At 52.2% G+C, this 57,671-nt stretch carries 52 protein-coding genes (2 of these 52 cut by a window edge); 19 read left to right on the top strand and 33 right to left on the bottom strand.

Annotated features, from left to right (window positions below):
* On the bottom strand, positions 1-1,089 hold the 5' portion of the coding sequence (gene fes, locus SAQUA_RS07975; RefSeq protein ID WP_380672383.1) for an enterochelin esterase. The gene continues 258 nt to the left of window position 1, outside the view; only the first 1,089 of its 1,347 coding nucleotides appear in the window; the start codon lies at positions 1,087-1,089; the stop codon falls past the left edge of the window.
* Positions 1,090-1,419: 330 nt separating this feature from the next.
* Here fes and SAQUA_RS07970 point away from each other — a divergent pair, with 330 nt between their 5' ends.
* The gene (locus tag SAQUA_RS07970) at positions 1,420-3,675 is read left to right on the top strand and encodes a TonB-dependent siderophore receptor (protein WP_380672381.1); all 2,256 of its coding nucleotides are present in this window, start codon (positions 1,420-1,422) and stop codon (positions 3,673-3,675) included.
* A gap of 52 nt (positions 3,676-3,727) precedes the next feature.
* On the opposite strand, the gene SAQUA_RS07965 is transcribed toward SAQUA_RS07970, so the two are convergent.
* The 4 genes from SAQUA_RS07965 to zipA all read right to left on the bottom strand — a co-directional run bounded on the left by SAQUA_RS07965 (position 3,728) and on the right by zipA (position 8,821).
* Positions 3,728-5,323, bottom strand: coding sequence for an ABC transporter substrate-binding protein (locus SAQUA_RS07965; RefSeq protein WP_380672379.1), 1,596 nt, complete (start codon positions 5,321-5,323; stop codon positions 3,728-3,730).
* Positions 5,324-5,463: 140 nt separating this feature from the next.
* A complete protein-coding gene (locus SAQUA_RS07960; RefSeq protein ID WP_380672377.1) occupies positions 5,464-5,679 on the bottom strand; it encodes a DUF3820 family protein in 216 nt (71 codons plus the stop codon).
* Positions 5,679-7,700, bottom strand: a complete 2,022-nt coding sequence (ligA, locus tag SAQUA_RS07955) for an NAD-dependent DNA ligase LigA (RefSeq protein WP_380672375.1) — start codon at positions 7,698-7,700, stop codon at positions 5,679-5,681. The genes SAQUA_RS07960 and ligA overlap by 1 nt, the downstream gene beginning before the upstream one ends.
* 167 nt (positions 7,701-7,867) lie before the next feature.
* Positions 7,868-8,821: a cell division protein ZipA gene (gene zipA, locus SAQUA_RS07950; RefSeq protein WP_380672373.1), complete on the bottom strand. Its 954-nt coding sequence runs from the start codon at positions 8,819-8,821 to the stop codon at positions 7,868-7,870.
* A 222-nt stretch (positions 8,822-9,043) separates the two neighbouring features.
* On the opposite strand from zipA, the gene cysZ reads away from it, so the two are divergent.
* The 5 genes from cysZ (at position 9,044) to crr (ending at position 13,938) form a co-directional block, all read left to right on the top strand.
* The gene (gene cysZ, locus SAQUA_RS07945) at positions 9,044-9,805 is read left to right on the top strand and encodes a sulfate transporter CysZ (RefSeq protein WP_380672370.1); all 762 of its coding nucleotides are present in this window, start codon (positions 9,044-9,046) and stop codon (positions 9,803-9,805) included.
* Between the two features lie 173 nt (positions 9,806-9,978).
* Positions 9,979-10,947 carry a cysteine synthase A gene (cysK, locus tag SAQUA_RS07940; RefSeq protein ID WP_380672368.1) on the top strand — a complete coding sequence of 323 codons (969 nt, stop codon included), beginning with the start codon at positions 9,979-9,981 and terminating at the stop codon, positions 10,945-10,947.
* A 400-nt stretch (positions 10,948-11,347) separates the two neighbouring features.
* Complete coding sequence (gene ptsH / locus SAQUA_RS07935) at positions 11,348-11,605, top strand: phosphocarrier protein Hpr (RefSeq protein WP_380672366.1); 258 nt, start codon at positions 11,348-11,350, stop codon at positions 11,603-11,605.
* A 46-nt stretch (positions 11,606-11,651) separates the two neighbouring features.
* Positions 11,652-13,379 (top strand): phosphoenolpyruvate-protein phosphotransferase PtsI, encoded by a 1,728-nt coding sequence (ptsI, locus tag SAQUA_RS07930; protein WP_380672364.1) that lies wholly within the window; start codon positions 11,652-11,654, stop codon positions 13,377-13,379.
* 49 nt (positions 13,380-13,428) lie between these two features.
* Positions 13,429-13,938, top strand: a complete 510-nt coding sequence (gene crr / locus SAQUA_RS07925; protein ID WP_380672362.1) for a PTS glucose transporter subunit IIA — start codon at positions 13,429-13,431, stop codon at positions 13,936-13,938.
* Positions 13,939-14,004: 66 nt separating this feature from the next.
* Here the strand turns inward: crr and pgtP are convergent, their stop codons facing one another.
* Positions 14,005-15,396 (bottom strand): phosphoglycerate transporter PgtP, encoded by a 1,392-nt coding sequence (gene pgtP / locus SAQUA_RS07920; RefSeq protein WP_380672360.1) that lies wholly within the window; start codon positions 15,394-15,396, stop codon positions 14,005-14,007.
* A 535-nt stretch (positions 15,397-15,931) separates the two neighbouring features.
* Between pgtP and SAQUA_RS07915 the strand changes: the two genes are divergently transcribed.
* The 3 genes from SAQUA_RS07915 to SAQUA_RS07905 are packed head-to-tail and all read left to right on the top strand — an operon-like array spanning position 15,932 to position 20,325.
* Positions 15,932-17,086, top strand: coding sequence for an ABC transporter substrate-binding protein (locus tag SAQUA_RS07915; protein WP_380672358.1), 1,155 nt, complete (start codon positions 15,932-15,934; stop codon positions 17,084-17,086).
* Positions 17,083-19,077, top strand: a complete 1,995-nt coding sequence (locus tag SAQUA_RS07910; RefSeq protein WP_380672356.1) for a two-component system sensor histidine kinase PgtB — start codon at positions 17,083-17,085, stop codon at positions 19,075-19,077. The genes SAQUA_RS07915 and SAQUA_RS07910 overlap by 4 nt, the downstream gene beginning before the upstream one ends.
* Positions 19,078-19,080: 3 nt before the next feature.
* A complete protein-coding gene (locus SAQUA_RS07905; RefSeq protein WP_380672354.1) occupies positions 19,081-20,325 on the top strand; it encodes a two-component system response regulator PgtA in 1,245 nt (414 codons plus the stop codon).
* On the opposite strand, the gene SAQUA_RS07900 is transcribed toward SAQUA_RS07905, so the two are convergent.
* From SAQUA_RS07900 to SAQUA_RS07855, 10 genes are all read right to left on the bottom strand, one after another.
* Entirely contained in the window at positions 20,322-21,641 is a 1,320-nt protein-coding gene (locus tag SAQUA_RS07900) for an ATP-binding protein (RefSeq protein ID WP_380672352.1), read from the bottom strand. The two genes, SAQUA_RS07905 and SAQUA_RS07900, sit on opposite strands and share 4 nt — an antisense overlap.
* 2 nt (positions 21,642-21,643) lie before the next feature.
* Positions 21,644-22,327, bottom strand: coding sequence for a response regulator transcription factor (locus SAQUA_RS07895; protein WP_380672350.1), 684 nt, complete (start codon positions 22,325-22,327; stop codon positions 21,644-21,646).
* Positions 22,328-22,492: 165 nt separating this feature from the next.
* Complete coding sequence (cysM, locus tag SAQUA_RS07890; protein ID WP_380672348.1) at positions 22,493-23,374, bottom strand: cysteine synthase CysM; 882 nt, start codon at positions 23,372-23,374, stop codon at positions 22,493-22,495.
* Between the two features lie 74 nt (positions 23,375-23,448).
* Complete coding sequence (gene cysA / locus SAQUA_RS07885) at positions 23,449-24,537, bottom strand: sulfate/thiosulfate ABC transporter ATP-binding protein CysA (protein ID WP_380672346.1); 1,089 nt, start codon at positions 24,535-24,537, stop codon at positions 23,449-23,451.
* A complete protein-coding gene (gene cysW / locus SAQUA_RS07880) occupies positions 24,527-25,402 on the bottom strand; it encodes a sulfate/thiosulfate ABC transporter permease CysW (RefSeq protein WP_380672344.1) in 876 nt (291 codons plus the stop codon). The genes cysA and cysW overlap by 11 nt, the downstream gene beginning before the upstream one ends.
* The gene (gene cysT / locus SAQUA_RS07875) at positions 25,402-26,235 is read right to left on the bottom strand and encodes a sulfate/thiosulfate ABC transporter permease CysT (protein ID WP_380672342.1); all 834 of its coding nucleotides are present in this window, start codon (positions 26,233-26,235) and stop codon (positions 25,402-25,404) included. The genes cysW and cysT overlap by 1 nt, the downstream gene beginning before the upstream one ends.
* On the bottom strand, positions 26,235-27,257 hold the full coding sequence (locus tag SAQUA_RS07870) for a sulfate ABC transporter substrate-binding protein (RefSeq protein ID WP_380672340.1): 1,023 nt from the start codon (positions 27,255-27,257) through the stop codon (positions 26,235-26,237). Before SAQUA_RS07870 ends, cysT begins: the two co-directional genes overlap by 1 nt.
* Positions 27,258-27,458: 201 nt before the next feature.
* Positions 27,459-28,358, bottom strand: coding sequence for a Dyp-type peroxidase (locus tag SAQUA_RS07865; protein ID WP_380672338.1), 900 nt, complete (start codon positions 28,356-28,358; stop codon positions 27,459-27,461).
* A 165-nt stretch (positions 28,359-28,523) separates the two neighbouring features.
* Positions 28,524-29,108, bottom strand: coding sequence for an RpoE-regulated lipoprotein (locus SAQUA_RS07860; protein WP_380672336.1), 585 nt, complete (start codon positions 29,106-29,108; stop codon positions 28,524-28,526).
* Positions 29,109-29,214: 106 nt separating this feature from the next.
* The gene (locus SAQUA_RS07855; protein WP_380672334.1) at positions 29,215-29,673 is read right to left on the bottom strand and encodes a DUF2919 domain-containing protein; all 459 of its coding nucleotides are present in this window, start codon (positions 29,671-29,673) and stop codon (positions 29,215-29,217) included.
* A gap of 204 nt (positions 29,674-29,877) precedes the next feature.
* Between SAQUA_RS07855 and SAQUA_RS07850 the strand changes: the two genes are divergently transcribed.
* Positions 29,878-30,264: a YgiW/YdeI family stress tolerance OB fold protein gene (locus SAQUA_RS07850; RefSeq protein WP_380672332.1), complete on the top strand. Its 387-nt coding sequence runs from the start codon at positions 29,878-29,880 to the stop codon at positions 30,262-30,264.
* 109 nt (positions 30,265-30,373) lie between these two features.
* Here SAQUA_RS07850 and SAQUA_RS07845 read toward each other — a convergent pair whose 3' ends face one another.
* Positions 30,374-30,799 carry a GNAT family acetyltransferase gene (locus SAQUA_RS07845; RefSeq protein WP_380672331.1) on the bottom strand — a complete coding sequence of 142 codons (426 nt, stop codon included), beginning with the start codon at positions 30,797-30,799 and terminating at the stop codon, positions 30,374-30,376.
* A gap of 389 nt (positions 30,800-31,188) precedes the next feature.
* Here SAQUA_RS07845 and hemF point away from each other — a divergent pair, with 389 nt between their 5' ends.
* The 4 genes from hemF to mmuM all read left to right on the top strand — a co-directional run bounded on the left by hemF (position 31,189) and on the right by mmuM (position 35,001).
* On the top strand, positions 31,189-32,109 hold the full coding sequence (gene hemF, locus SAQUA_RS07840) for an oxygen-dependent coproporphyrinogen oxidase (RefSeq protein WP_380672329.1): 921 nt from the start codon (positions 31,189-31,191) through the stop codon (positions 32,107-32,109).
* Positions 32,109-32,564, top strand: a complete 456-nt coding sequence (locus SAQUA_RS07835) for a YaiI/YqxD family protein (protein ID WP_380672327.1) — start codon at positions 32,109-32,111, stop codon at positions 32,562-32,564. The genes hemF and SAQUA_RS07835 overlap by 1 nt, the downstream gene beginning before the upstream one ends.
* A 93-nt stretch (positions 32,565-32,657) precedes the next feature.
* Positions 32,658-34,073 (top strand): S-methylmethionine permease, encoded by a 1,416-nt coding sequence (mmuP, locus tag SAQUA_RS07830; protein WP_380672325.1) that lies wholly within the window; start codon positions 32,658-32,660, stop codon positions 34,071-34,073.
* A complete protein-coding gene (gene mmuM, locus SAQUA_RS07825) occupies positions 34,063-35,001 on the top strand; it encodes a homocysteine S-methyltransferase (protein WP_380672323.1) in 939 nt (312 codons plus the stop codon). Before mmuP ends, mmuM begins: the two co-directional genes overlap by 11 nt.
* Before the next feature lie 76 nt (positions 35,002-35,077).
* On the opposite strand, the gene maeB is transcribed toward mmuM, so the two are convergent.
* The 7 genes from maeB to SAQUA_RS07790 all read right to left on the bottom strand — a co-directional run bounded on the left by maeB (position 35,078) and on the right by SAQUA_RS07790 (position 43,821).
* Complete coding sequence (gene maeB / locus SAQUA_RS07820; protein ID WP_380672321.1) at positions 35,078-37,357, bottom strand: NADP-dependent oxaloacetate-decarboxylating malate dehydrogenase; 2,280 nt, start codon at positions 37,355-37,357, stop codon at positions 35,078-35,080.
* A gap of 381 nt (positions 37,358-37,738) precedes the next feature.
* Positions 37,739-38,701: a sugar-binding transcriptional regulator gene (locus SAQUA_RS07815; RefSeq protein WP_380672319.1), complete on the bottom strand. Its 963-nt coding sequence runs from the start codon at positions 38,699-38,701 to the stop codon at positions 37,739-37,741.
* Between the two features lie 215 nt (positions 38,702-38,916).
* Positions 38,917-39,576 carry a dihydroxyacetone kinase subunit DhaL gene (gene dhaL, locus SAQUA_RS07810; protein WP_380672317.1) on the bottom strand — a complete coding sequence of 220 codons (660 nt, stop codon included), beginning with the start codon at positions 39,574-39,576 and terminating at the stop codon, positions 38,917-38,919.
* A gap of 3 nt (positions 39,577-39,579) precedes the next feature.
* Complete coding sequence (locus SAQUA_RS07805) at positions 39,580-40,581, bottom strand: dihydroxyacetone kinase subunit DhaK (RefSeq protein ID WP_380672315.1); 1,002 nt, start codon at positions 40,579-40,581, stop codon at positions 39,580-39,582.
* Positions 40,582-40,610: 29 nt separating this feature from the next.
* Positions 40,611-41,369: an SDR family oxidoreductase gene (locus SAQUA_RS07800; protein WP_380672313.1), complete on the bottom strand. Its 759-nt coding sequence runs from the start codon at positions 41,367-41,369 to the stop codon at positions 40,611-40,613.
* 10 nt (positions 41,370-41,379) lie between these two features.
* A complete protein-coding gene (locus tag SAQUA_RS07795; protein ID WP_380672311.1) occupies positions 41,380-42,642 on the bottom strand; it encodes an MFS transporter in 1,263 nt (420 codons plus the stop codon).
* Between the two features lie 66 nt (positions 42,643-42,708).
* Positions 42,709-43,821, bottom strand: a complete 1,113-nt coding sequence (locus SAQUA_RS07790) for an alcohol dehydrogenase catalytic domain-containing protein (RefSeq protein ID WP_380672309.1) — start codon at positions 43,819-43,821, stop codon at positions 42,709-42,711.
* A gap of 310 nt (positions 43,822-44,131) precedes the next feature.
* Here SAQUA_RS07790 and rpiB point away from each other — a divergent pair, with 310 nt between their 5' ends.
* Together rpiB and tal are read left to right on the top strand one after the other, a co-directional pair.
* Positions 44,132-44,590, top strand: a complete 459-nt coding sequence (gene rpiB / locus SAQUA_RS07785; protein WP_380672307.1) for a ribose 5-phosphate isomerase B — start codon at positions 44,132-44,134, stop codon at positions 44,588-44,590.
* Positions 44,591-44,988: 398 nt separating this feature from the next.
* A complete protein-coding gene (tal, locus tag SAQUA_RS07780; protein ID WP_380672305.1) occupies positions 44,989-45,939 on the top strand; it encodes a transaldolase in 951 nt (316 codons plus the stop codon).
* A 144-nt stretch (positions 45,940-46,083) separates the two neighbouring features.
* On the opposite strand, the gene nudK is transcribed toward tal, so the two are convergent.
* The 8 genes from nudK to napF all read right to left on the bottom strand — a co-directional run bounded on the left by nudK (position 46,084) and on the right by napF (position 52,754).
* Positions 46,084-46,659, bottom strand: coding sequence for a GDP-mannose pyrophosphatase NudK (gene nudK / locus SAQUA_RS07775; protein WP_380672303.1), 576 nt, complete (start codon positions 46,657-46,659; stop codon positions 46,084-46,086).
* 115 nt (positions 46,660-46,774) lie between these two features.
* Entirely contained in the window at positions 46,775-47,392 is a 618-nt protein-coding gene (gene napC / locus SAQUA_RS07770) for a cytochrome c-type protein NapC (RefSeq protein WP_380672301.1), read from the bottom strand.
* An 11-nt stretch (positions 47,393-47,403) separates the two neighbouring features.
* Positions 47,404-47,853, bottom strand: a complete 450-nt coding sequence (gene napB / locus SAQUA_RS07765) for a nitrate reductase cytochrome c-type subunit (RefSeq protein ID WP_380672299.1) — start codon at positions 47,851-47,853, stop codon at positions 47,404-47,406.
* Positions 47,850-48,758: a quinol dehydrogenase ferredoxin subunit NapH gene (gene napH, locus SAQUA_RS07760; protein WP_380673613.1), complete on the bottom strand. Its 909-nt coding sequence runs from the start codon at positions 48,756-48,758 to the stop codon at positions 47,850-47,852. The genes napB and napH overlap by 4 nt, the downstream gene beginning before the upstream one ends.
* Entirely contained in the window at positions 48,758-49,510 is a 753-nt protein-coding gene (gene napG / locus SAQUA_RS07755; RefSeq protein ID WP_380672297.1) for a ferredoxin-type protein NapG, read from the bottom strand. The genes napH and napG overlap by 1 nt, the downstream gene beginning before the upstream one ends.
* 10 nt (positions 49,511-49,520) lie before the next feature.
* Entirely contained in the window at positions 49,521-52,007 is a 2,487-nt protein-coding gene (gene napA / locus SAQUA_RS07750) for a nitrate reductase catalytic subunit NapA (protein ID WP_380672295.1), read from the bottom strand.
* Positions 52,004-52,270, bottom strand: coding sequence for a chaperone NapD (napD, locus tag SAQUA_RS07745; protein ID WP_380673612.1), 267 nt, complete (start codon positions 52,268-52,270; stop codon positions 52,004-52,006). Before napD ends, napA begins: the two co-directional genes overlap by 4 nt.
* A complete protein-coding gene (napF, locus tag SAQUA_RS07740; protein ID WP_380672293.1) occupies positions 52,257-52,754 on the bottom strand; it encodes a ferredoxin-type protein NapF in 498 nt (165 codons plus the stop codon). Before napF ends, napD begins: the two co-directional genes overlap by 14 nt.
* Positions 52,755-53,118: 364 nt before the next feature.
* Between napF and narQ the strand changes: the two genes are divergently transcribed.
* Both narQ and narL read left to right on the top strand, forming a co-directional pair.
* Entirely contained in the window at positions 53,119-54,801 is a 1,683-nt protein-coding gene (gene narQ, locus SAQUA_RS07735; RefSeq protein WP_380672291.1) for a nitrate/nitrite two-component system sensor histidine kinase NarQ, read from the top strand.
* A 301-nt stretch (positions 54,802-55,102) separates the two neighbouring features.
* Positions 55,103-55,735, top strand: a complete 633-nt coding sequence (gene narL, locus SAQUA_RS07730) for a two-component system response regulator NarL (protein WP_380673611.1) — start codon at positions 55,103-55,105, stop codon at positions 55,733-55,735.
* 26 nt (positions 55,736-55,761) lie between these two features.
* On the opposite strand, the gene SAQUA_RS07725 is transcribed toward narL, so the two are convergent.
* Positions 55,762-56,040 carry a helix-turn-helix domain-containing protein gene (locus SAQUA_RS07725; RefSeq protein WP_380672289.1) on the bottom strand — a complete coding sequence of 93 codons (279 nt, stop codon included), beginning with the start codon at positions 56,038-56,040 and terminating at the stop codon, positions 55,762-55,764.
* A gap of 317 nt (positions 56,041-56,357) precedes the next feature.
* On the opposite strand from SAQUA_RS07725, the gene acrD reads away from it, so the two are divergent.
* A protein-coding gene (acrD, locus tag SAQUA_RS07720) for a multidrug efflux RND transporter permease AcrD (RefSeq protein WP_380672287.1) crosses the window boundary here: on the top strand, positions 56,358-57,671 show its beginning. It continues 1,824 nt past the right edge of the window; 1,314 of the gene's 3,138 nt are visible here — the first part of the coding sequence; it begins with the start codon at positions 56,358-56,360; the stop codon falls past the right edge of the window.

The raw sequence follows: 57,671 nt of genomic DNA, 5'->3' as shown, positions 1-57,671 counted from the left end.
TATTTGGCGGATAAGCCAGCAGGCGTCCTCGGGGACGGCGGGTAAATGCCGCATGTCACGGCGGGGCCACCAGAAGGACCCGGACTGGCTGATCGCCGCACCAAAATGCTCGGGCCAGCGCAGACAAGCGTAGAGAGATGACAGCCCGCCAAAGCTTTGCCCGGCAATCACCGTGTTCTTGGCCTCACGGCTATGCGGGGCCCAGTTGGCAAGCTGAGGTAATAGCTCTTCCTGTAACGCCAACCAGAATTCCTCTTTGCAGGTCAGCTCCTGCGTTCGATGTTTCTGGTCAATGATGTCGATAAGCAGATAGACCGCTTCCGGCAGTTTGCCCTCGCGGGTCAGTTGCATCAGTGGTTCCCAAACCGGCATCTGGCTGGCCCAGAACTGGCCGTCCAACAGCACGGCTAACGGACGGGTTGCCGGATGACGTTCTCCCGTGGAATACACCCAGACGTGGCGCGTGGTACCTAACCGTTGGCTGTGCCAGGTATGCCGCTGCAGTTTGGCTGGTGGTGCAGGCGTACAGCGCCCGCTGGCAACGGCATAGTTGTCAAAATCCTGCCAGGCGCGCTGCAGCGGTGCCTTCGGCATATGCAGGCCAGAAAGGAAGTGACCACCGACTCCCGACCATGCACGGTAAGGATTGAACAGATCGTGTGTGGCGCTGGAAAAAATCTGCTGCCACCAGTTTCGGGTGGCGTGCATATTGGCGTGCTCATCTTCTTCAGTCCGTTCTAGCGGGTGCTCATCCAAACAAGGAACAAAGCAGTAGCTGCCACGCCAGTCACCCTTCAGCTCAGTTTGCCAATACCAGACATCCGACCCGCTCAACCGCTGAAGGCTTTGCGGGGGGCAAGTTTGATGATGATCGGTAAGACAATTGATGTGGATCCAGACGCGCCGATAGGCAGAGGTTAATTCGCTCCCCTGAGGATCGCGCCATAAAAATGTGACTTGCCATTTTCCGTTGTCCAGTGGTTCCACCAGCGGTGTCCCTCGGCGGGCAATTTCCAGCCACCAGCTAGGGTTCCCGGCATGCTTACTGGTTAATAACTTACGGCTTTCTGACTGTTGTTCAGTTTTCAAAACACCCACTCACTGTGTAGTTGGCAGAACGCGCAGCACGACAGACAGCGTCGCACTGCGCCAAGAAAAACGGAATGACAAATACTATTGATAATTATTAGCGTTTGCAATAGTCTGTTTTGGCTCGTAAACAGGGCTGGCATTCTTCAACAGGGATGGATGCCGGAACGTGAAGCGGTAAACCACAAACGGGCTTGCCAGGGTTCCACTGGAACCGCTGTTATTTTCGACCACACAATAAAACTACGACTGACCATTTCTGCGGCTTGAAGAGCGACGGGTATACCACGCAACGCCGCGTAAAGGGGGTAGTCAAGTAGGGATCTCAAAATGAATCGGAAGTTATCGCGTTATTCTTTAGCCACACTTATCGGGTTAGGGGTGGGTTCATCTGCCTTTGTCAGTACAGCCAATGCACAGCAAGCAGCCAGCGAGAAAAACCAGCAAGAAACTGCTGCCAAAGATGTCATTGTGGTAACGGCTGCCAAACAGAACCTGCAGGCACCTGGTGTTTCTACCATTACTGCCGAAGAAATCCAAAGGCGCCCCCCTGCCCGCGATATCAACGAACTGATCCGCACCATGCCCGGGGTCAACCTAACTGGTAACTCTACCAGCGGCCAGCGCGGCAATAACCGTCAGCTCGATATTCGCGGCATGGGACCGGAAAATACCCTGATCCTGATTGACGGTATCCCCGCCAGCAGCCGTAACGCGGTGCGCCAAGGCTGGCGTGGTGAACGCGATACCCGTGGCGATACCGCCTGGGTACCACCGGAGATGATCGAACGTATTGAAGTACTGCGTGGCCCTGCGGCTGCCCGTTATGGTAACGGTGCCGCAGGCGGCGTGGTCAATATCATCACCAAAAAAGCTGGCCAAGACCTACACGGCACCCTAAGCGGATACTTCAATGTGCCGCAGCACAAGCAAGAAGGTGCGACCAAGCGCACCAACTTCAGCCTCTCTGGACCACTGAGCGACGCGCTAAGCTTTCGTCTGTTTGGGGGCTACAGCAAAACGCAGGCCGACGCCTGGGATATCAACCAAGGCCACCAGTCCGAGCGCACCGGCAACTATGCCAATACCATGCCAGCGGGTCGTGAAGGGGTCATCAAAAAAGATATCGACGCATTGCTGCATTGGGAATTTGCCCCCATGCAGTCATTGGAGTTCCAATATACTTATGGTCGTCAGGGTAACCTGTATGCCGGGGACACCCAGAACACCAATACCAACCCGCTGGTACTGAAAAATTACGGTAATGAAACCAACCGTATTTACCGTCAAACCTATACACTCAACTATCGCGGCGCGTGGGACAACGGTGTCAGCACCACCAACTACGTGCAATTAGAACGCACGCGCAATACCCGTTTGGCCGAAGGGCTTGCCGGGGGAACGGAAGGGATCTTCGCCAGCGAAGATTTTAATACCACCCGTTTGGATAACACTTTGGCGCACAGTGAGGTAAGTATTCCCTTCGAGATGTGGGTACCGCAAACTGCCACACTGGGAACCGAGTGGAACCAGCAACGTATGAAGGACCCTTCTTCTGCCACCCAATCATTGGCAGAGGGTGGGGTTATCCCAGGCATTGCTACCGGCGAGCGCAGCCCGTACTCCTCGGCAAAAATTTTCTCGCTGTTTGCCGAGAACAACGCCGAAATAACCGACAGCACGATGCTGACGCCGGGCCTACGCTTTGATCATCATTCAGAAGCCGGTGATAACTGGAGCCCATCCCTCAACCTGTCACAAGATCTCGGGGAGATGTTCACCCTTAAAATGGGGATCGCCCGTGCTTACAAAGCCCCTAACCTGTTCCAGAATAACGGCAACTACGTGCTCTACAGCCGTGGCCAAGGTTGTGCTGCCAGCGGAGGTGCCTGCTACCTGATCGGCAACGACGATCTGAAAGCCGAGAACAGCATCAATAAAGAGATTGGGCTGGAATTCCATCATGAAGACTGGCTGGTAGGGATCACCTATTTCCGTAACGATTACCGTAACAAGATCGAAGCGGGCTATACGCCGACAGGAAAAACCGCCAAGGGTACCGATATTTACCGCTGGGATAATGTGCCAAAAGCGGTGATCCAGGGCCTGGAAGGTACGCTGAACGTGCCGATTAGCGAAACTGTAGCCTGGACCAACAACGCGACCTACATGATCGAGAACAAGAATAAAACCACAGGCGATTACCTGTCGATTATTCCTAAATTCACCATCAACTCCACTTTGAGCTGGCAGGCAACCCAGGAACTGTCGATGCAGACCACCGCCACCTGGTATGGCCGACAGAAACCGAAGAAGTACAACTATAAAGGGGAACAGGTCAGCGGTAGCGACAAACACGAAGTCAGCCCTTACGCTGTCTTTGGCCTGAATGGTACCTACGAGTTTAATAAGCATGTCAGCTTAACGGCGGGTATCGAGAACCTGTTTGACAAGCGTCAGTTCCGTGCCGGTAACGCACAGACGACCGGGAATACTGTAACCGGAGCCTATATGGCAGGTGCCGGGGCGGCGACATTTAACGAGCCGGGACGAACTTATTTTTTGAGCGTGAACACCCAGTTCTGATGATGTAACGTTGAACGAGCGCGGCACCTGGCCGCGCTCTTTTCAGTTGTCACTACTTCTCCAGCGATACCTGTTTGAAGATATGCTTGCCAAATGGGTCGATTTCATAGCCTTTCACTTCTTTGCGCACCGGCTCAAAAATAGTGGAGTGGGCAATCATCAGCGCTGGCATTTGCTCATGCATCATTACCTGGGCCTGTTCATACATCGCCACACGTTTCTGATGGTTATTTTCTTCTCTTGCCTGAGCGATCAACTCATCAAACGGCTTGTAGCACCATTTTGCCGAGTTCGAGCCGCCATTGGCTGAGGTGCAGGTAAACAATGGTCCAAAGAAGTTATCCGGGTCGCCATTCGCTGTGGTCCAGCCCATCAGCGCCGCCTGATGCTCACCATTCTTCACCCGCTGCAGATACTCTCCCCATTCGAAGGTGACAATCTTGGCCTCAACCCCAATCTTGGCCCAGTCCGCCTGGATCATCTCTGCCATGCGTTTGGCATTCGGGTTATACGGCCTCTGTACCGGCATCGCCCACAGATCGATAGCAAACCCCTGCCCTAACCCTGCCTCCTGCAACAACTGCCTGGCTTTTTCTGGTGCATAAGGGTAATCCTCGATCCCTGTATTGTTACCCCACTGGGTTGGCGGCAACAGATTCTTGGCCTGCTGGCCTGCACCGTGGAACACAGCCTCAATAATGGCCGGTTTATTGACGGCCATGGCTAATGCCTGCCGTACCTTGACATTATCCAATGGTTTCTTTTGGGTATTGAATGCCAGAAAACCAATGTTCAGGCCGGATTTATCCATCACCTGCAGGTTGCTGTCTTCACGCATACGCGCCAATTCGGCAGGATTCGGGAATGGCATTACTTGGCATTCGTTCTTTTGCAACTTGGCGTAACGGACAGCCTCATCTGGGGTTATCGAAAAGACTAAACGGTCGATCTTCGGTTTACCTTCCCAATAGTTGTCGAACGCTTTGTAGAGAATTTTTGAATCTTTCTGATACTGCTGCAGTTGGAAAGGCCCGGTACCAATTGGATCGTTATCAACACGTTGCGGCGTCCCCGCCTTCAGCATCGCATCGGCGTACTCTGCCGACAAAATAGTGGCAAAGTACATGCCCAGATCGGCAACAAAGGGGGCTTCAGCGCGGGAGAGTTCAAAGCGAACGGTGTGATCGTCGACCTTGACGATATTGTTAATCAGCGTACCGAACTCCATTGATTCAAAGTTGGTATAAGCCCCGTTGGACACCTTGTGGTAAGGGTTATTCGGGTCTTTTTGACGCATAAAGGAGAAAATCACATCGTCTGCATTAAAATCGCGTGTCGGCGTGAAGAATTTGTTGCTTTGAAACTTTACGCCTTTACGCAAATGGAAAGTGTAATTTTTGCCATCTTCACTCACATCCCAACTTTCCGCCAGGCTGGGTATCAGATCGACAGTGCCAACTTTGAAATCTACCAGCCGATTGTAAATAGCCGCTGAGCTGGCATCCACCGTGGTGCCAGAGGTAAACAACTGCGGGTTAAACCCTTCGGGCGAACCTTCTGAACAGTAAACCAGCGTGCTGGCCTGTGTACTTCCTATCACCGCCAGTGCCAACAAGCCCAGCGTAATCTTGGCTACCTTTCTCTGCATTGCTCCATCCCCAGTTGTATTGAAATATTTTCTGTATCAACACTAATAAATCAGCTGGTTAGGGATGTAAAGCATAAATTATAGCCCTTGTTCGCCAAAAGGCAGGGCAAGGGCTATGTTGAGAATAATCGGATGAAACGCTAACTGCGCTTTAGTGGTTTGACCAAATGATCAAGCCCTTCGATCTTGATCGCCAACGTCATTTCCATCAGCATGCCCAATTTACCGTTAGGAAACTCGCCTTTGCGGGCAAACCACAACAGATATTCCTCGGGTAAATCGATCAATACCCTGCCCTGGTATTTACCAAAAGGCATCACAGTATTGGCGATCTCAATCAGATTCTCTTTTTCCATCAGGCACCTAACAAACGGATCATTTCCGCCTCATCGATCACATGGATACCCAGTTCCTGAGCTTTGACCAGCTTGGAGCCTGCGGCTTCACCGGCAATCACCAGATCGGTTTTCTTGGAAACGCTGCCACTGACCTTGGCGCCTAAGGCAGTCAAACGATCTTTGGCTTCATCGCGGGAAAGCTGGCTGAGGGAACCTGTCAACACCACGGTTTTTCCGGCAAACGGGCTGTCTATCTCTTCGGCCACTATCACAATCGGTGCTGGCCAGTTGATACCCACTTCCGGGCTTATCAGTTCGGCAATCACCTGCTGGTTATGTTCTTCGGCAAAAAAATTGACTACGTGCCTGGCTACCACTTCACCAACATCCTGCACCTGCTTGAGCGCATCAAGATCCGCTGCACGTAAATTCTCCAACGAACCAAAGTGCGCCGCCAGGTTAGCCGCAGTAGCTTCACCCACTTCACGGATCCCCAGCGCAAACAGGAAACGCGCAAACGTTGTTTGTTTGGCGGTTTCTAACGCATTCACCAGATTCTGCGCCGATTTGGGCCCCATCCGATCCAACCCGGTAAGAATACCGGCGGAGAGCCGGAACAGATCTGCCGGGTTCTTGACGTACTCCTTATCGACTAGCTGCTCGATAATTTTATCCCCCATACCGTCGACATCCATTGCGCGGCGGGAAACAAAGTGCTTCAAGGCTTCTTTGCGCTGAGCGCCGCAGAACAGCCCCCCAGTGCAACGCGCAACGGCTTCCCCCTCCACTCGCTCGACGTCGGAGCCGCAAACCGGGCAATGCTGCGGAAACACCACTTCACGCGCACTCTGCGGGCGGCGTTCTTCCAACACGCCAACCACCTGCGGGATCACATCGCCAGCCCGGCGTACAATCACCGTATCGCCAATACGCAGGCCAAGGCGTTCGATTTCGTCTGCATTGTGCAAGGTGGCATTACTGACCACCACACCCGCCACTTGCACAGGTTCCAAACGTGCAACCGGAGTGATAGCCCCGGTGCGCCCGACCTGAAACTCTACATCCCGAATCAGCGTAATCTGTTCCTGTGCAGGGAATTTGAATGCCGTCGCCCAACGTGGAGCTCGCGCCACAAAACCGAGCTCTTCCTGCAAATCGATGTCGTCGATCTTTACCACCACGCCATCAATATCAAACCCCAGATTGGCGCGGTCCTGTTCAACCTGGCGATAAAATGCCAACACTTCATCGCTGCCTGTACAACGCTTGACGCGTTCGCTCACCGGCAAACCCCAGGCTTTGAACTGCATCAAACGTTCCCAATGGCTGCGGGGCAATTCGCCCCCTTCGAGCAGACCAACGCCATAACAAAAGAAGGTCAACGGGCGTTTGGCTGCAATGCGCGGATCAAGCTGACGGATCGAACCAGCCGCTGCGTTACGTGGGTTGGCAAAAATTTTGCCATCTTTACGGCGCGCTTCTTCGTTCATCTTTTCGAAACCGGCTTGCGGCATAAACACCTCGCCCCGAACTTCCAGCCGCCGTGGAATATTCTCACCCTGCAAACGCAGCGGGATCGCACGGATGGTGCGCACATTGGTGGTAATGTTCTCACCGGTGGTGCCATCACCTCGGGTTGCTGCAAGCTTCAGTTCACCCTCTTCATAAAGCAGGCTGACAGCCAAGCCATCAAGTTTAAGTTCACAACAGAATGTCAGAGGTTCATTGCTTTGCAGACGGTCCTGAACGCGTTTGTAAAATGCCAGATAGCTCTCTTCATCAAACACGTTATCCAGCGATAGCATCGGCACTTCATGGCGTACCTGATCAAACGCCGCCAAAGGAGCTGCCCCTACCCGTTGAGTGGGGGAATCTGCCGTCACCAGTTCCGGATGAGCCGCTTCCAGCTCACGCAATTCATGCATCAAACGATCATATTCCGCATCCGGGATCTGCGGAGCATCGAGCACGTGATACTGATATTCGTGATGGCGCAGTGAGGTTCGCAGTTGATTGATTGCTTCGTTGATCGATTTCATAGCTCACCATCAAAGATAAAAACCCCCGGCTAGCGGGGGTTTGTACCCTAAGGTTTTCAAGAGGCAAGGCTGTTGGTTATCACTTTTATCCCCGCGGCTTAAAAGCTTAAGGGGCATAGCGACTTACCGCCTTGCTTGAACTCGAAATCCATCGGGCAGAGGATTGTTCAGGCGTTGGTTTCCAACACTTCTCGGATACGCGCTTTATAGGTTTCCAGCTTCTGCGGCGTCATCATACGACGCTCGTCATCCAGCACTACACCGCCAACGTCGTCAGCAATACGCTGAGCAGACTGGAGCATCAACTTGAAGTTTTGATTGGCATCGCCATAAGACGGCACCATCATAAACATTGATACGCCAGGTGTTGAGAAATCAGACATCATTTCCGGATCAAACGAACCAGGCTTGACCATATTGGCAAGGCTGAACAGCACCGGACCACTGCCTGCGGGACTGATATGGCGGTGGAAAATGCTCATTTCACCAAACTGAAAACCAGCTTGTAGTACGCTTTGCAGCAACACTTCACCACCGATCATCCCCCCCTGATGCGCCGCAACATGCAACACCAGAACGGTTTCTTTCAGTTTTGCCGGTTTCGTTGGCTCAGGGTCTGCCTTAGGCTCATGGGCATGCTGCGCTTTTGCTGCCGGCTTCGCAGGTTCCGCATGCCGCAACACAGGCTCAGATTCATCTACCAGGGGCACTACGTCAACCTGCTGTTTGCGCCGCGCAACTGATTGCTGCGGTTCTTCCGCGTCTTCATCCTGCGCGTAATTGTCCAGCAGAATATCATCGTACTCCTGACGCTGCGAAAGCGATGCCGGCTGAGCGGTGGGTTCTACCCTTGGCACAGCAACAGGTTCTTCGCGTGCGGCATCAAAATCACCCAATGATGGCTCGTCTTGGGGGCGAGTGGCACGCACACGTACCTCTCCCACGCCTTCGGCGGGATCATCAAGTGGAGTTGGTTCACGTTCTATTTTCGAGCGTTTGGCTGGGCGATCGCGAAAGAGCGAAGAGCGTTCTTTACGGCTGGTCCAAAGACCATGCAATAACAACGCTATTATGGCGATCGCGCCAACAACGATTAATATCAGACGCAAATCCTGCATCATTGCTATCTCTGTTGTTCCAATACATTGCCACCGCGGCAAACATTCACTCTTTAACTCTATTTGCCTGCACGCACAAGTGCAAGTCCGTGCTGTACTTTATGCCAATAAAGATGATTACACGGCATTTTTTTGCTGTTTTTTCAGCCAATAGCACCCTAGCCAGTGGAAAGTCATGCCTATATGATAGTGAAGCCTGTTCAGACAAAGAGATAACCTTAAGATATGTCCTATATTCAGCCTCCTTCCAAACCCGCCAGCGGCATTCATTATTTTGCCGAAGGGTGGCGACTGATTTCACGCCCGGGTATTAAGCGCTATGTTGTCCTACCGTTAATGGTGAACGTTCTGCTGATGGGCTCCGCCTTCTGGTGGCTGTTCACTCAACTGGGCGATTGGATCCCCCGCATGATGAGCCATGTTCCCGAATGGCTTCAGTGGTTAAGCTATTTACTCTGGCCGTTAGCGGTCATTTCCGTGTTATTGGTATTCAGTTATCTGTTCAGCACTATCACCAATCTGATCGCTGCACCGTTTTGTGGGTTGCTGGCCGAAAAGCTTGAAGGAAGCCTGACTGGGAAACAACTGCCGGACACCGGCCTGCTTGGCATTGCCAAAGATCTCCCCCGCATTATGTCGCGTGAATGGCGTAAGCTGATGTACTACCTGCCACGCGCGCTGGTACTGCTATTGCTTTACTTTATACCGGGCGTTGGCCAAACGCTGGCACCGGTATTGTGGTTCCTGTTCAGCGCCTGGATGTTGGCTATTCAGTACTGCGATTATCCGTTTGATAACCACAAAGTCGGCTTCACCGACATGCGCCGTGCTTTGCGTCAACATAAGGGAGCTAACCTGCAATTTGGCGCACTGATAAGTCTATTCACCATGATCCCTATCGTTAACCTGGTGATCCTGCCGGTCGCCGTCTGTGGCGCTACCGCCATGTGGGTAGATCGTTATCGCCCGCAGTTTGCCCGCCATTAATTGAGCACTGGAGATTATTTCCTAACCATCGGGCGCTTTCAGCGCCCTTCTTATTGTGCTTAAAACTTATTTCCTAATAACATATAGATATACCAATTCTTTACTTCCCTGGCGGGTCCTTTAGCGTATGCTTTCGATGTTCCCTACATTTTCATAGAGTTAAAGGACAGGCTATGAGCAAGATATATGAAGACAACTCATTTACAATCGGCCATACGCCGCTGGTTCGTCTGAACCGTATCGGCAACGGGCGCATTCTCGCCAAGGTTGAATCTCGTAACCCGAGCTTCAGCGTCAAATGCCGTATCGGTGCAAATATGATTTGGGATGCCGAAAAGCGCGGTATTCTTACTGCAGGCAAAGAGCTGGTAGAACCAACCAGCGGCAACACCGGCATTGCCTTGGCATTTGTCGCAGCTGCACGTGGTTATAAATTGACCTTGACCATGCCTGAAACCATGAGCATTGAACGCCGCAAACTGCTTAAGGCATTAGGTGCCAATTTGGTTCTCACCGAAGGTGCGAAAGGCATGAAAGGGGCTATCGCCAAAGCTGAGGAAATCGCGGCATCCGATCCAGACCGTTTTATCCTGTTGCAACAGTTCAGCAACCCTGCCAACCCTGAAATTCATGAAAAAACCACTGGCCCTGAAATCTGGGCAGATACCGACGGTGAAGTTGACGTGTTTATTGCTGGCGTGGGTACTGGTGGTACGTTGACGGGCGTGAGCCGTTTTATTAAAAACACCAAAGGCAAAGCGATCACCACCGTTGCCGTTGAACCAACAGACTCCCCAGTCATCAGTCAGGCATTGGCAGGCCTCGAAATCAAGCCTGGTCCGCACAAAATACAGGGTATTGGTGCAGGTTTCATTCCCGGTAACCTCGATCTGAGCCTGGTTGACCGTGTTGAGCAAATTACCAATGACGAGGCCATCAGCATGGGGCTGCGTCTGATGGAAGAGGAAGGGATCCTGGCAGGGATCTCATCCGGTGCTGCAGTTGCGGCAGCGGTCAAACTTTCAGAAGAAGCAGACTTTACTGATAAAACTATTGTCGTTATTCTGCCATCCTCAGGTGAACGCTATTTAAGCACCGCGTTATTTGCAAATCTGTTCACAGAACAAGAGCTGCAGCAATAGCGCAATCAGTGCACAAAAAGCTAAAAAAGCACCTCTCAAGGTGCTTTTTTTGTGGACTGGATCAAAGTTTACACCACTCGAAGATTGATTTTAGCCGCTGGCTTTAGTATTTAAGCGGTCAATTATTTCGATGCACAAAATTAATCGCCTCCCATTCCTTGTTCAAGCTGAATCGATTTACTCGTTTGTCGCCAAGGTGGTAGACACTGCATAATGGGAAGCTGGTTGAAACGACGTCAGAAGCTTGTTTTTTTTGATCTAAAATGCCTAATTCGTCGTTTTATGTTGCATCAATGCTCGCCCCTGTACATAGTCGGGCGCTAACCAGACAAGCTAAAATCATGCCTTTGGGCTAAACTTTAGCTCCACAACCTTAAACTAATAAGTCGGGGAAACATCAATGTTCCAGCAAGAAGTTACTATCACCGCTCCGAATGGCCTGCACACTCGTCCAGCTGCTCAGTTCGTTAAAGAAGCCAAAGGCTTTACTTCTGACATCACTGTGACATCCAACGGCAAAAGTGCCAGCGCCAAGAGCCTGTTCAAGCTGCAAACTCTGGGCCTGACCCAAGGGACCGTAGTAACCATTGAGGCTGTGGGTGAAGACGAGCAGCAAGCCGTTGAGCACTTGGTAAAACTGATGGCAGAGCTTGAATAATCGGCCCGTCTTTTTAGTTAACACCAGTCAAGAGTAAGGTAGGGTTATGATTTCAGGCATTTTAGTATCACCGGGTTTCGCTTTTGGTAAGGCTCTCCTACTGAAAGAAGATGAGATTGTCATCAACCGGAAAAAAATCTCCACTGATCTTGTGGAGCAGGAAATTTCACGTTTTCTAGCAGGCCGCGCCAAGGCGTCCGAGCAGTTGGAAGTGATTAAGACCAAAGCGGGCGAAACCTTTGGCGAAGAGAAAGAAGCCATCTTCGAAGGCCACATTATGTTGCTGGAAGACGAAGAGCTTGAGCAAGAAATCATAGCCCTCATCAAAGATGATTTAGCATCTGCCGATGCCGCAGCCTACACAGTGATTGAAGGCCAGGCCAAAGCGCTGGAAGAACTGGACGACGAATATCTGAAAGAACGTGCGGCTGACGTGCGTGACATCGGTAAACGTTTGTTGCAGAACATTCTGGGCATGGCAATTGTCGATCTGAGTGCTATTCAAGATCAGGTTATCCTGGTTGCATCCGATTTAACCCCGTCAGAAACGGCACAGCTGAATCTGGATAAAGTGCTGGGGTTCATTACCGATTTAGGTGGCCGCACCTCCCACACCTCGATTATGGCCCGTTCTTTGGAACTGCCAGCCATCGTTGGCACCAGCGACGTGACCCAACAGGTGAAAAATGGTGATTACCTGATTCTGGACGCAGTCAGCAACCAGATTTATGTTAACCCAACGCCTGACGTTATCGAGCAGTTGAAAGCCGCTCAAACCCTATACGTCAGCGAAAAGAACGAACTGGCCAAGCTGAAAGATCTGCCAGCAATCACGCTGGATGGGCATCAGGTTGAAGTCTGTGCCAACATTGGTACCGTGCGTGACGTCGCAGGTGCAGAGCGCAATGGCGCAGAAGGTGTTGGTCTGTATCGTACCGAATTCCTGTTCATGGACCGCGATTCACTGCCGACTGAAGACGAGCAGTTCCAGGCTTACAAAGCCGTTGCGGAAGCCATGGGCTCACAGGCAGTTATCGTTCGTACCATGGACATCGGCGGTGATAAAGACCTGCCGTATATGAACCTGCCGAAAGAAGAAAACCCGTTCCTCGGCTGGCGCGCGATCCGTATCGCGATGGACCGCCGGGAAATTCTGCATGCCCAACTGCGTGCCATTCTGCGTGCCTCTGCGTTCGGCAAACTGCGCATCATGTTCCCGATGATTATCTCGGTTGAAGAAGTACGCGATCTGAAAAACGAATTGGAAACGTTGAAAGCGCAGCTGCGTGAAGAAGGCAAAGCCTTTGACGAATCCATTGAAGTAGGCGTAATGGTGGAAACGCCTGCTGCTGCAGTCATTGCTCACCACTTGGCGAAAGAAGTCGACTTCTTTAGTATTGGGACAAACGATCTTACCCAGTATACTCTGGCAGTAGATCGCGGTAACGAGCTGATTTCTCATCTCTATAACCCGATGTCCCCATCAGTACTTGGCCTGATCAAACAGGTTATTGATGCATCTCATGCGGCAGGCAAGTGGACCGGTATGTGCGGTGAGTTGGCTGGCGATGAACGTGCTACACTGTTGCTATTGGGCATGGGGCTGGATGAGTTCAGCATGAGTGCGATTTCAATCCCGCGCATCAAGAAAATTATTCGTAATACGAACTTCGAAGATGTGAAGGCATTGGCAGCGCAAGCCTTGGAGCAACCAACGGCTGAAGATTTGATGAATTGCGTAAATAAATTCATCGAAGAAAAGACGCTCTGCTAAACTTCCAGCACACTGGAATGCAGCCCAATTAAATGCTTAGGAGAAGATCATGGGTTTGTTCGATAAACTGAAGTCTCTGGTTTCTGATGACAAGAAAGACACGGGCAGTATCGAGATCGTCGCTCCACTTTCTGGCGAAATCGTCAATATTGAAGATGTGCCAGACGTAGTATTCGCAGAGAAGATCGTTGGCGATGGCATTGCTATCAAACCTTCAGGCAACAAAATGGTTGCCCCGGTTGATGGCACCATCGGTAAAATTTTTGAAACCAACCACGCGTTCTCCATCGAATCCGACAGTGGCATTGAGCTATTCGTACATTTTGGTATCGACACCGTTGAACTGAAAGGTGAAGGCTTCAAGCGTATTGCTGAAGAAGGCCAACGCGTCAAGAAAGGTGATGTCGTTATCGAGTTCAACCTGGCACTGCTGGAAGAGAAAGCCAAGTCAACCTTGACTCCGGTTGTTATCTCCAACATGGACGAGATCAAAGAGCTGATCAAACTGTCCGGTAGCGTAACCGTTGGTGAAACTCCGATCATCCGCATCAAGAAGTAATCGCGGTATGACCATCAAAAACGGCGCGTAAAGCGCCGTTTTTTTATCCCTATTAAATCCTGTTCGTTACTGCGCAGTACCCACCTGAGGTTGCACGGCCATATTTTCAGGTTGCTCTCTTTCACGCTCTAAAGCCAGCACGCCACGGTGGGACAGGAAACAGAAGAAGATACAGCACAAAACGCCCCCCATCAGCAGATAGAAACCTGCGTTCCATCCGAATTGATCGACCATCACACCAAACAGGCTGGTACCCAGAGTCGCACCAAAGATATAGCTCATGAAACCACGCAGACCAACGGCAGAACCAACAGCGAAACTGGGAACGATTTCCATCGTTTGTACTGAAGCCAGGAACTGCGGCACATAAATCAGGCAACCAACGATGGCGGCAAAAACGGTAACCATAAATAATGAATCACTTTTCCAGTAACCAATAAGGCAGATAAAGATCATAGCCATACAAATTATCGCCAGAGGCATGCGACGCCCCTTGAACAATTTATCCGACAACCACCCAGCTAACAGGGTGGAAGGGATAGCCGCCCACTCAAAGAACAGAAACGCGACGCTCATCTGCTCTTTAGAGAAATTTTTCACAGTAAGTAAATAGATGGGTAACCAGCTAATCATGCCAAAGCGCACCATATAGACGAACACGTCTACCAATGAGACATACCAGGCGTTCTTATTCTTTAGGACATAGGTACAAAAAATCTGGAATGCACTCATGTTATCTGGCGCTACTGTCGGTTCACTATTTTTTAGCTTGATGGTCTCTTCTGGCATCATTTGCTCCAATGCGGGTAATCCTTCACTCCGCGGGGAACCTTTACCAAGCCATAGCACGACGAGCGAAAATACCACGGCCACGCAGGCAGGAACAATGTAACTGGCAGTCTGCCAATGTTTATCGCCCAGAAGTGCAAAAGCGACGCCAACAATAGGGGCTACCACTCCACCACCAACGTTATGCGAAATATTCCAGAATGCCCCGACACGGCCACGTTCACGCCGTGGAAACCAGTTGGCAATAGTAATGAATGAGGGCCCCACGCCCATCCCTTGAAACAGGCCATTGAATACCACCAGCGCCGCGAAAATCCAAAAAGCGGTGCTAAAGCCTAGCCCCACGTTAACAATGGCACAAAGGATCAGCCCGCAAGCCATAAACACTTTAGGATTGGCTTTATCAGCCAGGCTACTCATCACCCCCTTACTGATGCCATAAGCAATTAACATGCAACTGCTTAACATACCTATCTGTGTCGCACTCAGATCAAGATTCTCCTTCAGATAGGGGGTGGAGAGTGTGAAGTTGTTACGTACAATGTAATAGGCCAGATAGCCCAGAAAAACGCTCAGCAAAGCCTGCATACGGTATCGCTGATAAGTTGCCTGAACTTTTTCTGGTGGAATACTATCCACGGCCTTGCTCGCCTTTAATAATGAAAGCATATTATTCCCCTGTGATTTTTATCAACAGTGACTCAAAGTGATAGTTTTTATTAATTAAACTCATAGAGGATGATGTGATTATTTCTTCACGAAAACAAGCGCGGTAATATGTGTCAAAATTGACTCAAATTAATATTAACCGAGTACAATTTTGACTCAAAGTTTGTATTACGCATATTTAACAAAACAATTAAATCACAGTACAAACATCGATACACCGTATCACAAGCTGCCACAGCAGCATCTAACATCCTCTAATAGCAATATTTTTAGAGGGTTAGCAGTATTTGGCGATTATCAATGTTAATATAACCACCTAGCTTTAATTATAGTAACAATGGCGAAGAATTATTGGAGGGGATATTTTTATCCCAAATGAATTTTTGCTTTAATTTGTTACCATCTCTATTTTATGAACAAGATCACAAATAATGAAGCCGAGGGGAGTTTTATTATGCGTTCTCAGGTCATTCTTACAGCAATAGTATGTTTATTGTTTTCAAGTGCTGTCTGCTCTCAAAGAAATGAACTGGTGATGGCTACCACGTTTTCGCCAGACGCTACCGCCTATATCATCAGCCGCTGGCAACATCAGCCACAATCAGTGGTTATACGTACATTAAATCGTACCAGCACATCTCTTGAGCAGTTGCTTGATAGCGCGGGTGCAGAAAACATCGATCTGGTTCTGACATCTTCGCCAATGTTGCTCCAGCATTTGCAACAGCATCAGCGCCTCGCCAACTATGATGGTGCACCCGAACAGTCGCAACGGCTGGTACCTGAATCTATTCGGGACACGGCGGTGGCTATCGCTGTCTCCGGTTTTGGGCTTCTGATAAACCGCACTAACCTGGAAGAAAAGCGGTTACCTTTACCCACTGATTGGAACGACCTGACAGAAGCCCGCTACCAAGGGGCTCTACTAATGAGCAGCCCCTCTCGCTCAGATACTAATCATCTGATCGTAGAATCATTGTTGCAGCAAGATGGCTGGCAATCAGGCTGGGGGACGTTACTGTCAGCCGCAGGTAATCTGATCACGATCTCTTCGCGCAGCTTTGGCGTAGCGGATAAAGTCAAAAACGGTTTAGGGTCAGTTGGGCCAACCATTGATAACTATGCCAATCTACTGCACAGCGATCCACACCTAATCTTCCGGTACTTTCCAAATACTTCGGTTTCTCCCACCTATATTGCCATAACGCGTAATAGTCATTACCCGGAAGAAGCAAGGCGTTTCATCCAATTCCTGTTGAGTCCGCAAGGGCAACAAGTGCTGGCAGATACCAACACCGGGAAATACCCGGTGATCCCTCTCAGCGCCGACAACCCGCTTTTTGCGCAACAGCAAAAGCTTCTGCAGCAGTCACCTTTGAATTACCGGTTGATCATGCAACGACAGCGCATGGTGCAAAAATTGTTTGATACCGCCATCAGCTTTCGGCTTTCTCAGTTAAAAGATGCCTGGAAAGCGCTGCATGGGGCAGAAAACCGTCTTAATCGTCCTTTACCAGAGATCCGCGCGTTGCTGACGACCATTCCTGTTACTCAAGCTCAAAGTGAAGATACTCAGTATCTAAAGCAGTTTGAAATGCGCAGCGAGGCTGAACAGCAAATCATGGAGTGGCAACTGTTCTTTCAACACCAACAGAGAAAAGCCATTAAAGAACTGGAAGAGTTAAAATGAGCCGCTATTTACTGCGCCGCATGAAACGCCTGACGATCAGCACTTGCCTACGAGGGGCATTTCTCACCGGCGCATTCCTGACGCTGATCGTAAGCGGAGTGAGCCTGTACTCCTGGCATGAGCAAAGCTCACAGATCCGATACGCGTTGGATGATTATTTTCCACGGATACAGTCTTCGTTTGTGATTGAAAGTAATCTCAATACTTTGGTAGGTCAGTTTAATGCCTTCCAGCAGACCGCCAACACCACCGCACGTCTGCAGCTAAGAAACAAGATCGTAGAGCATTTAGGGAAAATAGAACGGGCCAGTGAGCAACTCGATAGTCCTCAACGCCAGCAGATCCAGTCTACTCTGGCAGATAGCAGACAACTCTTGGGCCAACTGGATAAGGCGCTTTACAACATGTTTATTGCCCGGGAAAAAGTGAATGTGATCGCAGCGCGCATCAGTTGGCTGCATGATGATTTCACCACTGAATTGAACTCGCTGGTACAGGATTTCAGTTGGCAACAGAGCGCGTTGCTGGATCAGATGGAGGTGGATCCCAGCCACTCGCTACCGCGCCTACGAGCCAGTTTACGGGAGGTACAAAGTGAGCAGCAGCAAGTCTATACGTTAGCCCGAATCGAGAATCAGATCACCGATGCGCTGCGCGATCAGCTTAATAAATTGCAGTCCACTGGCGAAGACGCTATTCCTGTTGAAGACCACATCCGCTATCTCGATTACCTGAAGAAGACGGCTAACGAGAACATGCGTGGGTTAGAGGCTCATCCAAGCACGGTGACACTTCGCCAAACCATCGACGAGCTTTTAGAAACAGGCATCGCAGAAAACAGCATGCCGGCTGCCATGGAAGATTACCTTAAAGCCAGGCAAGTACTCATACAAGCGGCTCAGGTTAAAGAGACTACGTTGGCCCGGTTCCGTACTCAGTTGGAATCACAACTGAGCAACAGCCATCGTCAGATGCAGACCTTCAACCATAGGCTGGAACAGATAATACGCGTTAGCGGCAATCTGATCCTGATTGCGACCCTGCTGGCAATGCTATTAACGTTTTTGCTCAATCATTACTTTATCCGTTCTCGTCTGATCAAACGCTTTACCTTGCTCAATCAGGTTGTTGTACGTATTGGTCTTGGGGATACCCACGCTGCGATCCCGATCTATGGCGGGGACGAACTGGGCCGCATTGCACGTCTGCTAAGGCGTACCCTTGGCCAGCTAAATAAACAGAAGTCCAGGCTCGAGCAGGAAATCACTGAGCGCAAGGATATTGAAAAACATTTGCGAGCAACGCAAGGTGAACTGATTCAAACGGCGAAGCTGGCCGTTGTTGGGCAGACCATGACTACATTGGCTCACGAGATAAATCAACCACTCAATGCGCTGTCGATGTACCTCTTCACCGCTCGCAACGCAGTGGATAAAGGGCAATATGACAGTGCTGGCATTGCTATTGCTAAAGCTGACGGATTGATTGGCCGTATGGATGCCATTATTCGCATGTTGCGGCAGTTCACCCGCAGAACAGAAGAACAAAGCCCTTGCCAGCCGGTTGATCTGCGCCAATCATTACTTGCCGCTTGGGAGTTACTCGCCCTGCGCCACCAACCGCTAAAAGGTGAGTTGAAGCTAGCCGAAGAACCCATTTATGTTCGCGGTGACGAAGTGCGCATTCAGCAAGTGTTGGTCAATCTGATGGCAAACGCTCTGGATGCCTGTCGCCAGCAACCGCAGATTCAGGTCAGTTGGCAACGCAATCAATCAGGGTGGCAGGTTATGCTTTGGGATAACGGTCATGGTTGGCCACTGGCACAGGCTGAGTCTCTACTTAAGCCCTTCACTACCAGCAAGCAGGTTGGCCTGGGGATTGGCCTGTCTATCTCATTGTCACTGATGCAGCAAATGGGGGGCAGTTTGTTCCTGGCCTCCACCCTGACGCAGAATGCATGCGTCGTTTTACAGTTTCAACCCGTGGACTGAACCATGTTAAGTCAAGAACAGCATATTCTATTAATCGATGACGATCTCGATGTCCTCGATGCCTATACGATGTTACTCACCCAGGCTGGCTATCAGGTTAAAGCCTGTAGTAACCCGCTTGAGGCACAAGAGCTGCTCACCAAAGAGTGGCCGGGGATCGTCATCAGCGATGTCTGTATGCCCGGCAGTTCGGGGATCGAACTCATGGAGTTGCTACTTGCCCGTGATGCTTGCTTGCCGGTTTTATTGATCACCGGTCACGGCGATGTACCAATGGCTGTTGAAGCGGTGAAGAAAGGTGCCTGGGATTTTCTGCAAAAACCGGTCAACCCGGCCCAACTGCTTGAACAGGTTGCCAGCGCCATGGCTCAACGCAGTTCTTACATTGCGCGGCGTCGCTGGCAAAAGGAGCAATTACACGCCAGCCTGATTGGACGCAGCGAGTGGATAAAGCAGTTAAGAGTTCGCTTGCAGCAAGTGGCTGAAACGGATTTGGCCGTTTATTTACACGGGGAACTGGGGGTAGGAAGAACGCTAGCGGCGCGTTTTCTGCATCATATAGGCCACCGTAATGAGCAACCCTTGATTATCGGCGAACTGGTGCCGGGTAACGAACCGCCTTTGGAGCAATGGATTGAACAAGCGCAAGATGGCACACTGGTTTTACGTCACCTGAACTATCTGCCCATCGCTCAGCAGGCACAATTGATCCGGCTTCAGGCACAGCAGCCACTGCCATTCCGGCTGATTGGTATTGGCCCCTCAACATTAGTGGAAATGGCCGCTGGTAATATCATCTTGCCAGATTTCTATTACTGCTTTGCCATGACACAAATCGCCTGTATCCCTCTAGCCCAACGCCCTGATGACATAGAACCCTTATTCAGACACTACTTGCAGCAGGCCTGCCTGCGCCTGAATCGCCAAGTACCGGAACTCCCTGCGGAATTGATTAAGCGCTTAAGCAGACGGGTGTGGCCAAATAATGTTCGCGAGTTGGCTAATGCGGCTGAACTGTTTGCCGTTGGCGTCATGCCACTGGCTGAAACTGCAAATCCGCTTCTGCACGAATCCGAGCCACTCCCGCTGGACCAACGTGTTGAGGACTATGAACGGCAGATCATTACCGAGGCACTGAATCTTCACCAAGGCCGCATTAACGAAGTGTCTGAATACCTGCAGATCCCGCGCAAGAAGCTCTATCTGCGTATGAGAAAGTATGATCTGGATAAACAGCATTACCGTTAAACCCAGCGCGGGATCCGCAACGTGATCACCAGGCCGCCCTGCTCGCCGTTTTTAGCTTCCACCTGCCCGCCATGTGCCAAAACCACTTTGCGGGTGATTGCTAAACCGAGTCCATACCCTTTGCCGGACATTGCCGACTTGACCCGCACAAAGGGGTCAAAGATGCTGGAAAGCTTCGATTCCTCAACACCGGGCCCCTGATCGCTGACCTGTATCTGGAACAACGAGTCGATAGGCGTCAACGCCACCGTCACCCGTTGTCCATGGCTGGAAAAACGCAGGGCGTTGCGCACAATATTATCTACCGCGCGGCGCATAAGTTCAGCATTGCCCTTAACCGTGTATTCCACATCAGGATCGGCATGCAGCGCAATCTCTACTCCAGGAACCTGAGCCTCATAGCGTGCATCATTCACTACCACCTCCACCAGCCCGGAGAGGTCAAAGTATTCTTCATCCGGCAGGCTGTTGCTCTCAACCCGCGACAGCGTCAAAAGTTCGCCGATCATTTTATCCAACCGCCCAGCCTCATGCTCAAGGCGCTGTAGCGAGTTTTCTACGTTGTCGGGATTTTGCCGGCCAAGACCAATGGCTAATTGCATTCGGGCCAGCGGAGAACGCAGTTCATGGGACACATCGTGCAGCAGTTGTTCACGAGCACTGACCAACAGTTCCAGACGTTCCGCCATTCTGTCAAAATCACGCGCCAAATCAGAAAGTTCATCATGCCGCTTTCGCATCTTGGGGAACAACCGAACGGCCAGATCGCCCTGCGCAACACGCTCAAACGCACCGCTCAACTGGCGCATCGGGCGCGTCAGGTTCCAGGCCAGCACGGCGCTGAACATCAAACCGCACACCCCGCCGACCCACAACATCGGCTGCGGAATATTCAAAATGCGCCAGCGTCTTTCAGGCCGATAGTTTTGGCGCAATCCCTCAATGTCATAGCTCAGCAAGTAGCCTTGCTTATCGGCACCCATAACCCATGTCTCTATCTTGGCTGGCTTAGGTTTGATTTCAGCGTCACTGCCGGGCGCTTCGACCAGCGGTTGCGCGCTTGGTTTCACGCTGAAAAAACGGCGCTCGTCCTGTGGCCAGCCCGCTACCATCGCGTTTAATGCTGGCATACCACCTTTGCGCAGCGTGACAGCTGCCGAGTTTATGTGCAGATTGACAAGATGCCGGGTTACGCGGTTTTCCGTCGATTCGTGGCGGTTGCCGTAGAACGCGAAAGCCACCCATAACGCCTGAGTCATGATGATAAACGTCAGCCAAAAGCCAAGCAGGATTTTCCAGAAAAGTCTTCCACGCATAGTCATTGCCTGATGCGATAACCGATGCTGCGCACGGTTTCAATACTCAACTGATTAGCCGTCAGCACAGCCAATTTCTGGCGGATATTACTGATGTGCACGTCCACACTGCGGTCATAGGCTTCACGCGGCCGCCCAAGCCCTTTTTCTGACAGCTCATCCTTTGAAACTACCCGTTCTGGTGCACGCAACAACAGCTCTAGCAGATTAAATTCCGATGCGGTCAACTCAAACACTTTCCCTTGCCATTGGCTACTACGAGCGGAAGGGTTTAGCGTCAATCCGCCAAAGTTCAGCGACAGATCTTTATCTATCTGTTCCGGTTGCTCTTCAACACGGCGTAACACTGCGCGTAAACGCGCAACCAGTTCGCGTGGATAGCAGGGTTTCGGCACATAATCATCAGCCCCCATCTCAAGCCCTATCACCCGGTCAATATTGTCCCCTTTGGCCGTTAGCATGATGATGGGTAGGCGACTCTTTTTGCGCACTGCACGTAGTACATCTATACCGCTCATATCAGGCAGCATAATGTCCAGGATCATCGCGGAGTATTTACCAGAAAGAGCCCCGTCAACACCGGCTTTACCAGCGAGTACCAGGGTCGCATTGAATCCTTCGGCCGTCAGGTATTCACTTAGCATGGTGCCAAGTTCCAGATCGTCATCGACCAATAAAATTTCCATGCCTTACTCCTTAACTGATTTTTGCCATTCTCGCGTCAGATGCTTCACTTCGCTGCCAATTTTACTCAATCCTTACATAATTCTTTGCGCCACTTCGCCACGGTTAGCGAACCGACAACGCAGGGTAGCGATCACTAATGAGCACAGGACGAGGTATAGCAACCGTCAGTTAAATACTCCGGTAGATAAATAGCGGTCGCCGCGATCGCAGATAATCGCCACAATCACGCTGCCCGGATTAGCCGCCGCAACCCGTAGCGCACCGGCCACTGCACCGCCGGAACTGACACCACAGAAGATCCCTTCGCGCTGCGCCAGTAGCCGCATAGTCTGCTCTGCCGCCGATTGGGTCATATCCAATACCTGATCCACCAGTTCGGAACGGTAAATACCCGGCAGATAGGCCGCTGGCCAACGGCGGATCCCCGGAATACTGCTCCCTTCGGCAGGCTGAAGCCCGATAATTTGGACCTGCGAATTTTGGCTCTTCAGATAGCCGCCGACACCCGTAATGGTACCGGTTGTCCCCATACTGGAGACAAAATGGGTAATACGCCCAGCGGTCTGCCGCCAGATCTCCGGGCCAGTGGTAGTAAAGTGAGCATAAGGATTATCGAGATTGTTAAACTGATCCAATACCTTGCCTATCCCTTGCTGCTGCATTTCCAGTGCCAGATCGCGCGCCCCCTCCATGCCCTGCTCGCGGCTGACCAGAATCAGCTCGGCACCATAGGCCCGCATGGAAGCCTGGCGCTCGGAGCTCATATTCTCTGGCATCAACAGTTTAAGCGTATAACCTTTTATCGCGCAGATCATCGCCAGGGCGATGCCGGTATTACCACTGGTTGCCTCGATTAGCGTATCACCGGGCTTAATCTCGCCGCGCAATTCCGCCTGTTGGATCATCGCTAACGCAGCGCGATCTTTTACCGAACCCGCCGGATTGTTGCCTTCCAGTTTGACCCAGACTTCACAGTCCAGCTCCTCAGTCATCCGCTGAAGTTTTACTAATGGTGTATTACCAATACATTGTTCCAGAGTTGTCACGATTTCTGCCTGTGCATAATGTGAAAAAGGCAACCCAAGGTTGCCTTAAAGTGGGAATAATAGACTAGAAACTATCAGGCGCTTTTGGCTAACGCAACAGGTTGTAAGCGTTGTTCACCAGCGTAGAGGCGGGCATTAAGGCTACCGACGTAATAACGGCTACCGCGAACCGGCGTGGCATTGTCTTCTGACAGGATCACGCTCATCGGTTCCTGGTGCCAACCAATGGGTTGCACAGTCAGTTGCCAGAAATGGCCACGCGGGCTGATTTCCAACACTTGCACCGGTAATGGGCAACGGGTGCTGCTTTCAGTGCTGATTTCCATTTCCCATGGGCGCAGGAACAGCTCGACGCTACCTTGATACATTGGCTGGAATGACAGTGGCCACTGGTGCGCTCCGACAAAAAGCTGCGAACCGCGGATCTCGCCATTCAGGCGGTTCACTTCCCCCATAAACTCCAGTACAAAACGTGTCGCTGGCTCGCGCATGATCTCGATAGGTGAACCAACCTGCTCGATATTACCCTGGCTCATCACCACGATACGATCGGCCACTTCCATCGCCTCTTCCTGATCGTGAGTCACAAACACGCTGGTGAACTTCAGCTCTTCATGCAGTTGACGCAACCAGCGGCGCAACTCCTTACGCACCTGAGCATCCAGAGCACCAAAGGGTTCATCGAGCAGTAGAATTTGCGGTTCAACCGCCAATGCCCTAGCCAATGCGACACGCTGCTTCTGTCCGCCGGAAAGTTGCGAAGGATAGCGGTTCGCCAGATGCCCCAATTGCACCATCTCCAGCAACTGTTCAACTTTCTGTTTGATCGCAGAGGCGTTGGGCCGCTCGCGGCGTGGCAATACGCTCAAACCAAAAGCGATATTGTCAAATACGGTCATATGGCGGAATAAGGCGTAGTGTTGGAACACAAAGCCCACTCGACGATCGCGGGCATGCACGCGGCTGACATCGGTGCCGTGAAAACCTAATTTGCCACCGCTCTGGCTCTCCAGCCCGGCGATAATCCGCAACAATGTCGTTTTACCCGAACCCGATGGCCCTAGCAGCGCCACCATTTCGCCGGAAGGAATATCGAGCGAGATATCGTTCAATACCTTGGTACGACCGAAAAATTTGTTGATACCGTTAATCTCAATGCTCATTATTTTCCTCCCGTTCAAGACGCACATTCTGACGCGCCAGACGCCATTGCAGTCCGCTTTTCAGAAATAGGGTTACTATCGCCATCAGAGTCAGTAATGCCGCGGCAGTAAATGCCCCTGCGGTATTGTAATCCTGATGCAGTAATTCAACCTGCAGTGGCAAGGTATAGGTTTCACCGCGAATAGAACCGGAAACTACCGATACCGCGCCAAACTCACCAATCGCCCGGGCATTGGTTAACACCACACCGTACAGCAGCGCCCAGCGAATATTGGGTAAGGTAACGCGGCGAAACATCTGCCAGCCAGAAGCGCCCAACAGCACTGCGGCTTCATCTTCATGGCTACCCTGGCTAATCATCAGTGGCACCAGTTCACGCACCACAAACGGGCAGGTTACGAACATCGTCACCAGCACCATGCCTGGCCAGGCAAACATCAATTGGATGTTATGCTCGTCCAACCAGCCACCCAGCGGCCCATTGGTGCCGTAAAACAGCAGATAAAGCAGCCCCGCCACCACTGGCGAAACCGCAAATGGCATATCGAACAGCGTCAGCAACAATTGGCGGCCAGGAAAGTTAAAACGCGTAACCAGCCAAGCCAGCAAAGTACCGAACACCAGATTGACCGGCACGGTGATCAGTGCCACTAACACCGTCAGCCAGATAGCGTGCAGCATGTCCGGGTTGGACAAGTTCTGCCACACGGCTCCCACGCCAGAGGAGAACGCCTCAATAAAGATCACAACCATCGGCACGACCAACAGCAGGAACGAGAACAGGGCACCAATGGCAATCAGCGTCCATTTTCCCCAGTTGATGCGCGGGCGCTCTGCGCCGTGGAACGTGGTTACATCAGCCATCAGTGCCCCCCAATCCTGCGCCCAAAGCGGCTTTGCAAGGTATTTATGGCAAACAGCAGTAGCAATGATGCCGCCAGGATCACCGAAGCAATTGCACTGGCTGCCGGATAGTCGAACTCCTGTAAACGCACAAAAATCATCAACGAGACCACTTCGGTTTTCCAGGCAAGATTACCGGCGATAAAGATCACCGCACCAAACTCACCCAGGCTACGGGTAAACGAGAGTGCCGTACCAGCAAGCAGGGCCGGCGCAACTTCTGGCAGCACCACACGGCGAAAGCTCTGCCAACGGGTTGCCCCCAACGTTTCTGCGGCCTCTTCATATTCTGGCCCCAACTCTTCCAGCACCGGTTGCACGGTGCGTACCACAAACGGAATGCTGGTGAACGCCATGGCCACCGCGATACCCAGCCAGGTGAAAGAAACTTTAATGTCAAACTGGGCCAACCACTGCCCATACCAACCATTGGTGGAAAACAGCCCAGCCAGCGTTAATCCTGCCACTGCCGTAGGTAACGCAAACGGCAAATCCATCAGGCCATCAAGTAAAGTTCGGCCAGGGAACGAGTAGCGGGTCAGGATCCATGCCATCAACATGCCAAATACGGCGTTAAAAATGCTGGCAACGCCCGCGGCTAGCAGTGTGACTTTATAAGCGGCCACCACCTGCGGATTGGAGATCACCGCCCAATACTGTGCCAGGCTCATTTGCGCCAGTTGCATTACCAGCGCACTGAGCGGCAACAGCAAAATCAGGCAGGTGTAAAGCAGGCTACTTCCCAGACTCAGGGTAAACCCCGGCAGAACCCGCTTGCTAGCCAATAAAGACATTACTTATGCCCTGCCGCTAACAGTTGATCCAACTCACCGCCGGTTGCAAAGTGTGTGCTCATCGCCTGCGGCCAACCGCCAAACTGATCTTCAACCCGGAACAGCTTGGTATCAGGGAACTGACTTTTCGCCGCTGCCATTGCCTGCGGATCATTGACGCGGTAATAGAAGCTGGTGATCACCTGCTGCGCCTCAGGGCTATAGAGATAATTCAGGTATTCTTTGGCCGCTTGCTCAGTGCCGTTTTTCTCAATGTTTTTATCAACCCAGGCCACCGGGAACTCTGCCAGAATATCGACTGGAGGGACGATCACGTCATACTTGTCTTCACCGTACTGCTTGCGAATATTGTTCACTTCCGATTCAAAGCTAATCAGTACGTCACCCAGCCCACGCTCCACAAAGGTTGTAGTTGCACCGCGCCCACCGGTATCAAACACCACCACATTTTTCAGGAAGCGAGTCATGAATTCACGGGTTTTAGCCTGATCGTCACCATTATCCTGGCTGGCAGCACCCCATGCAGCCAGGTAGGTATAGCGGCCATTGCCAGAAGTCTTGGGGTTTGGAAATACAAGTTTCACATCGTCACGAACCAGATCGCTCCAGGAGTGAATGCCCTTTGGGTTGTCCTTGCGCACCAGGAACGCCATGGTGGAGTAGAAAGGAGAACTGTTGTTCGGTAAGCGTTGTTGCCAATCGGCAGGTATCAGTTGACCACGGTCGTGCAGGATCTGCACATCCGTCACCTGGTTATAGGTCACGACATCGGCACGCAACCCTTGCAGGATAGCGAGCGCCTGTTTGGACGAACCGGCGTGGGATTGCTTGATGGTCAATTTATTATCAGGATGCTGCCGATCCCAAAGCTGTTGAAAACCGGGATTCAGCGCGCTGAACAATTCACGGGAAACATCATAAGAGCTATTAAGCAATTCCGTTGCAGAAACTGTGCCGCTAACTAACAACGCCGCTGCCAGCCAGCCTTTCAGAAGAGTATTTCTAATCAGGATATGTTTCATTCCGCACCTTATGATTTCACTCAGTCAAACGCCTTCTCGATGACCAGTGTATTTATAACTTGATGCAGAGTTGTAACGCTTTTATATACCGTTTAGTGATTTTCAAGCATCAAACGCTATAAGGCAGGAATGGGGCGGTTCACCGCCAAGAGGAAGAAACAGCAGAGCCCACATAACTGGCCCTGCTGGCAAGGCTATGTATCAAAGTGACAGCAGACGCGTCAATGAAGGGGCAAAGTAGTAGCTGCCGGTCACCGCACGGCTGAAACGCAGCATAGCGTCATGTTTGCCATCAAGTTCACCAAACATGCTTAACAACTGTTTTTCAAGGTTGTGCAATCGCGCGCAGTAGGCGATGAAATAGAGCCCATGTTTACCGCTGGCACTACCGTAAGGCAGGCTTTGGCGCAATATTTTCAGCCCTTTGCCGTCTTCTTTCAGATCGACCCGGCTGACATGCGAGGTATCTGGCCGTTGTTCAGGTGGCAGTTCTTCGCTGTCATGCTTGGTACGGCCAATAATTTGTTCCTGTTGTTCGGTGGTGAAGCGTTGCCATTGGCGCAGGTTATGCTCGTAACGCTGTACCAACACATAGCTTCCCCCTGCATCTTCCTCACCTTCGCCGATCACCGCCACCACCGGGCGCTGCTCACCCTGTGGATTTTCAGTGCCATCGATAAAACCGCTCAAATCGCGTTCTTCCACCCAGCGGAAGCCGTGGGTTTCCTCTTCAATACGGATGGCATTGCCGAACGTTGTCAGCGCCGCCTGTGCCAGAGAGAAATTGACGTCATGACGCAGCGATTGAATATGAATCAGCATATCCCGTTGGGTAGCCGGTGCCAGGCCTTTCCCCAGAGGGGTAAAGGGCTTCAACTCTTTGGCACCCTGACCGTCGGAAAGGTCATGCCAAACGTCAGCACCGAAAGCAATCACGGCACCTAATCCGGCATCTGGAAATTGCTGTTGCAGCTCGCCAAGCTTTTCACAAAACTGTTTGCACCCTTGGCGCAAATCAGAGAATTCGCCCTGCACAATGGCTTCCAAAAAAATACCAAAACGGCAGTGTTCCAGCAGGATGCCGCTCTGAACCTGTGTCATGTAGTTATCCTCAATGCCTTAATGGGTAACGGGTCAGGCTGTGGCCTACCGGTTAAAAACGCGGATTATCATAACGTATGCGAAAGGAATTACCTTGTACAAGCACAAAGAAAATCGGGGATTAACGTAGAAAATGCGGGCACCGTAGCATGCCCGTAACAGGAATTACTGCGCTTTGGCATACCAGATGACTTTGCTTACCGTCCAACTCTGCAACGTACTGTCCGGCGGAATGATGTCTTGTGGGCCCGCCCATTTACCGCTGAAGATATAGCTGACATGGCGGCTTTGTGGAGCAACGCATTCTACATGCCCGGCATCATCGCCCTCAACCAGCTTACAGGCCCCATAGGCTTTACTGAATAACTCACTGAACGGTGTACCCAGTTGACTACCCCATTCAGTCGCCACATTGGCGTCCATCACGTCAACACGTTGGACATAGCCTTTAGCTTCGCCAGTGATCACCAGTTTCACATCATTGTCACTCATTGCCTGGTAGTAGGAAATAAACTGACCGTTGCTGGTCGCCATACCGCCACGCATCCGATAATTATTATGCAAACCTTCACCGATCGCCGCCTCCGTCATCGGGGTTCCCGCATTGATATCACCAACCCCATTGGCGCTTACCTGCACGCTGTTGCCGAACCAGTTGAAAGGCGACAGGCTCGACCAGGAGAAACTCGACATGGTCGAGCAACCCGTCAGTAGTAACGGCAGCCCTAACAACAGTGGGCGAATATTCATTCATAACTCCTTAAGATCAAAATGCTTAGCCTGATTCATCAATTGCCAACTTGGAGTACCCAAATCAGGAAAAGTGCCGCTCCGTAGGACAATTAAGGGAGACAGCCTATAGTTCAGGCGGCAGGAAACAGGTCCTTAGGCGTTGGTTGAGTAACAAATATCCCAGGGCCAATGCATCCAAGATTATCAATATCATATCCAACGGAGGCTCGTTGCCGTCTTGCTGTAACAGGCTTAAGAGCGAAACCAGCAATGCCGCGCCAAGCGACGTGGCAAGCACCCAACGCCAACAGCGCCACAAACGGGGCCAATGTTGCCGGCGTCCACAAATGAGAAAGGCCAGCGCGGCAGGAAGCCCAAGCAAAATACCGTACCAAAATCGCTGGGTATCAGGGTAGAACAGTTGTAACAGTCCCGCCCCCTGTTGGCGTGAAGCCCCCGCCATTACAAACAGTATCCAGGTGCGGGCCTGTAAGATTAACACCGCCCAAAACCACAACGGCAGACGCAGTAAGCCATGTTGGTCGTAATCGTCCGGTGAAAACCGGTGTAAAGGCCGCTTCAAGCGCTATTCCTTGCTCATACTATAATTCTCCTTCAGATGGCGACGATATTACCGGTTTTCAATCTCACGCTTAAGAAGCTCTTAAGATCTTCATGCTTTAATAGCCCTGTGTCCCGGCTTACCCAGTCAATTTCGCATTACAGCCGCTTTAACAGGCAATGGGAACGGGGGAATTGATTTAATCCACTGATAAGGAACATTCAGATGAAAAAAATAGCTTTGGTAACACTTCTTGCCCTGTGCAGCACGCCGGTTTTGGCGCAACAAGGCGGTTTTGTCGATAACAACGCACCGCAGGCTCGGCAACAAGGGGGATTCTCCGGCCCAAGCGCATCACTGACCACTGCGGATAAGGTAAAATCCATGAGCGATGACACCTGGGTGATGCTACAGGGCAATATCGAGCAGCGAGTCGGTGATGACCTTTATACTTTCCGCGATGCTACCGGAACGCTCACCGTTGAGATCGACCAAAAGCGCTGGAACGGACTGGCCATCACCCCGAAAGATAAAGTACAGCTAGAAGGGAAAGTGGATAAAGAGTGGAGCAATTTGGAAGTTGATGTAAAGACCATTAAAAAGCTCAATTAACTTAACAGCCTAGGCGGTGAAAACCACCGCCGGTTTTCTTCGGGCCTGGTTTTAAGCTGCGAGTGCCAATAACCACCAGCGGCGCTCGCGTGCAGTTAAGCAAAGTAGCCTAATACTCCTGATCTTCGATCAAACGTTTACCCAGGCTGGTAATTCCCTGGATTTCGTAACCGAGTTTTTCATACATTTCGATGACGGTATCGTTGTCTTCACGCACCATCAGTTGAATCTTCGGGCAGCCGCGGGCGATCAGCTTTTTCTCCAACCGGCTAATCAAAGCATTGGCAATACCACGCCCACGATAATCAGGATGAACGCCTAGGTAATAGGCAGACCCCCGATGGCCGTCATAACCCCCCATTACGGAACCCACCACTTCGCCACCCACTTCGGCAACTAGAAACAGATCTGGATCGTGGTTCAGCTTGCGTTCGATATCCATCTCAGGATCGTTCCAAGGCCGCAGCAGGTCGCAACGCTCCCATAAAGTGATGACTTCTTCAAAGTCGTCTTGTCTGAATACGCGAATTTCCATCGATGCTCGCCAGTGTTCTTTAAATATGATTATCTGATTATCACGTGATTATGCTGTTTCGCAATATCAAACTGTGAATTATACCGCCCTGCTTCTGCCAAGCTGTCGTTTTCTGTACCGTTTTCGTTAAATGGCAATAGTTATCAAGTCGATTAATAGCGTTCTATCAGCTACACCCAAAATAGGTATAGGATGTTGGAGACACATACAATGAACAGACAGAACGATTGCCGACGGCGAGTTCGGTTTATACCCTTCATATTTCAAGTTGCTTGGGTGTATTCCAATATTACAATGCACGCCAACGAAAACCGCGCTAACCCTGCAACTCGCAGGGTGAAACGTATATACTTGCCACCCTGTTCAGTTACACGTTGTGAATAATCCGTATGAGTTTACCCTCCATTGCCGCAGTAAAATCCTTCCTGTTGGCGCTGCAAGATCGCATTTGTGAACAATTGGCGCAGGCCGACGGCGGGGCCAGCTTTAACGAAGATCGCTGGACGCGTGAAGAAGGAGGCGGAGGCCGCAGCCGGGTGCTCACCCACGGTGCCGTATTCGAGCAAGCCGGCGTAAACTTCTCCCATGTTTCCGGCAGTAAACTGCCCCCTTCGGCTACCGCACACCGCCCAGAACTGGTCGGTCGCAGTTTCCAAGCGATGGGCGTTTCATTGGTGATCCACCCGCTCAACCCCTACATTCCTACCAGTCACGCTAACGTGCGGTTCTTTATTGCCGAGAAACCGGGGGAAGAGCCGGTGTGGTGGTTTGGTGGCGGGTTCGATCTGACGCCATTCTATGGCTTTGAGGAAGACGCCATACATTGGCATCGCACGGCACACCAGCTCTGTGCGCCATTCGGCGACGAGATTTATCCGAAATACAAGCAATGGTGCGACGATTACTTCTTTATCAAACACCGTAACGAAGCACGCGGCATCGGCGGGTTGTTTTTTGACGATCTGAATACTCCCGACTTTGACACCTGTTTTACCTTCACCCAAGCGGTTGGCGAAGGCTTTCTGGATGCCTATCTGCCGATCGTAGAAAAGCGCCGGGCGTTGCCGTGGAGCGATCATCAGCGCCAGTTCCAACTCTATCGCCGTGGCCGCTACGTGGAGTTTAATCTGGTCTGGGATCGCGGCACGCTGTTCGGCTTGCAAACCGGTGGCCGCACCGAATCCATTCTGATGTCAATGCCGCCGCTGGTTCGATGGGAATACAATTACCAGCCCGACGCCAACAGCCATGAAGCTGCGCTGTACCGTGATTTTCTGCCGGTACGTGACTGGTTACAGGAGGAGAAATAATGCAGATTTGGGTTGATGCAGACGCCTGTCCGAATGTGATTAAGGAAGTGCTGTTCCGTGCTGCCGATCGTGCAGCCATGCCCGTGACGTTAGTGGCCAACCAGCCGCTGCGAACGCCGCCTTCGAAGTATATTCGCACCTTGCAGGTCGCCGCAGGTTTCGATGTGGCAGACAATGAAATCGTCCGTCGCTGTCAACCTGGCGATCTGGTGATCACCGCAGATATTCCGCTGGCAGCAGAAGTGATTGAAAAAGGAGCCATTGCCCTGAATCCGCGCGGTGAGCGCTATACCCCAGATACCATTCGCGAACGCCTGAATATGCGTGACTTTATGGATACCCTGCGCTCCAGTGGGATCCAGACCGGCGGGCCAAACACCCTTAACCAACGGGATCGCCAACAGTTCGCCAATGAACTGGATAAATGGCTGCAACAGGCGAAACGGGCGACCTGAACACCCGTTTCACTATTATGAAGCACGCATTGATTTCAAAGCACATTAGGCGTATAAGATTAGCCATTTAGACGTCTATACGGATGGAGTGTTATGCAATCTGCAGCTTCCACAGAAGGTCAATTCAAACGCACCATGAAAGCCCGGCATTTGGTGATGCTGTCGCTGGGCGGTGTGATTGGCACCGGGCTGTTTTTCAATACCGGCTATATCATTTCCACCACCGGGGCGTTGGGAACCCTGCTGGCTTATCTGATCGGCGCACTGGTGGTGTATCTGGTTATGCTCTGCCTGGGCGAACTGGCGGTTGCCATGCCCGAAACAGGCGCTTTTCACGTCTACGCCGCGCGCTATCTTGGCCCGGCAACCGGCTATACCGTCGCCTGGCTATATTGGCTGACCTGGACCGTCGCGCTGGGCTCCAGCCTGACCGCCGCCGGTTTCTGCATGCAATACTGGTTCCCGCAATCCCCGGTGTGGCTGTGGTGCCTGATTTTCTGTCTGACCATTTTCCTGCTTAATATTGTCACCAGCCGGTTCTTTGCCGAAAGCGAATTCTGGTTCTCGCTGATCAAAGTCATTACCATTCTGGCCTTTATCGTGCTGGGCGGTTGCGCCATGTTCGGCCTGATACCGATGAAAGACGGCACACCGGCACCTTTCCTGCATAATCTGACCGCATCCGGCTGGTTGCCCAACGGTACTTTGCCCATCCTGATGACCATGGTCGCCGTCAATTTTGCCTTTTCTGGCACCGAATTGATCGGTATTGCGGCCGGTGAAACCGAAAACCCGGAAAAGGTGGTGCCTATCGCCATCCGTACCACGGTGATCCGTCTGATGCTGTTTTTTATCGGCACGGTATTCGTTCTGGCTGCACTGATCCCGATGGAACAGGCTGGGGTGGTGAAAAGTCCTTTTGTGCTGGTATTTGAACGTATTGGCGTGCCTTACGCCGCCGATATTTTCAATTTCGTCATCCTGACGGCCATTCTCTCTGCCGCCAATTCCGGGCTCTATGCTGCCGGGCGCATGCTATGGTCGCTGGCCAATCAGGGGACATTGCCGGTTTATTTTTCCCGCATTAACGCACGCGGTATTCCGATCAATGCGCTGACGTTCAGTATGCTCGGCGGCGTGTTGGCGCTGCTGACCAGCGTGATCGCTCCCGACACGGTATTTGTGGCGCTGTCTGCCATTTCCGGTTTTGCGGTTGTGGCCGTTTGGTTGAGTATTTGCGCTGCACACTACGCTTTCCGCCGCCGGTATTTGCGTAGCGGCCAACCCATCGAAGGGCTGAAATACCGTGCGCCAGGCTACCCGTTGACGCCGATTGTCGGTTTTGCCCTGTGCTTACTGGCCTGTATCGGCCTGGCGTTCGATCCTGAACAGCGTATAGCCCTGTACTGCGGCCTGCCGTTTGTCGCGATCTGTTATCTGGCCTATTACCTGACCCGCCGCGCCGGGCAGAAAAAACTATTGAATACTGGAGAAGAGCATGTCGGTTAATAACCCCCTGTTGCCGCTACTGGCCGATAACCGTACGCTGATTTTGGACGGCGCATTAGCCACCGAGTTGGAAGCACGCGGCTGCGATCTCACCGACCCGCTGTGGTCGGCAAAAGTACTGATTGAAAACCCACAGCTGATTTATCAGGTACATCTGGATTACTTCACCGCCGGTGCCCAGTGTGCCATTACCGCCAGCTATCAGGCCACGCCACAAGGCTTTCTGCGCCGTGGCCTGGATGAACAACAGTCGTTGGCGCTGATCGCCAAAAGCGTGCAACTGGCGCAACTGGCGCGGAGCGATTACCTAGCCCTGCACCCGCAGGCATTACCCTTGCTGGTCGCCGGTTCCGTCGGGCCTTATGGGGCCTATCTGGCTGACGGCTCGGAATACCGTGGTGATTATCATTTGCCACAACAAGAGATGATCGCGTTCCATCGCCCGCGCATCAATGCCCTGGCCAAGGCCGGTGTTGATCTGTTGGCATGCGAAACGCTGCCTTCCTATGCCGAATTGCTCGCTCTGCTGGCGCTGTTACAGGAGTTTCCAACGCTGGGTGCGTGGTTCTCTTTCACGCTACGGGATAGCCAACATCTGAGTGACGGCACACCGCTGAAAGACGTAGTAGCAGTGCTGGAGGACAACCCGCAGGTGCTGGCCGTCGGGATCAACTGTATTGCGTTGGAAAATGTAGCTCCAGCGTTGCAGCACTTCGCTCCGCTAAGCAATAAACCGTTACTGGTTTACCCCAACTCCGGCGAGCACTACGATGCGGTGACTAAAACCTGGCATCAATGTGGCGATCAACAGGGCCATCTGGTTAATCAGATCGCCAGTTGGCAACGCACCGGAGCCCGATTAATCGGTGGCTGCTGCCGCACCACGCCAGCAGATATCCGAGCCATCGCCGAGCAGTGCAAAGCATAATGCTGCAATCGTTGGTGATATCAGGGTCAAAAAAAACCCCCTGCGGCTACAGCAGCAGGGGGCAGTTTTTATCTTATTACAGCGGTTGAGTTTGTGCTTCCACTACCGCCAGCGCCACCATATTGACGATGCGGCGTACCGAAGCAATCGGAGTCAGAATGTGTACCGGTTTGGCAACCCCCATCAGTACCGGCCCGACGGTTACCCCTTCAGAAGAAGAAACGCGCAGCAGGTTGTAACTGATACGTGCCGCTTCCATATTCGGCATGATCAGGATGTTGGCTGAACCTTTCAGCGGGCTGTCCGGCATCAAATCATGACGGATGCTTTCCACCAGCGCAGCGTCGCCGTGCATTTCGCCGTCGATCTCCAGCTCTGGAGCCATCTGGTTTACCAGTTCCAGCGTTTTCCGCATTTTGTTGGCCGAGGCCCCTTCAGCAGAGCCAAAGCTTGAGTGCGACAACAGCGCTACCTTCGGCTCAATACCAAAGCGGCGTACCGTTTCCGCCGCCATTAGCGTTATTTCCGCCAGTTGTTCCGGCGTCGGATCGTCATTGACGTAAGTGTCTGCGATAAACGTGTTACCACTCGGCAGCAGTAAAGCGTTCATTGCACCGGCAACATGCGCCCCTTCACGGAAGCCAAACACTTTCTCCACCACTTCATAATGCTCATGGTAGCTGCCGATAGTGCCACAAATCATGGCATCGGCTTCCCCACGTAGCAGCATGATGGCTGCGATCAGCGTTGGGTTGCCGATCACCGCACGGCGGGCCTGTTCCTGCGAAACGCCACGACGTTTCATAATCTGGTAATACTCACCCCAGTATTCGTTGAAGCGCGGATCCGATTGGTTATTCACCACTTCAAAATCCTTGCCCGGGGTCAGATGCAGGCCCAGTTTCTTCAGACGCATTTCGATCACGTTCGGGCGGCCAACCAAAATCGGGTAAGCCAAGCCTTGCGAAACCAATTCCTGTGTGGCATGCAGTACGCGTTCTTCTTCGCCTTCCGCCATTACTACGCGCTTTATCTCTTTCTTCGCCTGCGAGAAGATCGGCTTCATGAACAGGTTGGTTTTGTAAACGAACTCGGTCAGTTTCTCAACGTAAGCATCAAAGTCTTCGATTGGGCGCATCGCCACGCCAGAATCCATAGCTGCCTTTGCCACCGCAGGAGCGATTTTCACAATCAGACGCGGATCGAACGGTTTAGGAATGATATATTCCGGGCCAAAAGAGAGATCCTGACCGCCATACGCCGAAGCCACCACATCACTCTGCTCAGCCAGCGCCAGATCGGCAATCGCATGCACACAGGCCAGCTTCATCTCTTCGTTGATGGTAGTTGCGCCAACATCCAGTGCGCCACGGAAGATGAATGGGAAGCACAGAACGTTGTTAACCTGATTAGGGAAATCTGAGCGCCCAGTACAGATAATTGCATCCGGACGTACCGCTTTGGCCAGCGGCGGCAGAATTTCCGGTTCAGGGTTGGCCAGCGCCATGATCAGCGGATCCCGCGCCATGGTTTTCACCATATCCTGCGTCAATACGCCGGGGCCTGAGCAACCCAGGAAGATGTCGGCATTCGGGATGGCGTCCCCCAGCGTTCTCTGGCCGTTATCCGCAATCGCATACTCCGCTTTGGTTGCTTCCATCTTGGCGTCGCGGCCTTGGTAGATCACACCTTTGGAGTCACAGACGGTAATATTCTGCTTGCTCAAGCCCAGTGCCACCAACAGGTTAAGGCAGGCAATCGAAGCAGCACCAGCCCCGGAAACCACCAGGCGGACGTCGGAGATATTCTTTTTCACCACCCGCAGGCCGTTGAGCACCGCAGCGGTAGTAATAATCGCTGTCCCGTGCTGATCGTCATGGAATACCGGGATATTCATGCGTTCGCGCAGTTTTTTCTCAATATAGAAACACTCAGGTGCTTTGATATCTTCCAGGTTGATGCCGCCGAAGGTTGGCTCCAACGCGGCAATCACGTCAATCAATTTGTCAGGATCGAGTTCATCGACTTCGATATCGAACACGTCAATACCGGAGAATTTCTTAAACAGAACACCTTTACCTTCCATCACCGGCTTACCGGCAAGTGCACCGATATTACCAAGCCCCAAAACTGCCGTACCGTTGGAGATCACCGCAACCAGGTTACCCTTGGCCGTATATTTATAGGCAGCAAGCGGATCGGCTGCAATTTCCAGACAGGGTGCTGCCACGCCCGGCGAGTAAGCCAAAGCCAGATCGCGCTGCGTTGCCAGCGGTTTGGTGGGTGATACCTGGATCTTCCCTGGGACAGGAAACTGATGGAAATCAAGAGCACTCTGTTTGAGCTGTTCGTCCATTATGGATTCCTTTGCTTTCTGCTTTTATGTTGAGGTAAGGCTATACCCTAGATAATTCGGATTGCAGGAAGACGGCAAGCCCATGACAAATCGGTCAGAAACCGATTTGACTGCGCTTGCAGCGGCCCCGGAAGGGCAAGACACGCCTGCAGCTCGAAGTATGGCGGGTAGATAACGCCGAACCAGTATAGTGAGAGAATCATCACAAACTTTGAAGCGTGCCATAACCTTGAGCGAAATTCGCAAATAAACCCTTAAATGATGCTGAGCAGAACAAAAAACAGACAACAATCAATATGACCTGGATGGCCCAGAACTTCGGGCAGAAAACCAGCGAATCTTCCACCAGGACGGTTGGGCTGGTTTCTATTGGTTGGGGTATTACTGCGACATATTGAGAATGGTGCGGATATTCAGGGCACTGGTGGCGATAATATCAATCGCCCCGGTTCGCAGCGCGCCCAGTATGGCCAGCGCTTTGGTGTTCTCGGAAGCAATGGCGATCACACAGGGGATTTTGCGCAGTTCATCGATGCTCAGGCCAATGACGCGATCGTTCATTACCGTGTCAACATGCATTCCTTGCGCATTGAAAAAGTCATATCCGGCGATATCACCAATTACGCCTTGGTTCAGGCTGGCGTCGATAATCTCATGAGGAGTGAACCAGCCCAGCTTCACCATATAGCTATTTTCATTCATATCGCCGATTCCCACCAAAGCGACATCGGCTTTACGCGCCCGATCCAGCGTCTCCTTAATGGTGCCGTTTTGCATAAACGCCTGTTTGAGTGCGCGGTTTTCCACATACGCCGGGGCATACAACGTTTCGCTGCTACCGCCAAATTTCTTCGCCAGACGGCGGCTGATGTGATCGGCATTGATGGCATCGCCGGGGCGATGAGTACCCCCAATACCACAGATAAACTTGCAGTTTTTGGGCGCTACGCTGCCCACGTGATCGGCAATAGCGGCAACGTTGCGCCCCTGGCCCACGGCCAGCACCATATCATCTTTCAGCGACATGGCCAGATAGCCGGAAACCAACGCCGCCACCTGACGCCGCTGCTCCTCTTCATCCTGATAATCAAGTGCAATCAATGCCCGACCAATCGGGAACCGCTCCAACATCTGCTGTTCCAGCCGCGTGCTGAACACCGGATGATAACGGACGGTGATCTCGACAATACCTTCTTCTTTGGCGCGTTTAAGTAAGCGCCCAACCTTAATCCGCGAGATACCAAACTTTTTTGCAATCTCTTCCTGAGTGATTTCGTCCTGATAATACGCTACGGCGATCTCGGTCAGCAGTTCGTTATCCTGGGAGCCTGTTTTTTTTTCCATCCGTTACACGTTTCCCCTCGGCAGATGAGCGTTATACTCGTCATACTCCAAGCTACATGGATGTTGGCTACGTCCGTTCGCACCAGTCACATAGTGGGCTATGCTCCTGGCAACTCTCGGTCTTGCCGCCTACATGCAACTCGAATTATTTAGAGTATAAACGATAAAAGGTGGGCTCAGATTGCCGAACCCACCTCATCATACTGGATTGCTCGCTAGCAGACAGTAACGGTATTCAACCGTTGTTCCACCGTGTCAGCCAGTTGGCACAATAATAAACAACAGGATACCGCACCGGCATCCAACGCACCACGTGAACGCTCCCCTAAACGGCTGGCACGGCCAATCTTTGCCACCAGATCGCGCGTGGAGTCACGGCCAGCGATAGCCGCCAATTTCATATGTTGCAGAGCCTCACTGAAGCTCTCCCCTTGCTGCACCGCCTGTTCAAAATACGCTATCGCCGGGAGCAGCGCATCCATCAGGCATTTGTCACCGACACCAGCACTGCTGATGTCCTGCAATTCAGTGAGCCCATTGCGCAGCATAGCCAGAAACGCCTGCTTATCCAGCTCCGCTTTGCCACGCACGCTATCAGCCATGCCCATAAAGAAGCTGCCATACAAGGGCCCCATAGAGCCACCAATCCCCTCCATCAAGGCGTCTGATACCGCATCAAACCCCTGCGCCAAAGTTAATTTCTGGCCCTTGATCGCCTCACCACAGAGGGTAAATCCCTTGGACATATTAATGCCGTGGTCGCCATCGCCGATGGCGCCATCGATTTCACTGAGATACTCGCGGTTACTGACGATCACGCCGATTAATGCCATTACAATCTCATTGCCATACTGTGTCGAAATCTGTGCGCTCATGGTTTACTCCACTTGAGTCAGGCCGAGTGAATGGGCGGGCATGTCGAGTAACGTTTTCAATTGAGTGTCGAGTTTCATCAGCGTCAATGTCACTCCCATCATTTCCAGCGAAGTAAAGTAGTTGCCAACATAACGGCGATGAACCTTAACGCCTCGCTCCGTAAGCCGTTTTTCTATCTCTGCATAGTAAATGTAAAGCTCCATGACCGGCGTAGCTCCCAGGCCAGAAATCAGCAAGGCAACCTCCTGCCCCTTGCCCAAAGGCATGTCGTTGAGCACGAAATCAAGCATGGTGCTGGCCATCGCGGAGGCCGACTGAATGGGGGAAACTTCAATCCCTGGTTCACCATGGTGGCCAATGCCGATCTCCATTTTGCCATCAGCAATATGGAAGTTGGGTTTCCCCACTGCGGGAATGGTGCAAGAACTGAGCCCAACGCCAATCGAGCGGCAATTGTCGATGGCTTTCTGCGCGGCACCAATCACCCCGTCGAGATCGTAACCCTGTGCCGCCGCTGCCGCTCCAATCTTCCACATCAGGATTTCACCGGCTACGCCACGCCGTTTCTCGATCTCGTTGGCAGGGGCGGAGGCAACATCATCATTGGCGACCACGGTTTTCACCGCGATACCTGCGGCTGCCGCCTTCTTCATGGCCATTTTGACGTTCATATTGTCGCCAGCGTAGTTGCCATACAGGCACGCTACCCCCGCACCGCTGTCTGCGGCCTTGAAAGCATCCAGAAATGCTCCGGCAGTTGGAGAAGAGAAAATCTCACCAATCGCCACGGCATCGAGCATATTCTTGCCAATATAGCCAAGGAACGCGGGCTCATGCCCAGAACCGCCCCCGGTAACAATTCCTACCTTGCCAGCGATCGGCGCAGCAGGGTATTTCAGCACTCGCGCGTTGTCGGTTGCGGCGAAATATTCTGGGTGTGCTTTCAGATAGCCCTGAATGGCATCTTCCACGACATGATCGGGATCGTTAATGATTCTGTTCATTATTGCCTCTCCTTCTCCCAAGTTCGGGATTATTGAATGGTGTAACCGCCGTCAACTACCAGGTTAGCTCCGGTGATCATGCTGGCCGCATCGCTTGCCAAAAATAGCGCGCTGGCAGCAATATCTTGCGGCTCGGCAAAGCGACCCAGCGGGATCTTCTGTTTCATTTGTTCAGCAACTGGCCCCGACCAGGCTTTGCGCCCCAACTCGGTCATCACTACGGTTGGAGAAATGGCGTTGACGCGCACGTTGTCCGGCCCCCACTCCAGCGCCAATACCTGCGTCATAGCAATCACGCCCGCCTTGCTGGCACAGTAGGCAAGATGATTGGGCAATGCCACAACCCCAGCCTGCGAGGCCAGATTGATAATGCAACCGCTGCCCTGCTCAATTAAATAGCGTCCCACCGCCTGACTGATGAGGAAAACACCCTTAAGATTGACTGCCAGAGTATTGTCCCAGGCCTCTTCGGGTAGTTCTTCCGCAGGGTATAAGGCAACGATCCCGGCGCTGTTGACCAACACGTCCAACCGCCCGAAGTGGGCTTTCGCCTGCGCAACAGCCTGTTCTACACAGTTTTTGTCAGTGACGTCGGTGAGAATACCCAACGCTTGCTGTGGATCCAGTTGCCGAGCGATCTCCACCACCTGCGGCGAGCGATCCAGCAACACCACCTGAGCGCCGTGTTGCAGAAAACATTCCGCGATTGCCAACCCAATCCCAGCCGCTCCTCCAGTTATCAGTGCGACTTTGCCTTGCAATGCACTTCCGCCATGATCGGTAAACATAGATACCCCCTTATACAGTCAGGCTCTGATGATGCTCTTTCACTGACGTAATAGTCGGCTTAGGCAGAGTGACAAACTTCATCAGGACGCCGCTGAACAGATACATGCCGGTGAAAATCCATATCACGCCGCTGCTCCCCAAGCTGCCAATAAATAACCCGACGACAGCAGGCCCCACGAAAGTACTCAGACCGGCACCGAGATTCAGCACCGACATGGCCGCACCTTTATTTTCCGGCGCAAGCGTTGGCATAATCGCCGAAAGTGGCACAAAGGCCGCCAGACAAGCACCAAATAAGCCAGCCGCAGTGACGGTCAGCAAGTAGTTGGGGCCGAAGAAATAAGGTGCGTAATAGAACATCAGTGTGGTGATTGCGCAGCCGACGCAACCAAACCACATGACAACGTTGCGCCAGCCTAATCCATCGCTGATCACACCAAAGATCAGGTTGAAGATAATGTTGACCGTCCACAGTGCGGCATACATCTGTAACCAGTCAGTGCGGCTAAAGCCCATATCCATCATGTACATCGGCATAAACACCACAAAACCGTACGCCGCAGAGGTATTGATGGTACGAACAATTCCCCCCAGACCAATTTTTGGATTCTCAAAGGCTATAGTGATCCCTTTCAGCACATAACTGAGAGTGGCTTTATCTTTATTACCCACTTCAGCCTGACCAGGTGTGCGGTTAAGCATCAGCGCAATCATCGCGCCCAGAACCACAAAGATTAATGCGCTCCACAGCGTTTGGATTTCGCCCAGATACGGCAGCATTACGCTGGAGTAGAGCACGCCCAACACGCTTAAACCACCGCTATAGACGAACCAGAAGATCCCCACCGCAGAGCCCAACCTTTCGGGCGGGGCTTCATAAGCGACCCATACCAGAAAACCATAGGCAAAGAGCGGGTAGCCTAATCCACGCAGCGCGTAAGTCGGGATCATGACCGCAAGGTTATTACTGGGTAGGCCCCAGGCCAGAAAACACACCGATCCCAACAGAAACAGCAATAATCCGGCCAGCATGACCCGGCGAGCAGTGAAGATTTCCGCCAGCACGCCGGAGAACCAGGCAGAAATCGCGGCCGCAAAGCCGTAAACGCTGAACAGCAGCGCCGACTCCTGAATAGTTAACCCCTTGCCAATGAGATAAGGTGAAAGCCAGCCTTGCTCCAGCCCTTCCCCCATCATGAATACCAGCACACCGGCATAACCGAGCATTAATTTTGGCGAAAGGCCAATGCGATGAATCAGTCCATTCCACATAGAACACCTCAGCACATGTCATTGTTGAGGTGCAGGTTTACCCGCACCTGGAGATTGATGCAGGTCTTACAGGTTGGGATTGAGTACCACTTTGATTGAGCCGATGCCGCGTTTCATCATTTCGAACCCTTCGGCAAACTGTTCGAGTGGTAGCGTTTGGGTGACAACCCCTTCGGTAGGCAGATCGCCGTTACGGATCCCTTCAATTACCAGCGGGTAGCAATAAGGGCCAAGGTGTGAGCCCAGGACATCCAGCTCTTTTCTATCGCTGATAATGCTCCAATCAACGGTAACCGGATCTTTAAACACCGAGAACTCAACAAAAGTGCCCAGTTTGCGGATCAGCATTAGACCTTGTTCAACAGATTTCTGCGCTCCGGTCGCCTCAATATAGATATCGCAGCCGTAGCCTTCGGTCATGCCTTTGACAATACTCATCACATCATCACGTAGCGGGTTCAATACAATGTCTGCACCAAACTTTTTCGCTAATGCCAGACGATCGTCTGAAAGGTCGAGCACCACCAGCTTGGCTGCACCAGATTTCTTGATCGCACCAATCATGCCCAACCCCAACGTACCGGCGCCTGCCAGAACAACGACGTCACCCAGCTTGATGTTGGCGCGCTGCACTGCATGGAATGAACAAGCATAGGGTTCGATCAGAATGGCATCTTCAATCGGCATATCGGCGGGCACATGATAGTTAATGGCCTCTTTGGTGAACTTCATGTATTCCGCCATACCGCCATTGACGTTATTTTGGAAACCGTATAGGTCGTGTTTCTCACACATCCAGTACTGGCCACGATTACAGAAGCGGCATTCCCAACAGGGCACAATCTGCTCAGAAATTACTCTGTCGCCCAGATTGAATCCTTCTACCCCCTCACCGTAGCCCACAACATGGCCAATAAATTCATGGCCTGGGATCATCGGAGCCTTGATGTAAGCCGGTTGCTTTTCATCTCCCCAGAAACTTGCGGCGCCTTCAAATGCCTTAACATCACCGGCACAAATCCCGCAGGCTTCAACCTTTATCAGGATCTCTTTCGGCCCCACTTTGGGGACGGCTACAACCTCGAGGCGGTAATCTTTCGGGGCATAGGCCACGACCGCTTTCATAGTTTCAGGAATACCTTCGGCCATCTTTGCCTGTGTTACGCAGCTCTGACACATGATTCGATCCTCTTGTAGGGTTCATTTTTATGATCATAAATACACTATAAGAACAAATGAACACTACATAATCTTAACATTCTTGCCCATCACCAACCTTCAAAAGTGTGAAGTTGCTCAAGAACACCTCTATAATCTGCTTTTAAGGCAAAATAAGGCATGTTTCGCCCACGACAATGATTAATTCACACTCAAACGATAAAAACAAAAGAACACATGTTGAACATTTGATTAATGATGGTTATGGTAATCAACATGACGCACCGCAGGGGATCGTCAGCCTTATCCTTTAACCAGCCAGGAGATCTTTATGCAGCCTATTGCGATTGGCGCCGATGATGCCGCCATAGAACTCAAGAATGTGATCGTTAGTTTTCTGCAACAAAGGGATATACCGGTCACTGAGTACGTTGCGGAAGACAGCACGGTAGCAAGCAGCTATCCCGATATTGCTTTTCAGGTGGCGCAAGCGATTAAGGATGGGAAACACCAGCGCGGTATTCTGCTGTGTGGTACGGGGATTGGTATGAGTATTATGGCCAACAAGGTTCCAGGGATCCGCGCGGCTCAATGTCATGACACCTATTCAGCTCAACGCGCACGTAAGAGTAATAACGCACAGATCGTCACGCTGGGGGCGCGCGTCATAGGCCACGAGTTGGCAAAGTCGATTGTTGAAGCCTGGTTGCTTGCAGAATTTGAAGGGGGCGGATCGGCTCCCAAAGTGGCAAGAATAGGTTACTACGAGCAGGTGGTAAGCCAACGTTAGGCTGTGTCCCTTGACTGCACACGAGAGCCGCAGGCGGTCATTTGCGCGCAGGGCAAAGCGTGAGCCGCGAGGTTTGGTGGACCAAATAAGCGGTGAACAACGCAGCAATGCGCGCAAATGGTCACAGCCCGCAGGGCAGCGCCCCAAAAGCCCGTCCTCGGTGTTGTCGAGCTTGAACAGAGGACCACTCTGCCCTTCACCCTCCGCCTTGATAACGGGCTTTTAGATCTGCGACGGCACCACGGACAGTTAAGGGGCACAGCCTAGTATCATCGTCGTGATCCATTGGAACAATAGGAAAAAGAGCATTTCATTTGTCCGCCATATGGTGCAGTGTGGTCACTATAATGACAATTGTTCTCATTTACTTGAAATGACGTTGAGCAAGGAGCTTTTAGATGAACCAATTAGATGCACTCAAGCAGTTGACCGTAGTGGTCGCAGACAGCGGTGATATTGAGTCAATCCGCCAGTTCGAACCGCAAGATGCCACCACCAATCCTTCATTAATCCTCAAAGCAGCGGCACTGCCTCAATACAAATCGCTAATTACTGAGGCGCTGAACTACGCCCGCCAACAAGGTGGCAACAAAGAAACGCAACTGATTAACGCCTGTGACAGACTGGCAGTGAATATCGGGGTAGAAATCCTGAAAAGCGTACCGGGACGTATTTCCACCGAAGTGGATGCGCGCCTGTCCTTTGATCGCGGTATGTGCGTAGCCAAAGCGCGTAAGCTGATTGGTATGTACCAAGCACAAGGGATCAATAAATCGCGTATTCTGATCAAACTGGCCGCAACCTGGGAAGGTATCAAAGCTGCCGAAGAGTTGGAAAAAGAAGGCATTAATACCAATCTGACATTGCTGTTTTCTTTTGCTCAGGCACGAGCCTGTGCAGAGGCCGGGGTCTTCCTGATTTCTCCCTTCGTTGGCCGGATCTATGATTGGTATCAGGCAAAGCAGCCAATGGCCGAGTACGATGCCGAGCAAGATCATGGGGTTAAATCAGTTCGCACTATTTATGAATACTACAAACAACATCGTTATCAGACCGTGATTATGGGGGCCAGCTTCCGTAAAGTAGAACAGATCCTGGCGCTGGCTGGTTGCGACCGTTTGACCATTGCGCCGAATCTGCTGGAACAGCTCAAGCAGAGCGAACAGCCGGTTGAGCGCAAACTGACGCCTTCAACCGAAGCGTTTTACCAACCAACGCCGCTGGCCGAGACCGAATTCCGCTGGTTGCATAATCAGGATGCCATGGCGGTAGAAAAACTTGCCGAAGGTATCCGTCTGTTCGCCGTTGACCAGCAAAAACTGGAAGACATGTTGGCTGCAGAGCTGTAATTCCCGACCAACTCGCGCTGCTCCACCTTGAGCTTACGGCCCTCTGATGAGGGCTTTTTGCTATTGAGACCAAGCGATTGAATTTGAACTGAGCTATACACGACGAATATTGCTGCCACGGACAACGGTCATCAGAACAAAAACCTACTCCATCAGCCGATGGATCTGCAGATACTGCAGCAGCATAATGGTTTTACCGTCTTTGATGCGGCCATCGGCAATCATCGCCACTGCTTCACTGAACGGCAATTCTACCACTTCGATATCTTCATCTTCGACACCGCCCCCCGCCGCCTGCCGCTCGTTTTCCTGGTATTCAGCAATAAAGAAGTGAACGATTTCGGTTACGCCCCCCGGGGACATATAGGCCTCGAAGATTTTCTTCACCTCTGATACCTGAAAGCCGGTTTCTTCCACCGCCTCACGGCGGGCACACTGCTCCGGTGGATCCTCATCCAGCAACCCGGCACAGGCTTCCAGCAGCATACCGCTGGCATTGCCGTTAACATACGTTGGCATACGGAACTGATTGGTCAACACCACGGTACCCTTGGCACGGTTATACAACAGAATGGTGGCGCCATTGCCCCGGTCATAAACCTCGCGTACCTGCTCAACAAACCCGCCATTTTTACGTTGTAGATCGAAGGTATATTTGTTGAGTACGTACCAATTATCCGACAGCAGCTGTTTTCTGATATTTGCAATTTTTGATGTCATAAACTTTATCTTCCGTTGTACCACCCGATGCCGATAGCAAAACGCAGCCACGGCTGATTTGCAACAAAAAACCCCGCAGGCTTTGCAGCACTGCGGGGTTTAATGACTGCAAACATCAGAAACCGGTAGGCACTTCGCGCATATCTGGCAGTTTATGTGCTATCCCTTTATGGCAATCGATACAGGTTTTACCTTCGGTGAGCGCTTGATCGTGCATTTTAGCCGCTACGGTTTTCTGCGCGGTGAAATCCATATACTCAAAGTTGTGACAGTTTCGGCACTCCTGCGAGTTATTGGCTTTCATGCGTGCCCACTCATTACTAGCCATCGTCAAACGGTGTGCCTCAAACTTCTGCGGCGTGTCGATCAGGCCAAATACTTTGGCATACAGCTCCTTGCTGGCTTTTATCTTGCGAAGCATTTTCGGCCCCCACTCATGGGGCACGTGACAGTCCGGGCAGGTGGCACGTACGCCGCTGCGATTGCTGTAATGCACCGTCTCCATATACTCTTCATAAACGTTTTCACGCATTTCGTGGCAACTTATGCAGAACTGTTCGGTGTTTGCCGCTTCCATGCCGGTATTAAATCCCCCCCAGAAAACGATCCCTGCGACAAATCCTATCAACAGCAAAGTGCCCAGTGCCAATCTGCTCGGCTTACGCCACCAGCGCCATAAACGGCGGATCGGTCCAGGCTTTTTCTCGGATGTCGTATTTTTACGTTCGGCCATAGCTCCCCCGCTTATTGCCCATAGCCAGGCATCGGCTTGAAATCATTACCGACGATAGGTGCTGCATCGGTTTGTGGTACGTGGCATTGCAAACAGAAATAACGGCGTGGAGCGACCTCGCCCAACATCTTGCCATCGCTGTCCATAAAGTGTGTCGGGCTGATCCGAGGTGCACCTGTGGTGCGATAGTGCTCAACACCGTGGCATTGCAAGCAACGATTGGTGTTCTTGCCGACCTGATAACCATCAATACTGTGCGGGATCATCGGTGGCTGATTGACGTAGTTCAGCGCCATTTTCTCCTGCTGTTTTGGCATTTTGATCTGCCCTTCTGCGGTACCAGAAACCTCTGGCGATTGCTGGAGATCCACATCACTGGCGGCAAAGGAAATACCGGCAACCACCAGTAATAACAGCGCTCCCCACAGGGAAAACTGCTTTTTCAGGACAGTGCTTTTCATTTTTTGGCTCCCGAATAGTAAAATTTGGTCTTGATTTCGAATACGTTTTCAGCACAGACGTCAATACAACGTCCGCAGGCAATGCAGGAATCACTGGCAACCCGCGGCGTGCCTTTTTGCAGTAATACCGGTTCACGCAGGATCTGGGGTTCCGGACAAACGTGGAAACAATCCATGCAGCGAGTACAGTTTGCACGTTGCTCAGCACTGATCTGCACCAACCCCTGGCTACCAATCAGGCCGTATATGGCGCCGATGGGGCAAAGATGGCCGCACCAGCCGTGTTCAACCACCAGCAGATCAAACAGGAACAAAGCAACAATCAACCAGATACCCGCACCAAACGCAGCCCCCAACCCTTGCAGCCAGGCGAGTGCCCCTTCCCCTGTTCCGTGGATCAAACCGCGCCCCATCAAAGCGACCGGGTTAACCCACTCCCAAAGCAAGGTGCCACTGATGGCACTGCCAATCAGGATGGCAACCAGAATGCCGTAACGCAGGGTACGCGGTAGGCTAGCGGACTGGCGTAACCCCAGCTTACGCCGCAACCAGGCGGCCAGATCGGTGACCGGATTCAATGGACACACCCAGCCACAGAACACCCGATTGCCAATCAGGCCATAAATCAGCACCACTACCGCCCCCACCCACACCAGCCAGGCAGGCCAGTGACCGGCCAGCAGGCTTTGCAGCATCATCAGCGGGTCTGTCAGCGGCACCGTTTCCAACAACAGGCTGGCACTAAAGTTACCGCGCAGGATCCAGATCCCCCACAGCGGCCCAGATAAAAACATCAGCAAGATCAACAACTGGCTGCAGCGCCGCAAGATCAGAAAACGGTGGCTGCGTAACCAGCCATGGCGCAGGCGAGCATCACGCCCGGCTTGTGCGACAGGATTAGCCATCATTCCCCTCCTTTTACGCCGCGTGCTGGCAATGTGAGGCCTTCCGGCACCAGTGAATGCCCCGCTCGCTGTTTTTCCTGCCATCCCCAGCGATAATGTTCCCCCAACTGACCGCGTGCCAACTCCAACGGCAATACCTTGATCGCCGCCTGCTCAAGTACACAGGCCTGTTCGCACTTGCCGCAACCGGTGCAGGCAGAACTATGTACCGTCGGCAGAAACATCGCGTGCTTGCCGGTGCGTTGGTTATGCTGAAGTTCCAGAGTGATTGCCTGATCGATCTGCGGACAGACGCGGTAGCAAACGTCACAGCGCAAACCCTGCCAGTTGAGGCAATTTTCATGATCCAGCAACACCGCCAACCCCATGCGCGCCTGATCGATATCGGTCAGGCTGGGATCCAGCGCGGCGCTTGGGCAGGCCACCACACACGGAATGTCTTCACACATCTCGCAGGGAATGTCCCGCGCAACAAAATAGGGCGTTCCCGCGGCCAATGGTGAAAGCAACGTGGCCAGTTTCAGCGTCTGGTAGGGGCATGCCTGCACGCATTGACCACAGCGGATACAGGCCGCGTCGAACGCCCCCTCCGCTATCGCCCCCGGTGGCCGCAGAGCCAATCCGTCGCGTGCCTGGGACTGCTTCTGTTGCAGCCCCAGCAATACGCCGATTCCTGCCAGACCGGCGACGCTGCGGGCCGCATCTCGCAGGAAGCGCCGCCGTGCTGGTGTTTTATCTCGTTGCTGGCTCATTCCATTAGCCTTATACCTTCTCCAGTTTTACGGCACACTTCTTGTAGTCGGTCTCTTTAGACAAAGGATCGGTTGCGTCCAGCGTCAGGTTGTTGACCAACTGCGCCGCGTCGAAGAACGGCATATATACCAATCCTTTAGGCGGACGGTTACGGCCACGGGTTTCTACGATACTCACGACTTCACCACGGCGTGACAGCACCTTTACCTTGTCGCCACGGCGCAGATTGCGGCTCTTGGCATCCAACGGATGGATAAACAGTACCGCCTCAGGAAACGCGCGATGCAGTTCCGGCACACGGCGCGTCATGGAACCGGTATGCCAGTGCTCCAGCACACGGCCAGTAGATAACCACAGGTCATATTCCTGATCCGGGCTTTCCGCAGCGGGTTCAAACGGCAGGGCAAAGATCACCGCTTTACCGTCCGGCTTGCCATAGAAGCGCACGCTTTCGCCAGCCTTCACGAAGGGATCGGTGCCTTCACGGTAGCGCCACAGAGTTTCTTTGCCATCTACTACCGGCCAGCGCAGGCCGCGCGCCTGATGGTACATATCGAATGCCGCCAGATCGTGGCCATGGCCGCGCCCAAAACCGGCATACTCCTCGAACAACCCTTTCTGAATGTAGTAACCAAACTCACGGGATTCATCGTTGAGCTGCTCGGCGGGTAGCTCTTCCAGCTTGTATTTATTGACTTCACCGTTGGCAAACAGGACGTCATACAGGGTTTTTCCACGGTATTCCGGCTTCTGATTGAGCAACTCGGCTGGCCAAACCTCCTCCACTTTGAAACGTTTGGAGAATGCCACCAACTGCCACAAGTCGGATTTAGCCTCGCCTGGGGCCTTCACCTGCTGGCGCCAGAACTGAGTACGGCGCTCGGCGTTACCGTAAGCCCCCTCTTTTTCCACCCACATTGCGGTTGGCAGGATTAAATCCGCAGCCAGCGCACTTACCGTGGGATAGGGATCGGAAACTACAATAAAGTTACGCGGATCGCGCCAGCCTGGCATACGTTCTTCGTTGATATTGGGACCAGCCTGCATGTTGTTGTTACACATCACCCAGTAAGCGTTCAGCTTGCCGTCTTTCAGCGCGCGATCTTGAGCAACCGCATGTAACCCCACTTTTTCCGGGATAGTACCCGCAGGTAGCTGCCATTTCTGCTCGGCAATCTGGCGGTGCTTCTCGTTGGTTACCACCATGTCCGCAGGCAGGCGGTGTGAGAAAGTCCCCACCTCACGAGCGGTGCCGCAGGCGGAAGGTTGGCCAGTGAGCGAGAAAGGCCCGCAACCAGGTTTGGAGATCTTGCCGGTCAGCAGGTGCAGGTTGTAACACAGGTTATTGGCCCAGACACCGCGCGTATGCTGGTTGAAGCCCATGGTCCAGTAAGAGACGACTTTCACTTTGGGGTCGGCATACAGTTTAGCCAGTGCTTCGAGTTGATCTTTCGGCACGCCGCTCATTTCTGCGGTTTTATCCAGCGTGTACTCCGCCACAAAGGCTTTGTAATCTTCAAAGCTCATCGGCTCCGAAGCATCACTGCCTGGGTTCTTGGCGGCTTTTTCCAGCGGATGGGTTGGGCGCAAGCCATAACCGATATCGGTCGCCCCTTTGCGTATATTGACGTGCTGCTTGAGGAACGCCTGATCGACCGCGTCGTTCTGGATAATATAGTTGGCGATATAATTCATGATCGCCAAATCAGTCTGTGGGGTGAACACCATGGCGTTATCCGCCAGCTCGAAGCTGCGATGTTCAAAGGTAGAAAGTACCGAAACGTTGACCTGATCGTTACCGAGGCGGCGGTTAGTGATGCGCGACCAGAGGATCGGGTGCATCTCCGCCATGTTGGACCCCCAAAGCACGAAAGCATCGGCATGCTCAATGTCATCGTAGCAGCCCATTGGTTCATCCATACCAAAAGTACGCATGAAGCCGACCACTGCGGAAGCCATGCAGTGGCGTGCGTTTGGATCAAGGTTGTTGGACCGCAAGCCAGCCTTAAACAGCTTGGATGCCGCATAGCCTTCCCACACTGTCCATTGGCCAGAGCCAAACATCCCCACCGCTTCTGGCCCTTTCTCTTTCAGCGCACCTTTGAACTTTTCGGCCATGATATCAAAGGCCTGATCCCAACTGATGGGCGTGAACTCGCCTTCTTTATCATACTGGCCGTTCTTCATACGTAGCATTGGCTGTGTTAAACGGTCTTTGCCATACATGATTTTTGGCAGAAAGTAGCCTTTAATACAGTTAAGGCCACGGTTGACCGGCGCATCAGGATCGCCCTGTGAGGCGACGATGCGGCCATTCTGTGTACCGACCAGAACACCGCAGCCGGTGCCGCAGAAACGGCAAGGCGCTTTGTCCCATTTAATTTCGTCGGCACCACCAACCGCGGCTTGCGCAACCGTTGGGATCGTCAGCCCGGCTGCCGCAGCTGCGGCGGCTATAGCATTGGCCTTCATGAAGTCTCGGCGACTGAGTTTCATGGCATTACCTCACCTTGCTCATCCTGCTGGTGATAAACCAGCGACACTGCCAGCACGCCTTCCAGATTGCGTGCCGACTCAATTTTTTCCAGTAATGCCTGAGAGCGATCTGCCTGCATAAGCACCACCAGCTTGCCCTGCTGCCGGTCTGTTACCGGAATTTCAGTTTCTGGGATTGCCAACAGCGCATTAATAAGCGCTGGGAGTTTTTCTGGCCGGGCCTGAACCATCAACCCGCTTACATGCCATTCATTGTTCATTATTCTCACTCCGGGTTATTGCTATCGCCATGGTTGGGCAACCGGCAACACAGGCTCCGCAACCGTTGCATGCCGCCGTATCCAGTACCGGTCGGGCTATGCCCCCTAACCGTGGGCGGAAACGGATTGCCTGAGTTTCGCAACTATCCTGGCAGCTACGGCATTCAACCCCTTGCAACGCCAAGCAAAGGGCGGTAAATGTCACTACATGCTGCCAAGGTTGATATTGCGGTGGGTAAAACAGTTGAGCCTCACAGGCCTCTGCGCACTTTCGGCAGAAAGTACATTCTGCACGCTGGAAATCGAGCTCGGGGAAACCGCCACTGCCAGTTATCAGCACGCCGGTTTCGCAGGCTTTGACACACTCCTGGCATCGGGTGCAACCAGCAATAAAAAGGGAGGGCTCACACGACCACGGGGGACGGATCGCATCAGAATGATGACGCCATTGTCCGCTGAGCAATCCGCGTCGCGACAATTCGGCCATGCGTTTATTCCTTAGTGTTATAAACACGCAAAACGTGTAAAAAATGAGCCGGAGCTTTGTTGTTTTTATCTCTCCCCCTAACAGGGGCAGGGGTAAAATAGGCTTAAAGGCAGGGGGGATATAATCACTCTTAATAGGTAAATCGGGGGTTGGGTTGCGCCAGATCAATCTCTGACCGGGCATATAGGACTTTGTGGCCACTTTTCATGCCCTGTCGTTATCTACATAGCTATATAACGTAGCCCACCCGCTTGGCGAAAGTCCGACTGATGAAAATCGCGGTACATTTTCGTTGCAAACGTTATAATTTTGCGTCGAATGAAATCCTACTGACTGGTTCAGTCAATAAATCAAGGAAACTGACTTGCTCGTAAAACGCTCAGTAACCGGCAGCCTGGCTAAAGCGCTGGTCGGCATCGTGATCCTTTCGGTGCTGTCTACCGGGCTGGCGCTGACCACCGTGGCCGATAGCCTGCGTGACGCCGAAGCGGTAAATATCGCCGGATCGTTGCGCATGCAGAGTTATCGGCTGGCTTTCGAACTCACCAACGGTTCCAGTGAGCTGAATGAGCATCTGGCTCAATATCAGCAATCGTTGCTGGCCCCTGCGCTGCTTAAGCTTGATCGGTTTTACGTGCCTGCAGATGTACGGCAGAAATACCTGGTGCTCCGTCAATCCTGGCTGGCGCTGGAAAAGCAGATCCAGGAAAGCCCCCCGGAAGACTATCAGGCCAACGTGGCCAATTATGTCAATCAGATCGACCATTTTGTACTGGCACTACAGCGTTATTCTGAACGTAAACTGACCATTGTGGCGGCAATCAGCGTAATGGGTTATATCGCCATTATTGCTCTGGTGCTGTTTTGTATCCGTTTTATGCGCCACCAGGTGGTGACACCGCTAAAGCGTCTGGTTGATGCCAGCCTGCGCATGCAGCAACGGGATTTTAATCACCCACCACTCGATGTTTCATTACCCAACGAACTGGGGGTGTTGTCCCAGACATTCACCGTAATGTCCGGCGAATTAGCCAAACTGTATCAATCGCTGGAACAGAAGGTGCAGGAAAAAACCGAACGTTTGCAGCAGGCCAACCGCACGCTTGAAGTGCTATACAGTTGTTCGCAGGCGCTGAGTGCCGGGCAACTCGATCAGCGCGCGTTTGAACAAGTCTTGGGCATTGTGCGAACAAGCGAAAAGTTGCAATGCATTCGGTTAAATGTGCAAGACAGCCTCAGCCAATGGCAGTTCGGCATTGGCGATCCTCGGCCTGAACTGCCTTGGCATTCGCTTATCATTACACAGGACGACAAACCGCAGGGCAGTCTGAGCTGGCAGCATGAGAACCATCCTCCGCATCCACATCTGATGCAAAGCGTGGCGAACATGCTCAGCCGAGGCGTTTACTTCAACCGCGCGCAGAAAGAACATATGCAGTTTCTATTGATGGAAGAGCGCGCCACCATTGCCCGCGAACTGCATGATTCACTGGCGCAGGCACTCACTTTCTTACGTATCCAGTTAACCTTACTGAAGCGCACGGTGGCTGGGAGTTCGCAACAAGCGACAGAAATTATTGATGACTTTGATCGGGCTTTAGGCGATGCCTATCGCCAACTGCGTGAACTGTTGGCCACCTTCCGTTTGAGTATTCAGGATGCCGACCTGAACGCCGCGTTGCAACAGATGTTAGAGCCATTAAAGCTTCTGACCAGTGCGCGGATTCAGTTACACTGTCGGCTTGCTTCGCAGGCGCTGAACGCTCAACAGCAGGTCCATGCATTACAGATCGTGCGTGAAGCAGTGCTCAATGCCATCAAACACGCCAATGCTCAGGAGATCGTGATCCGCTGCCAAGCCTCACCAACAGGGAATAATGAGATCACTATTTGCGATGATGGCTCTGGCATAGAAAGCCTCGATGAGCCGGAAGGCCATTACGGATTGACCATTATGAACGAAAGGGCAGTTCGTCTCGGTGGGATGCTGCTTATCAAGCGCGGCGACGCAGGAGGCACAGAAGTCTGCCTGACATTCCCGCCCTGAGGGACACAACCTAGGCTGTGTCCGAGGTTGATGACAAAGTCGCCTTCTGACCCGAGATACCCGGGCCTAGCGCACCGAGGGGCGCTCCGACGGCTTACGCCGTTACGACCCCATCGGCACGCTCTCCCTAATAACGGGGTTTGTCAGCAGTCTGAGACACAGCCTAACATTACTGAATATTATTCATTGCCAGTAGGGCACCCAGCCAAGCAGATTTGCTGCGATAATGACCGCTAATCTTAATCCTGGGTTCCACACTACAGATACTGGTGCCATCTTACTCGCTAGAGGGATATGTTTCATTGTGATGAAAAATTACAGAGTCATGATCGTTGACGATCATCCACTGATGCGAAGAGGCATCAAACAGTTACTTGGGCTAGATCCCATTTTCGACGTGGTGGCAGAAGCCAGCAACGGCAGCGAAGCTATCGCTCTGGCGGGACAGTTGACGCCGGATGTTATTCTGCTCGACCTGAACATGAAAGGCCTTTCCGGGCTGGATACGCTGAAGGCATTGCGCGACGAAGACGTGGATGCGCGCATTATCGTGTTAACGGTTTCCGATGCCCGCAGCGATGTCTATGCGCTGATCGACGCAGGTGCTGACGGCTATCTGTTGAAAGACAGTGAACCGGAACAGTTGCTGGAAGATGTTCGCGCCGCGGCCGAAGGCAAGAACGTCATCAGTTCCGCGATCGCAGATTATCTGTCATCGCGCAGCGAGCAGCACAACCCCTTTGCCGATCTCACCGAGCGTGAGCTGGACGTGTTGCAGGAAGTCGCGCGCGGTTTGTCAAACAAACAGGTCGCCACACAGCTGCATATTTCCGAAGAGACGGTGAAAGTACATATCCGCAATATGCTGCGCAAACTCGATGTGCGCTCACGTGTGGCAGCAACGGTGATGTACCTGGAATATAAAAGTCAATAATGCTTCCCCGGCTTGCCGGGGAACATTTATCCAATAGCAGTGAGCAGTTTCTGATGATGCTGGTCGATCCAGTCTTTGTTCAATGGCCCCCAGTTTTCCAACTGATAATAACCGGCATTATTACGACTGCCCTGCTGCACAAACTGCAGCTTTACCCCAAGGCCGGGCAACGCTTTCAATACGTCCTGCAGCGTACGACGCGGCCAGCCGGTCAACTCCATCAAATGGGGCACATTGGGCCGCTCGCTGTTATTTATAAGCCAACAAAGATAAAGGCGACGAGCGAATACTGAGTTAATCTCCATGCCAAACTCCTGCTGTAGAATACTTCATGACAATTTTCCCGCAGAGCAAACAGAACGCAAATCGCGTGATTTTTTCTCTGCACTGGGCACGCAAGTGTGGATTTCTACTACGGTTATTTACACTATCTCCTTTTTTTCTCCACGCTTTATCCTGGTATCGCGAGTAAAGTGCAATAGCGCCTGGATCCTTCCCGGCTGTGGATATTCCATAACTAGGCTGTGTCCCTCAATTGCCCGCCAGCGGCGCTCGCGGGCAATTGAGGGACACAGCCTAATGCTGACAAAGATAGAACAAGTCATAACGAGGTTCATGCTGCATGGCCAATTTTTTTATTGACCGCCCGATTTTTGCCTGGGTTCTGGCAATCATTATCTGCCTTACTGGAACGTTGGCGATCTTTTCTCTACCTGTGGAACAGTATCCGAACCTCGCGCCGCCTAACGTGCGGATCAGTGCTACCTATCCTGGAGCCTCGGCACAAACGCTGGAAAATACCGTTACCCAGATTATCGAGCAGAACATGACTGGCCTCGATGACATGATGTACATGTCTTCGCAAAGTACCAATACCGGTCAGGCTTCGGTCACGCTGACCTTCCAGGCAGGTACCGATCCCAACCAGGCCATGCAGCAGGTACAGAATAAGTTGCAGTCAGCCATTAAGCGCCTGCCACAGGCGGTTCAACAGCAAGGCGTGTCGGTCTCCAAATCCGGCGATACCACGCTGATGATGCTGGCTTTTGTCTCCACTGACGGCAGCATGGACAAGCAGGATATCGCAGATTACATCGTTTCCAACCTGCAGGACCCACTCAGCCGTATCGATGGCGTTGGCAGCATGGATGTTTACGGCTCACAATATGCGATGCGTATCTGGCTGGATCCAAACAAACTCATCAGCTATCAGCTCACGACGCAGGATGTTGTCAATGCCGTCAGTTCGCAAAATGCGCAGGTCGCCGTAGGCCAGTTGGGAGGATCCCCCTCGGTAGACAAACAGGCACTCAACGCCACCATCAACGCCCAAACCCTGTTGCAGACACCCGAGCAATTCCGCCAGATCACGCTGCGCGTTAATCAGGATGGTTCTCTGGTCACGCTAGGTGATGTCGCCACCATTGAACTGGGGAGCGAAAACTACAACTTCCTCAGCCGCTATAACGGTCTGCAAGCCGCCGGGATGAACATCAAACTGGCCTCTGGCGCAAACGAATTGCGCACCGATCAACTGGTCAAAGATAAAATCGCCGAGCTTTCACAGTACTTCCCGCCCGGATTAGAAGCAAAAGTTGCCTACGAGACTACGCCATTCGTTAAAGCTTCGATTAAGGATGTGGTAAAAACCTTGCTGGAAGCCATTGTGCTGGTGTTTCTGGTGATGTATCTGTTCCTGCAAAACTTCCGTGCCACGCTGATCCCAACCATCGCCGTACCTGTGGTACTAATGGGAACATTCTCGATCCTGGCTGTTTTCGGCTATAGCATTAACACCCTAACGATGTTTGCCATGGTATTAGCCATCGGCCTGCTGGTTGATGACGCTATTGTGGTGGTGGAGAACGTTGAACGTGTGATGAGTGAGGAAGGTCTCTCGCCACGGGACGCCACGCGCAAATCCATGGGGCAGATC

Origin of the sequence: Serratia aquatilis (assembly GCF_044865145.1) — a bacterium.
Lineage (GTDB): Bacteria > Pseudomonadota > Gammaproteobacteria > Enterobacterales > Enterobacteriaceae > Chania > Chania aquatilis.
This window is presented reverse-complemented; position numbering and strand designations above follow the sequence as displayed.

Excerpts from the sequence above, each read along its gene's own strand:
- napG (WP_380672297.1), bottom strand. The coding sequence starts at position 49,510 with ATGAGCCAGCAACGAGATAAAACACCAGCACGGCGGCGCTTCCTGCGA.
- SAQUA_RS07910 (WP_380672356.1), top strand. The coding sequence starts at position 17,083 with ATGAGCCGCTATTTACTGCGCCGCATGAAACGCCTGACGATCAGCACT.
- SAQUA_RS07960 (WP_380672377.1), bottom strand. The coding sequence starts at position 5,679 with ATGGAAAAAGAGAATCTGATTGAGATCGCCAATACTGTGATGCCTTTT.
- SAQUA_RS07850 (WP_380672332.1), top strand. The coding sequence starts at position 29,878 with ATGAAAAAAATAGCTTTGGTAACACTTCTTGCCCTGTGCAGCACGCCG.
- dhaL (WP_380672317.1), bottom strand. The coding sequence starts at position 39,576 with ATGAGCGCACAGATTTCGACACAGTATGGCAATGAGATTGTAATGGCA.
- SAQUA_RS07870 (WP_380672340.1), bottom strand. The coding sequence starts at position 27,257 with ATGAAACATATCCTGATTAGAAATACTCTTCTGAAAGGCTGGCTGGCA.
- ptsH (WP_380672366.1), top strand. The coding sequence starts at position 11,348 with ATGTTCCAGCAAGAAGTTACTATCACCGCTCCGAATGGCCTGCACACT.
- tal (WP_380672305.1), top strand. The coding sequence starts at position 44,989 with ATGAACCAATTAGATGCACTCAAGCAGTTGACCGTAGTGGTCGCAGAC.
- SAQUA_RS07805 (WP_380672315.1), bottom strand. The coding sequence starts at position 40,581 with ATGAACAGAATCATTAACGATCCCGATCATGTCGTGGAAGATGCCATT.
- zipA (WP_380672373.1), bottom strand. The coding sequence starts at position 8,821 with ATGATGCAGGATTTGCGTCTGATATTAATCGTTGTTGGCGCGATCGCC.
- napC (WP_380672301.1), bottom strand. The coding sequence starts at position 47,392 with ATGGCCGAACGTAAAAATACGACATCCGAGAAAAAGCCTGGACCGATC.
- SAQUA_RS07795 (WP_380672311.1), bottom strand. The coding sequence starts at position 42,642 with ATGTGGAATGGACTGATTCATCGCATTGGCCTTTCGCCAAAATTAATG.
- SAQUA_RS07895 (WP_380672350.1), bottom strand. The coding sequence starts at position 22,327 with ATGGAAATTTTATTGGTCGATGACGATCTGGAACTTGGCACCATGCTA.
- napH (WP_380673613.1), bottom strand. The coding sequence starts at position 48,758 with ATGGCTAATCCTGTCGCACAAGCCGGGCGTGATGCTCGCCTGCGCCAT.
- maeB (WP_380672321.1), bottom strand. The coding sequence starts at position 37,357 with ATGGACGAACAGCTCAAACAGAGTGCTCTTGATTTCCATCAGTTTCCT.
- cysW (WP_380672344.1), bottom strand. The coding sequence starts at position 25,402 with ATGGCTGATGTAACCACGTTCCACGGCGCAGAGCGCCCGCGCATCAAC.
- nudK (WP_380672303.1), bottom strand. The coding sequence starts at position 46,659 with ATGACATCAAAAATTGCAAATATCAGAAAACAGCTGCTGTCGGATAAT.
- cysT (WP_380672342.1), bottom strand. The coding sequence starts at position 26,235 with ATGTCTTTATTGGCTAGCAAGCGGGTTCTGCCGGGGTTTACCCTGAGT.
- SAQUA_RS07915 (WP_380672358.1), top strand. The coding sequence starts at position 15,932 with ATGGCTACCACGTTTTCGCCAGACGCTACCGCCTATATCATCAGCCGC.
- ptsI (WP_380672364.1), top strand. The coding sequence starts at position 11,652 with ATGATTTCAGGCATTTTAGTATCACCGGGTTTCGCTTTTGGTAAGGCT.
- SAQUA_RS07835 (WP_380672327.1), top strand. The coding sequence starts at position 32,109 with ATGCAGATTTGGGTTGATGCAGACGCCTGTCCGAATGTGATTAAGGAA.
- hemF (WP_380672329.1), top strand. The coding sequence starts at position 31,189 with ATGAGTTTACCCTCCATTGCCGCAGTAAAATCCTTCCTGTTGGCGCTG.
- crr (WP_380672362.1), top strand. The coding sequence starts at position 13,429 with ATGGGTTTGTTCGATAAACTGAAGTCTCTGGTTTCTGATGACAAGAAA.
- mmuP (WP_380672325.1), top strand. The coding sequence starts at position 32,658 with ATGCAATCTGCAGCTTCCACAGAAGGTCAATTCAAACGCACCATGAAA.
- napB (WP_380672299.1), bottom strand. The coding sequence starts at position 47,853 with ATGAAAAGCACTGTCCTGAAAAAGCAGTTTTCCCTGTGGGGAGCGCTG.
- rpiB (WP_380672307.1), top strand. The coding sequence starts at position 44,132 with ATGCAGCCTATTGCGATTGGCGCCGATGATGCCGCCATAGAACTCAAG.
- cysZ (WP_380672370.1), top strand. The coding sequence starts at position 9,044 with ATGTCCTATATTCAGCCTCCTTCCAAACCCGCCAGCGGCATTCATTAT.
- SAQUA_RS07860 (WP_380672336.1), bottom strand. The coding sequence starts at position 29,108 with ATGAATATTCGCCCACTGTTGTTAGGGCTGCCGTTACTACTGACGGGT.
- SAQUA_RS07790 (WP_380672309.1), bottom strand. The coding sequence starts at position 43,821 with ATGTGTCAGAGCTGCGTAACACAGGCAAAGATGGCCGAAGGTATTCCT.
- mmuM (WP_380672323.1), top strand. The coding sequence starts at position 34,063 with ATGTCGGTTAATAACCCCCTGTTGCCGCTACTGGCCGATAACCGTACG.
- SAQUA_RS07970 (WP_380672381.1), top strand. The coding sequence starts at position 1,420 with ATGAATCGGAAGTTATCGCGTTATTCTTTAGCCACACTTATCGGGTTA.
- pgtP (WP_380672360.1), bottom strand. The coding sequence starts at position 15,396 with ATGCTTTCATTATTAAAGGCGAGCAAGGCCGTGGATAGTATTCCACCA.
- SAQUA_RS07800 (WP_380672313.1), bottom strand. The coding sequence starts at position 41,369 with ATGTTTACCGATCATGGCGGAAGTGCATTGCAAGGCAAAGTCGCACTG.
- napF (WP_380672293.1), bottom strand. The coding sequence starts at position 52,754 with ATGGCCGAATTGTCGCGACGCGGATTGCTCAGCGGACAATGGCGTCAT.
- SAQUA_RS07905 (WP_380672354.1), top strand. The coding sequence starts at position 19,081 with ATGTTAAGTCAAGAACAGCATATTCTATTAATCGATGACGATCTCGAT.
- ligA (WP_380672375.1), bottom strand. The coding sequence starts at position 7,700 with ATGAAATCGATCAACGAAGCAATCAATCAACTGCGAACCTCACTGCGC.
- cysA (WP_380672346.1), bottom strand. The coding sequence starts at position 24,537 with ATGAGCATTGAGATTAACGGTATCAACAAATTTTTCGGTCGTACCAAG.
- napA (WP_380672295.1), bottom strand. The coding sequence starts at position 52,007 with ATGAAACTCAGTCGCCGAGACTTCATGAAGGCCAATGCTATAGCCGCC.
- SAQUA_RS07815 (WP_380672319.1), bottom strand. The coding sequence starts at position 38,701 with ATGGAAAAAAAAACAGGCTCCCAGGATAACGAACTGCTGACCGAGATC.
- cysK (WP_380672368.1), top strand. The coding sequence starts at position 9,979 with ATGAGCAAGATATATGAAGACAACTCATTTACAATCGGCCATACGCCG.
- SAQUA_RS07965 (WP_380672379.1), bottom strand. The coding sequence starts at position 5,323 with ATGCAGAGAAAGGTAGCCAAGATTACGCTGGGCTTGTTGGCACTGGCG.
- SAQUA_RS07865 (WP_380672338.1), bottom strand. The coding sequence starts at position 28,358 with ATGACACAGGTTCAGAGCGGCATCCTGCTGGAACACTGCCGTTTTGGT.
- SAQUA_RS07845 (WP_380672331.1), bottom strand. The coding sequence starts at position 30,799 with ATGGAAATTCGCGTATTCAGACAAGACGACTTTGAAGAAGTCATCACT.
- SAQUA_RS07725 (WP_380672289.1), bottom strand. The coding sequence starts at position 56,040 with ATGGAGATTAACTCAGTATTCGCTCGTCGCCTTTATCTTTGTTGGCTT.
- SAQUA_RS07900 (WP_380672352.1), bottom strand. The coding sequence starts at position 21,641 with ATGCGTGGAAGACTTTTCTGGAAAATCCTGCTTGGCTTTTGGCTGACG.